Here is a 55,985-nt window from a genome sequence, read left to right as displayed (position 1 = left end):
TGGCGTCACCGAGCCACCGCGTCGCCGACGAGACCTGGCCGATCTGCAACAGCACGTGCCCGAGCAGCAGTTCGGCGTAACGGGTGGAGACTTCGTCGTCGAACTGGACCGACTCGGAGAGCGCCTCCAGCGCCCACCGTCGGGCCACGTCGAGCGATCCGCCCACGAGCGACGCCGAGGCGGCGGTGAACAGCGCGAACGCCCGGTCGCGGGCGATCATCCCGCCGCCGAGCAGACGTTCGACCTCCTCCTGCGACTCCGACCACCGGCCGAGGCCGGCCAAGGGCATCGCGGCCGCCATCGCCACCATCTCCCGCAGTTCGGCGGGCAGGCCCGGGGTGTGCAGCAGGGTCTCGATCTCGGCCAGCGCCTCGCCGGTGCGCTCGACGGTGAACAGCATCATCGACCGGGTGATCGCGATGAGAGCGGAATGGGTGGGGAAGCGCGCGTCGGCCTCGGAGAGCAGCTGGAGGGCATCCACGATCCCGCCCGGCTGGTCGTGGCGGATGAGCGCGAGCGTGCTGGCGATGCGCACCGAGAGGAGTTCCGCTGCGGGCGCCGTCTGGTCGTGGGCCGACCCGGCCTCCGCGGCGGAGCGCGCGCCTTCCGCGTCGCCGAGACGGCGGAGTGCGTCGGCCAGGATCAAGTGGGGCAGGCCGCCCGTGGCGCCGGCGTCGATGGCGGCCTGGGAGAGTTTCGCCGCGAGTGCGTGGTCATGGGTCAGCTGTGCGAGGCGGGCGCCGGTGAGGAGCAGCTCGGGCGAGGCCGGCTGTCCGGCATCCAGGCGCCACACGGCTACGCGGAAGGCGTCGTCGGGCGTCGGGTCGGCCGAGGCCACGATGTCGGCCTGTTCGATTAGGATGTCTTCGACCCGCAGGATCGACATCGTGCCACGGATCACGCCGACGTAGTGCGGCTGGGCGAGTTCGGCCAGCATCCGGCCGCCCGACTCCCGCACGACGACCAGGCCCGCGCGCTCGAGTTCGGTCACGCTCGTGCGCGCGCCGGGGGTGTGGAGCTCGCGCACGGGCAGCGGCTGGCAGACGGCCAGGCGTTCGATCACGTCGAGCTGCGCCGGAGTGATCGCACGCAGTCGCCGGGCGATCACCTCGCCGAGCGCGGGGGTGCCGACCGGCTCACCGATGAGCTGCCAGACCCCCGACTCGACCACCAGGGTGCCGGCGCGCACGGCGCCGGCGCAGAGCTCGCGCAGGAAGAGCGGGTTGCCCCCGGCGGCGCGGTGGAGCTCCTCCGCCGTTCGCCGAGCGACCGAGCCGCCGAGCGCCCGGGCGAGGAGGGCCTCACTCGCCGCGCTGTCGAGCGGGGGGACGTCGATCCGCACGGCTGCGCTCTCGCTCCACAGGGCGAGGAGGGCGTCCGGAATCGGAGCCCCGTCGCCGATGGTGGCCAGCAGCTTGACGACACCGGAGTGCACGAGCTGGGTCAGCAGGGCGACCGAGAGGTCGTCGAAGGCCTGCAGGTCGTCGACGACGACCAGGATGCGCCCCGGCCCGCCGAGCGACCGGATGCGCGCGGTGACGGCCGCGAGCAGGCTCAGCGGATCGGCCGCGAGGGTCGTGAGGTCGACGCCGGGTGCGGCATCCTCCGCTCCGGAGGAGGCGAACAGCGGTGAGAGGCCGCCGAGCGGCAAGGAGGTGACACTGGTTCGCCCTGAGAGGCGCAATGCCGACCAGGCGGAGGCGCCCAGCCGGGCCGCGCTCTCGGCCGCCAACCGCGACTTGCCGATGCCGGTCGGGCCGAGCAGCACCACGGCCAGGGCCGGAGTGGCCTCGATCGCCGAAGTCACGCGGTCGAGCAGCGCGTCGCGGCCCTCGAACTCCCATTCGCCCTCGGTGAGGGGGCCTGGCTCCGTCGTGCCGGTCGTCATGGCGATAGGTCTCCCCCGGGCTGGTGCATGATCGTCGTCGGCCCCCACCGGCGAGTGTTTTTCGAGCATAGCGAACGGAGAAGGTCGGGTGAGCAATCCGGTGGAGCGAAGTAGGTAGCGGCTACTCAGGACTCCCGGCTGACGGGTGGGCAGAGTATCCGAGGCGCACAGCTGCGCTCCCCGACATTCCTGTTGTCCTCACGAAATGAGTCGATCATGCTCCCCATCTCCCGAGCGGCCCGCCGCTCACAAACCCGATCCGCCGGGAAGGCCCGACGGCTGACCCTGCTCGCTGCAGCTACCGTCTCCGCCCTCGTCGCGTTGAGCGCCCAGGGCGCCGCCGTGGCATCGGCCGACGAGGTCGCCGATCCTCCGGCCGCGGTGACCGCCGCGCCGGGTGATCCGACCCAGGCGACAGAGGCCACCGAGGCGACAGAGGCGACGCAGGCCACCGAGGTGGCAGAGGCCGCCGGAGCGGGCCAGGCCACCGAAGCGAGCGAGGTCACGGAAGCCCCGGAAGCGGCCGGGCCCGTCGACGCGGCGCAGGGCACCGAGCCGACCGACCCGACGCAGGCGACGGAGGCGCCGGGCCCCGGAGCGGGTGTTCCCTCTGACCCGACCGACCCGACGCAGGCCGCTGAGGCGCCTGGCCCGGGGGCGGGTGGTCCCTCCGATCCGACTGACCCGACGCAGGCGACCGAGGCACCCGGTCCTGGGGCGGCTGGTCCCTCAGACCCGACTGACCCGACACAGGCTGCCGAGGCACCCGGTCCCGCCGATCCGGGTTCGCAGGGCGACCCGATCGCCCTCGTCAACACCCCGCCTGTCGGCGTCGCCGATCACTACACGCTCGGTGTCGACACGGTGCTCACCGTCGCCGCCCCCGGCGTAGTCGGCAACGACTACGACGCCGAGGGTGATTTCCTCACCACCTCCCAAGGCACCACCGGCACCGGGCACGGAGGCCATGTCTCGGTGCTCTGGGATCGCTCGATCGTCTACACCCCGGCGGCGGGCTTCGTCGGCGTCGACACCTGGAGCTACCTGGTCTACGACGGCACCGACTATGCCGACACGGTCGTTCCGGTCACCTTCACGGTCGTCGACACGACGGATGCGGCACCGGTCGCCCACGACGACAGCTACTCCACGGCTGCCGACACGGCGCTCGTGATCGGCGGCACGGGTGTGCTGGCCAACGACACCGATGCCGACGGCGACGCGCTCGCGATTCCGGCGGCCCTCGCCCAAGGCGGCGCATCCGTCACGGCCAAGGACGGCAGCATCGACTGGGAGCAGGGAGGCGGATTCACGTACACCCCCGGCGCCGGCTTCATCGGCTACGACACCGTGACCTATTGGGCCACGGACGGCGTGCTGGGCGGAAACCTCGCCACCGTCACGATCAAGGTCGGCGACTGGGCGAATCTTCCGCCGGTCGCCATGGACGACCACTACGCGACCGCCGTGAACCACGTGCTGACGGTCGGCGCCGCGCAGGGCCTGCTCGCGAACGACTCGGATGCGACCGACCCGATCTCGGTGGTGGTGCCCAACCTGCTCGATACGGGCCGGGCGGCCGTGTACCTGCACAGCGACGGCAGCTTCAGCTACGCCTCGCACTACAACGACACGATCGGGCCCGACACCTTCACCTACCAGGTGACCGACGGCAGCTACAACCTGCCCGTCACGGCGACGGTGACGATCGACGTGAGCGCGTTCACGAACGCTCAGCCGATCGCGGTCGACGACCACTACACCACGTCGAAGAACACCGGCATGGGCGTGGGCGCGGCGGCGGGCCTGCTCGCGAACGACAGCGATCCCGATCAGGACGCGATCTCCATCCAGTTCGCCACGCCCGACGCGGCCACCGAGGCGGGTGGAATCGTGAACGTGGGCCTCAACGGCTCGTTCAGCTACACCCCGCCGGCCGATTTCGTTGGGGTCGACGGATTCTCCTACAACATCGTCGACGTGTTCGGCGGGCAGGGGGTCGCGGTCGCCTGGATCACGGTCACCGACCCCGGCGCCACGGGGAACTCCATGCCCGTCGCAACCGACGACCACTACTCGACCACGCCCGATACGACCCTCGTGGTCTCCGCGGCGAACGGAATGCTGATCAACGACTTCGATGCCGACGGCGACCCGCTCGGCTCGATCATCCCCGCCATCCCCTACGGCAGCGCGAGCGTCGAGGGCGGCACGGTCACCGGCACCGTCGACGGCGGGTTCACCTACACCCCGCCGGCGGGCTTCGTGGGCGAGGACGAGTTCGTCTACGAGGTGATGGACCAGTCCGTCGAGAGCTTCGACGTGGGCACGGTGCGCATCACGGTCGCCGCAGCGGTTCCGCCCGTGACGGGCGAGCCGCGTGCGGGTGCGGGTGCCGCCGCCGGTCAGGGCGACCCGGATGCCGGCGCAACCGACGGTGCCGACGTGGCATCCGCGGACACCTCCGGCGAGCTCGCGCTCACCGGCGCGGCGCCCGACGGCACGCTGGCTCTGTCGCTCCTGCTGCTGCTCAGCGGAGCCGCCGGCATCGTGATCGCCGCGATGGCCCACCGCCGCAGCCGCCGGTCCTGACACCGCATCGACCACCCCGACCCACGACCGAGAGGACACCACGATGTTCGGTAAGAAGAAGACCTGGCAGAAGGCCACCGGCACGGTGCTGGCGCGCACCATCGCGAGCACCGACAGCGACGGCGCGATGATCACCTATGACTACGCGGTCGAGGTGCGTCCGACCGAGGGCGCCGTCTTCCGGGCGATGCTCAAGGATCCGCGGATGCTCACCGACTTCCTGCAGCCCATCGTCGGCAAGACCGTCGGGGTCGAGTTCGACGCCGCCTCGGGCAAGGCGCGGTTCGACAAGAGCGATCCGCAGCTCAGCTTCAAGGCGTTCGAGCGAGCGCAGCAGGACGCCGTGCGCCGGGCGCTCGACCCCCGCCAGGGCTCGTAGCGCCGAGGGCGGTGGTACCCAGGTACGAGGGGAGTGCCTGGCAGGACGGCACCGGCGGGGGATGGGCCCGCCGGTGCCGATCCGTAGCGTGTTCAGGGCGCAGAGAGCGCAGCAGACACGAAAGCGGGAGATCCATGATCGAGGCCACATCCTTGACCAAACGCTACGGCGCCAAGACGGCGGTCGATTCCATCGACTTCGCCGTGCGGCCCGGTCAGGTGACCGGGTTCCTCGGCCCCAACGGCGCCGGTAAATCCACCACGATGCGCATGATCGTGGGCCTGGACCGCCCGAGCGCCGGCCGGGTGCTGGTGAACGGCAAGCCCTACGCCGAGCATGCGGCACCGCTGCGCGAAGTGGGCGCCCTGCTCGAGGCGAAGGCCGTGCACACCGGCCGCAGCGCACGCAACCACCTCCGCTCGATCGCGGCGACCCACGGCATCCCGCGCCGCCGTGTCGACGAGGTCATCGACCTCACCGGCCTCCACTCGGTGGCCGGCAAGCGCGTGGGCGGATTCTCGCTCGGCATGGGGCAGCGCCTCGGCCTCGCGGCGGCGCTGCTCGGCGACCCGGCCACTCTCATCCTCGACGAACCGGTCAACGGCCTCGACCCCGAGGGTGTGCTCTGGGTGCGTGGTTTCGTGCGGCAGTTCGCCGCACAGGGCCGCACCGTGCTGCTCTCCAGCCACCTGATGAGCGAGATGGCGCTCACGGCCGACCACATCATCGTGCTCGGCAAGGGCCGTGTGATCGCCAATGCGACGGTGGCCGAGATCGTCGGATCGACGCAGACCTTCGTGCGGGTGCGCAGCCCGCGCATCGACGAGGTGGCCCGCCGCCTCACCCAGCCCGACGTCACGGTGACGAGCGTCGACGCCGACGTCATCGAGGTGCGCGGCCTGCCCGCCGACGTGATCGGCGACGCCGCTCTCTCGGTCGGTGTCGCGTTGCACGAGCTCACCACCGTGCAGGGGTCGCTCGAAGACGCCTACATGAACCTCACCCGCGACGAAGTGGAGTACCGCACCACGGTCACCCCCGACGCCGCCCTCGCCGAAGGGATCGCCCGATGAGCACCGTCACCACCACCGTTCCTTCCGTCCGTGCCTCGCACCAGCCGGTTCCGGATGCGCGGCTGCGCTTCACCGGCGTGCTCCGCTCCGAGTGGATCAAGCTCACCACCCTCCGCTCCACGCTCTGGGCCTACGCCATCCTCGTGCTCGTGCAGGTGGGCATGGGCGTGATCTTCGTGCTCGCCAGTGACGGATTCGCGAGCGCCCCGGGCGCCGCGAACCAGGCGGCCGTGCTGCCGTCGACCCTCGGCATCATGCTCGGGCAACTCGTGATCTCGGTGCTCGGCGTGCTGGTGATCAGCGGCGAGTACGGCACGGGGCAGATCCGCTCCAGCCTCACCGCCGTGCCCAAGCGCCTGCCGGTGCTCTGGGCCAAGGCGCTGGTGTTCGGCGTCACCAGCTTCGTGGTGGGTCTCGTGGCCGTGTTCGCCGCGTACGCCGTCACCTGGCCGATGCTCGACGCCCGCGGCGTGACCTCCGACATCAGCGACCCGGCGCTGTGGGGGAGCCTCGTCGGCGGTGCCGGCTACCTGGCGCTGATCGGTCTGCTCGCCTACTTCCTCGGCGCCGTGCTGAGGAACACCGCCGGCGGCATCGCGGCGGCACTCGGTCTGCTGCTCGTCGTGCCCACCGTGCTCTCGTTCATCCAGGCCGACTGGATCACCGTGATCGGGCAGTGGCTGCCGGGCGTCGTGGGTCAGTCGTTGTTCCTCGGCAGCGAGATCTTCGAGCCGTGGCAGGCCGTGCTCGTTATGCTCGGGTGGATCGCGGTCGTCGCCATTCCGGCAGCGATCCTGCTCAAACGGAGGGACGCCTGACAGTGGCGACACCCAGCCCCGTCGGGGGCTTCGGCTACACGTCCTCGGCGCCGGCGGCACACCCGTCCGGCGCCGAGGACTTGCGGCTGCCCAAACCGCCGGGGTTCATCCGCTCCTACTTCAACCGGCACCCGTGGCTGCTCGACGGAGTGATCGCCGGCGCCTACGCCCTGCCCTCGGCGGTGGTGGCGCTGCTGGTGTTCGTGGCGTCGCTGTTCGGGGCCACGCCGTTCGACTTCCAGGACAGCGGATGGCGCAGCACGCCGCTCTTCGGTATTGCACTGCTCTACACGGCCGCCGCGGTGACGGTCGCGTTGCTGTTCCGGCGCTACGTGCCGGTCATCACCGCCGCGATCTGCGCCGCATCGCTCCTGGTGACGGGCGCCACCTCGCAGCAGCTCGACACGGTGCCGATGATGTTCGCGCTGTACGCGCTCTCGGTGTACCGCTCCACCCGCTCGGCCTGGATCTGGACGGCCGTCGCCGTCGTCACCGGCATCGTGTCGACGGCGCTCTACGATCCCTTCGATCTCGCCGCGATCATCGGCTACGGCGTGCTCTCGGCGATGGCGATGGTGATCGCCACGCTCGTCGGCATCACCTTCGGCAACCGGCGGCGCTACATCCAGGCCCTCCTCGACCGCGCGCAGCAGCTCGCCCGGGAGCGCGACCAGCAGGCACGGCTCTCGGCCGCCGCCGAGCGCGCGCGCATCGCCCGGGAGATGCACGACATCGTGGCGCACAGCCTCACCGTGATCGTGGCGCTGTCGGATGGCGCGGAGGCGAGTGTCGAGCGCTCGCCCGCCACGGCGCGCGAGGCGATGCGGCAGTCCGCGGCCACGGCGCGGCGCGCGCTGACCGACATGCGGCTCTCGCTCGGCGTGCTGACCGAGCCCGATGCGGAGGAGTCGGAGGGTGCCGGCGCCGGCGGCGGGGGTGGCGGCTCGGGGGTTGCCGCGGGCACGGGTGCGACGGTCTCGCTCGCCGGGTCCGGAGCCGGCGCGTCCGCGTCCGCCGCGTCGGCACCCGCGCCGCTCATGCCGCAGCCGAGCCTCGACGACCTGCCCGAGATGATCGCGTCGTATCGCGCGGCCGGGCTTCCGGTGCGGGTCACGGCGACGGGTACGCCTCCGCGCGATCCGCTCGTGCAGCTCACGGTGTTCCGCGTCGTGCAGGAGGCGCTGACGAACGCGCTCCGCTACGCGGTGCAAGCGACCGCGGTCGACGTGGTGCTCCACTACGGGCCGGGCGGCATCACCGTCGAGGTGTCTGACGACGGCATCGATCCCGGTCGTGGTGCCGCATCGGTCGGCTCGAGTCGCGGCCTCATCGGGATGCGCGAACGCGTTACGGTCTACGGCGGATCCGTGTCCGCGGGCCCGGCCGGAACCCGAGGCTGGCGCGTGCGCGCCGCCCTCGCCCCTCCGAACACGACGCTCACCCCCGCGGCGCCCCCGCCCGCGCCGTCGCACCCGGCCACCTCAGAAGGAGAGAATCCGTGACCGACGCCGCCCCGCGCATCCGGTTGCTCCTCGTCGACGACCAGCAGCTCATCCGGATGGGCATGCGCATGGTGCTCGAGGCCCAGCCCGACTTCGAGGTCGTCGGCGAGGCCGGCGACGGGCGCGCGGCGATCGACGCGGTGGCGCAGTTGCGACCCGAGGTCGTGCTGATGGACGTGCGGATGCCCGGCATGGACGGCATCGAAGCGACCCGCGCGATCGTGGCGTCGAATCCCGAGAGCCGCATCATCATCCTCACCACCTTCGACCTCGACGAGTACGCGTTCGCCGGCCTCAACGCCGGCGCGAGCGGGTTCCTGTTGAAAGACGCGCAACCCGCCGAACTCGCCAGCGCGATCCGCGCCGTGGCGAGCGGCGACGCGGCGGTCTCGCCCCGGGTGACGCGCAAGCTGCTCGAACTCTTCAGCCCGCAGCTGCCGGCCGCACCGGGCGGGACCGCGGGGGCGACGGATGCGCGACCCGGCGCATCCGGGAACGCGGGCTCTGCCGACCCCACTGCGTCGGCGGCATCCGCTCGCCTGGCCACGCTCACCGAGCGTGAGCACGAGGTGCTCGTCGCGATGGCCGAGGGGCTCACGAACTCCGAGATCGCGGCCCGCTTCTACCTCTCGGAGTCGACCGTGAAGACGCACGTCGGCCGGGTGCTCATGAAGCTCGAACTCCGCGACCGCGTGCAGGCGGTGATCTTCGCCTACTCCGTGGGCTTGGTCTGACGCCCCCCTCCACCCCCGCGAGGTAGCGCAAAGTGGCGCCTGGCGCACGCTCAGGGCGCACTTTGCGCTACCTCGCGAGGGGCGATCGCCCTAGGATTGAGGAATGCGCAGCTTCTACCCCGAGATCGAGCCCTACGAGAGCGGGATGCTCGACGTCGGCGACGGCCAGAGCCTCTACTGGGAGGAATCCGGCAACCCCGAGGGCAAGCCGGTCGTGTTCCTGCACGGCGGGCCCGGCGGGGGCACCACCCCGCACCACCGGCGGCTCTTCGACCCGGAGCGCTACCGGATCGTGCTCTTCGACCAGCGCGGCTGCGGCAAGAGCCTCCCGCACGCGAGCGAGCCCGACGCCGACCTGAGCACCAACACCACCTGGCACCTCGTGGCCGACATCGAGCGGCTGCGCGAGGCGCGCGGCATCGAGCGGTGGCAGGTGCTCGGCGGCTCGTGGGGCAGCGCCCTGGGCCTCGCCTACGCCGAGACCCACCCGGAGCGGGTGACCGAACTCATCCTGCGCGGCATCTTCACGCTGCGTCGCAGCGAACTCGACTGGTTCTACGAAGGCGGGGCCGCCGCGATCCTGCCCGACCGCTGGGAGGGGTTCCTCGCGCCGGTGCCGGAGGAGGAACGCCGCAACCTCATCTCCGCCTACCACCGGCTGCTCAACGACCCCGATCCGACCGTCCACGGGCCGGCGGCGGTGGCGTGGTCGACCTGGGAGGCGTCGGCGATCACGCTCATCCCGCGTGAGGACATCATCGCCGTGTTCGCCGAACCGAGCTACGCCCTCGCCTTCGCGCGCATCGAGAACCACTATTTCGTGAACCACGGCTGGCTCGAGCCCGAGCAGCTGATCCGCGACGCGTCGAAGCTGCGCGACATCCCGGGCGTCATCGTGCACGGCCGCTACGACCTCTGCACCCCGGCCTACAACGCCTGGGACCTGCACCAGGCGTGGCCCGAGGCCGAGCTGCATCTCATCGCCGATGCCGGCCACGCCTACGACGAGCCGGGCATCCTCGACGCCCTGATCACGGCCACCGACTCCTTCGCCACCCGTTGATCGTGCGGGCACGCGTGGCGGCCCTCGCCCTCGCCGTGCTGCTCGGAGCGAGCGGATGCGCGCAAGCGGTTCCCGAAACAGGGGCGGCACCCGAGACCGGCGCCCCGGCCACCGCCTACGCCTCGGCCAAACCCGGCGCTCCGGCAGCGCTCCCCGCCGACGCCGTGCCGGACTACCAGCTCGGGGGCGGGTACGACCCGGCGCCCGGCGTCACGGTGGTGGCCCGGGACAGCACCGACGATCCGGCGCCGGGCCTCTACTCCATCTGCTACGTCAACGGGTTCCAGACCCAGCCCGGCGCCGAGTGGCCCGACGAGCTGCTGCTGCACGAGGCATCCGGAGCCCTGCTGGTCGACCCGGGGTGGCCCGACGAGCACCTCTTCGACCTGAGCACGGCGGCGAATCGCGATGCGGTCGCCCGGATGCTCGTTCCGACCATCGAGGGCTGCGCGGCCGACGGGTTCCAGGCCGTGGAGTTCGACAACCTCGATTCGTACACGCGCTCGCACGACGCGTTCACACTCGACGACGCGGTGGCGTTCGCGACGCAGCTGGTCGCATCCGCCCACGCCGTCGGACTCGCCGCGGGCCAGAAGAACACGAGCGAACTCGGCCAGCGGGGCCGCGACGAGATCGGCTTCGACTTCGCCGTGACCGAGGAGTGCCACCGCTTCGACGAGTGCGCCGCCTACACCGACGTCTTCGGTGATCAGGTGATCGACATCGAATACACCGACGACCTGCGGGGCAGCTTCGCCGAGGTGTGCGCCGACCCGCAGACTCCGCACGCCACGGTGCTGCGCGACCGCGACCTGGCACCGGCGGGCGATCCGGGTCACGTCGACGACAACTGCTGACGCCGTCTCTTCACGCTCCGTTCACCGGACCTTCGGTCTGTGTGCCGCCGCCCCGCCTCTTCGGCGACGGAAGATGTGCAGAAGCCTCGGCAGAGGTGCAACTCCGAGGCGCACGGACACCGTGCGCCGGGAGCTCGGATGGGGACAGAACGGACACACGGTGGTCAGGGGTGAGGAACGGCCGGTGGCGACACTCGGCGAGACCATGGTGCTGTTCGACTGGAACGGCACCGTGGTGGTCGACGCCGATCGCGCCCGCGCGGCCCTGAACGCGGTGCTGGCGCGCCGCGGCATCCCGGTGCTCGGCGAGGCGGAGTTCTCGGTGCGGTTCCGGTTGCCGCTCGCGCAGCTGTTCGGGCGACTCGGCATCCCCGCCGGCGATCACGCCGCGGCCGAGGAGGAGTGGAACGTCGAGATGGCCGACACCCACGCGCGCCTCCGCGACGGCGCAGCCGAGTGCCTCGCCACGCTCTCCCGGGCGGGCGCGTGGCTCGGCGTCGTGTCGGCCGCCTCCGCTGCCGCCGTGCGCTTCGACCAGCGCGCACTGGCCGTGCCGGCCGTGTGGAACTCGGTCGACGCCTCCGTGGGCGACAAGTTCGAGATGCTGCTGCGGCATCGCCCGCAGCGGTCGAACGCCTTCTACGTGGGCGACAGCGCCGACGACATGCGCTGCGCCTCGGCCGCCGGATACACCGCGGTGGGCGTGACGGATGCCTACAGCAGCCCCGACGTGCTCCGCGCGGCGGGTGCGGCCCACGTCATCGGCACGCTCGACGAGTTGCTCGCGATCGTCGCCTGAGGAGGCCTGCGGGTGCGGCCGCGTCGACGCCCGCTCAGCTCAGGTTGCCGTAGCCGGCCGACGACATCATCGAGAACGTGTAGCTGAAGACCACGACGATCAGCACGATCGCGACGATCACCCCGACCGCGGCGATCGCGATGCTCACCCACATCGGAGCGATGCCCCGACCCGAACGGCGGCGCACCACCACGGAGCGCCCGATCGGGTAGACCGGGTTGAGGAACGCCCAGGCCCAGTGAAACGGCCGCACGTAGCCGGCACGCAGGAGCCAGCGGTGGTCGAAGTACGCGAGCACGACGGTGGCCGCGTAGAGCGCCAGGCTGATCAGGTTGACGACGCCCTGGATCACGAGACCCGACATCGAGTAGCCGCCGTAGAGGTGCTGGCCGTAGGGGCCGGCCATCGACGAGCGCAGCTGCAACTCGAGGCTCGGGTACAGCAGCGGGATCATGAGGAACGAGATCAGGGGCAGGAGCGTGATGACCCAGATGAACGGGCCGTACGCCGGCGTGCCGGCGGGCACGGAGGGGTAACCGGAGACGGCGTAGGCCGGTGCAGCGGAATAGCCCTGCCCGTAGGCGGGCGCCTGCAGGCTCGAGGAAGGCGCTACGGGGGCAGCGGGAGCGGGCTCCGGCGCGGCGGCCTGCAGATGGTCGGTCCAGGCCGATCCGTCCCACCACCGCAGCTGGGGTGATCCGGCCGGGTCCGGATACCATCCGGCGGGCGTCGTGTGGTTTCCGTCGGCGTTGCTCACTGCGTCTCCTTCGTACTCGCTGCGGCAAGCCTAGGGCACTCGACGGGGTATTCTCGTGGGGGGAAATCGACGGGAAGAGCATGACGACAGGCATCGGCAACACACCCGTGCTCGACGACTCGGTTCGGGTCGAGGGCGGTGTCGTGCGCATCCTCGATCGCCGGGTGTTCCCCGAGACGGTCAACTGGGTCTCCGCCCGCGATGCCGAAGAGGTGGCGGCCGCCATCGCCGCCATGGTGACCCAGAGTTCGGGCCCGCTGTTCGCGGCCTACGCGGGTCTCGAGATCACCGCTCTGCAGGTCGCGGGCCTCGCTCCGGATGCGGCGAGAGAGCGGATGCGTGCCGCCGGCGCCGTCATCCAGTCGGCCCGACCCACGAACAACCACCCGCAGGAAGCGGTCGCGCGCGTGCTCGCGGCGATCGAGTCCTCCGGCACCACTCCGGAGCTCGTCGAGGCCGCCGTCTCCGCCGCCCGGAGCGGGGCCCAGCTCTACCGCGACCGCAGCCACGCCCTCGGAGCAGCGACCGTGGCCTTGCTGCCCGACGGTGCGCGCCTGCTCACCCACTGCTGGATGGACACCTATCTGATCGAACTCGTGCGGGCCGCCCGCGAGGCCGGAAAGCGATTCGACTGGGCGGCCACCGAGACGCGGCCCTACCTGCAGGGTGCGCGCCTGACCGCGCACACCCTCGCCGAGTTCGGCGAGCACGTCACCCTCATCACCGACGGCATGGGTGCGGCCGCCCTCGCTCCGGGTTCGGGTCTGGGGCCGATCGACGCCCTCGTCACCGCCGCCGACCGGGTGTCGCTCGACGGCAGCGTGGTCAACAAGGTGGGCACGCTCGGGCTCGCCGTGGCGGCCTCGGCGTTCGAGGTGCCGTTCTACGCGCTCGTGCAGGCTCCCGACCGCGAGGCACCCACGGCGGCCGACATCGTGGTGGAGGAGCGCGACCCCACCGAGGTTCTGCACACGCTCGGCCGGCGCACGGCGTCGCCGCTCGTGACGGATGCCTGGTACCCGGCCTTCGACGTCACGCCGCCCCGCTTCGTGACCCGCATCGTGACCGACCGCGGGGCGTTCGCTCCCGATCGGGTGGCGGAGTACTACGCATGAGTGCTGCGCGCCCCTACGAATTGCTCACCACGGCCGGCGACGTGACCGCCTACCTGGCCGGCCAGGGGCTGCTCGGCCGGCTCGCCGCATCCGTGGATCAGTTGGATGTCGACGAGGTGACCGCCGGCAACATGAACCGTGTGTTCGTGGCCCGTGGTCCGCTCGGCAGCCTCGCCGTGAAGCAGGCGCCGCCGTGGGTGCAGGTGGTGGGGCCGGAGTGGCCGGTCGACCCGTCGCGCATCGCCTCGGAGGCGCGCACCTATGAGCGGCTCGCCGCACGGGTGCCGGAGTCGATTCCGACGATCGTGGCCTTCGACGAGAGCCGGTTCGTGCTCGTGATGGAGGATCTCTCCGACCTCGACGTGCTGCGCGACGCGCTGGTGCGGGAGGTGGCCGAGGGCGCGGCATCCGCGGGCGACATCGACTACGCCGGGCTGGGTGCGGTCGTCGGCCGCTTCGTCGGTTCGCTCGCCGGGTCGACGTCGGTGGCAGCGCTCGGTGCTCAGGAGCACGAGCGGCTCGTCGAGCTCGCCGCCAACCCCGAGCTCTGCCAGATGACCCTCGACGTGGTGCTCGACGAGCCCTACCGCGAGCACGACCACAACCACTGGCATCCCGCGCTCGACGAGCGGGTGCGGGCGTTGTATGCCGACGCGGCCGTGCGCGAGGCGGTCGGCGGCATCCGTGAGGTGTTCGAGACCCGGCACGAGGCGTTGCTGCACGGCGACCTGCACACCGGATCGGTGATGGTCGGCCGGCGCGACGGTGCCCAGGTCGTGAAGGTGTTCGACCCCGAGTTCAGCTTCGTGGGGCCCATCGGCCTCGATCTCGGACTGCTCTGGGCGAATCTCGAGCTCGGGGCCATCGCGGCCGCCGTGTCCGGTCTGCCTGACCTGGCCGCCGCGCGATACTCGGCGGTGGCGAGCAGCTGGGCCGCCTTCGCGGCGGCCTGGGGTGACGATGCGTCGCTCGCCGGCATCGAGCGGGACGCCTGGCGGTTCGCAGGCGTCGAGTCGATGCGTCGCGCGGCGGGGTTCTCGCACGCGGCCGACATCGACTCGCTCCCGGCAGACCTCATCCCGGAAGCCTCGGTTCGGCTGTTCGACGCCGCCCGCCACCACATCCTGACCGGTGCGGCCGTGCCCGGGTCGTCCGGGGCCGCGACCGGTGCCGAATTCGTCCCGGCTACGACCGTGCCGCAGCCCGACACCTGAACCGGCGCCCCATCCGACCGACGCCCGCATCCCCGAAGGAGCGCCCCATGACCGAATCGCCGACACCCGAACCGCACCCCACCCCCGACCCGCTGGCCGTCTCGGCCCGAGTCGTCGTGGTCGACATCGAGGGCACCACGAGTGCCGCGGGGTTCATCCTGGGCGACCTCTACGACTACGCCCGCCCCCGTCTCGCGGCCTGGCTCGACGATCACGCCGACGACCCGGACATCGCCGAGGCGCGCCGCCAGGTCATCGCCGACGCGAACCTGCCGGGCGACGCCACGACCGACGCGATCGTCGCCGTGCTGCACGAGTGGATGGAGCGGGACGTCAAGGCCACGCCGCTGAAGACCGTGCAGGGCCAGATCTGGGCCGAAGGGTTCGAGCGGGCCGAGATCTCCTCGCACTTCTTCGGCGACGTCATCCCGAAGCTGCGCGAGTGGCACGAGCACGGCATCGGTTTCGCCGTGTTCTCCTCGGGATCGATCGCCTCGCAGGTGCCGTGGTTCCGGCACTCGCCCGACGGCGACCTCACCACACTCATCACCGGTTTCTTCGACACCGTGAGCGCCGGACCCAAGAAGGAGGCCGCGTCGTACGATGCGATCGCCGCCGCGCTCGGGGTGCCGGCGGAGGAGCTGGTGTTCTTCACCGACAACCCGGGCGAGGTCTCGGCGGCGCTCGCCGCGGGCTGGCAGGTCGTCGCGTTCTCGCGCGAGGGGGAGCCGTTCTTCGAGGCCGACTTCGGCGGCGCATCCGTCGTCTCCTCGTTCGACGACGTCGAGGTCGTGCTGCCGTGAGTGCGCCGGGCGCCGGCCCCTCGCCCGCTCCGGCGGTGGCGAACGTGTTCGGCGACGGCGGGGTCACCGCGGAGTCGCTGATCTCCGCAGGCACCGCCCTGGCCGCCGAATCGGCGCGCTTCGCCGGTCTCGGATGGATGCCCGGCACCGCGGGGAACCTGTCGGTCACCCTCGCGCGCGATCCGTTGCGGGCGGCGGTGACCGCATCCGGTCTCGACAAGGGCGAGCTCACGGCGACCGACATCGTGCTCGTCGACGAGAGCGGCGACTGGGTCACGGACGCCGACGGACGACGTCTCACGGCTGAACTGGGCCTCGCCACGCGACCTTCGGCCGAGGCCGGGCTGCACGCGCACATCGCGGCGGTGACGGGCGCGGGCGCCGTCATCCACGTGCACGCCCTGGCCGCAGTGCGAGCCGGAGCCGCCTGGCCCGAAGGGGTGCTGCTGCACGACCTCGAGATGCTGAAGGGCATCGGGCACAGTGCCCACGGTGAAGAGGTCGTGATCCCCGTCGTGCAGAACCATCAGGACATGCGGGTGCTCGGCGACGACTTCGAACGCGTGTATATTCCCCGAACGGCATCCGTCGCCGAGGTGCCCGCCCTCATCGTGGCGAGTCACGGCATCTACGCCTGGGGCGCCGACCTGCGCCAGGCGCGCTGGCACCTCGAACTAGTGGAGGCTCTACTGCAGATCAGGCTCTCCACGCGCTGAACGCGGTGTCGGCATCCGGCCTCGGTGCCGACCCTGCCACGGCCTCCGAAGCCGCCCGAGCCCATCCATCCGCCACTGTCCCGAGGAGCCATCATGTCAGTCGCCCGCAGCGAGACCACCGTCGACGACGAGCGCGTGCGCGTCACGACCTACACCTTCGAGAAGGCCGGTGACACGACCGGCCCCCACGTGCACGAGTTCGACTACGTGCTCGTGCCGGTGACGGGCGGCACCCTCACCGCGGTCTCCACCGTCGACGGCTCGAGCCGCACGCTCACCCAGGTGTCGGGCACGCCCTACACCGGTGCGGCCGGACTGGCGCACACCGTCACGGCCGACCAGGACGGCATCGTCTTCGTGGAGATCGAGCTGAAGCCCCAGGGCTGAGAGCCGCCGTAGCGGCGCGCGGCCCGCGGAGCTAAGATCGGGCAACCCTTCCCCAGACCTCGGAAGGGGGAGCGGAGCTCCATGGCTGCCATGGTGTCGACGGACGTCCGGGTGACCGGCGGGGTGGTGCGCGGGGTTCGCGAGGGGGAGACCATCGCCTGGCGCGGCATCCCCTACGCCGCTCCCCCGGTGGGTGCTCTGCGTTTCCGGTCGCCGCATCCGGTGGTCGCCTGGAGCGGGCGACGGGATGCGTCCGCTTTCGGCCGCGTCGCCACGCAGGTCTACAGGGGCCAGTTCACGGGGACGCCGCCCGGCATCCCTTCCGGCGAGGACTGCCTCACCGTGAACGTGGTCTCGCCCGCGCGCGCCCGCAACCGGAGCATGCCCGTGATGGTGTTCATCCACGGCGGCGGCTACAGCGCGGGTTCGTCGCGCGAGTTCACCGGTCAGGGCGAGAGCTTCGTGCGCACCGGGCAGGTGGTCTACGTGAGCTTCAACTACCGGCTCGGCGCGCTCGGCTATCTCGACTTCTCGCGTTACTCAACGCGCCGGAGGCTGATCGAGAGCAATCTGGGCCTCCGCGACCAGGTCGCCGCCTTACGGTGGGTTCACCGCAACATCGCCGCGTTCGGCGGCGATCCGCGTAATGTCACCGTCTTCGGCGAATCGGCCGGTGGCAACGCGGTCACCACCTTGATGGCGACGCCGTCGGCCCGAGGGCTCTTCGCCCGCGCCATCGCGCAGAGCTCACCGCCGAGCGCCGTCTATCACCGCGAGCTCGCCGCCACCTGGGCGGCCGAGTTCGTAGACGTGATTCGCCGGCGACGGAACGACCGACGGCCGGGTGCCCTGTCCGACGACGAGGTCGTCGCGCTGCTCTCCGAGGCGCCGGCTTCCGAACTCGTCGCCGCCGCGCTGAGCATCCAGGCGACCACGCCCGACGCGCACCCGGGCACCTTCTGCCTCGCCCCCGTCGTCGACGGCCGGTTCCTGCCCCGGCATCCGCTGCGCGCCTTCCGAACCGGCCGCATCCACCGCGTGCCGTTGATCATCGGCACCAACGACCGCGAGGGCGCGATCTTCCGCGGGCGCATCGACATCCTGCCGAGATCCCCCGCCCGCATCGACGCGTTGTTCTCGGGAGCGCCGGAGGACGCCCGGTCGGAGATGCACCAGGCCTATCCCGGGCTCCCGGGCCACCGCAGCGCGGCCGACTTCGCGGGCGACTTCGCCTTCTGGTATCCGAGTGTCACGGTCGCCGACTTCCATTCCCGCTACGCGCCGGTGCACTGCTATCGCTTCGACGTCGCGCCGCGCCTGATGAAGTGGGTGGGTCTGGACGCCACCCACGGTCTGGAGATGTATGCGTTGTTCGACCAGGCCGACGCGCGCCTCGGCCGGGCGATGACCGCGCTCGGCGGGCGCAAGCCGTTCAGCAGCGCCGGTGAACGGATGCGCGACAGCTGGCTGCACTTCGCAGCCTCCGGCACGCTTCCCGAGAGCTGGCCGTCGTATGGCGAGCAGGATCGCCGCACGATGATCATCGCCGACTCCGACCGTGTCGAGGCCGACCCCCGGCCCGACCGCCGTCAGGCGTGGACACGGTTCATGCCCCTCGGTTGACCTCACGCCAGGCGGCGCGCCAGCACCTCTGCCTCGTGCTCGCGACCCACGGTCTCGTAGCCGACCACCACGACGAACGGTGACAGCGTGATCAGCACGAGGCACACCCCGAGCGACGCTCCCCACACGGCGGCCAGCACGGCGAGAACGAGCAGCGCCGCCGTTCCGGCCATCAACCAGAAGTGGAACGGATCGATCTGCTCCACCAGGTAGTCGTAGAGCGCGAAGATCGACAGGCACAGCACCAGCACCGGGATGGCCACGGCGAGCACCGCGCCCACGGTGCCGATGTGCGCCTCGCCCTCGATGACGTAGGCGGCGACGTGCAGCCCGGCGCCGGTGGCGGCGATCGAGGCGTAGACGAGCATGTGTCCGTATCCCCAGACGAACGACTTCCGGCGATAGCGCTCCAGGATCGGGCCCGCGGGCACCAGGAAGTACGACCACCACAGTCCGAAGGTGAGTCCGATGCCCGCCACCACCAGCAGCGCCGCCTCGGTGGTCCAGTCGTGCTCCTCCACCACCGCCGACACCGCCGTCACCGTGCCGAACACGCCCTCGCCGAGGGCGATGATCGTGAGCAGGCCGTAGCGCTCGGCGATGTGATGGGCGTGCCAGGGGGTGCCATCCGTGCCGCTGCGTCGTTCGGCGATGTAGGGTCCTACGACCTCGACCGCGAAGAGCAGCAGCGACAGCGGCACGGCGACGGCGATGGTCAAGTGCGCGATGGCCGTCCCGACCCAGCCGATCTGCGCGATCGTGATGAACAGGGCATAGGTGAGCGCCGTGCGTCGCCGGCTCGGATCCTGCCGCGCCGCCCTCAACCACTGCGCCACCATCGCGACGCGCATCACCACGTAGCCGGCGACCAGGATCGAATTGTCGATGTAGTGCCCCTCGGCCAGCGAGTGGAACAGCGGCGGGATGCCGAGCGCCACGATCACGACACCGATCATCTGCACCATCGTGGTGATGCGGTAGAACCAGTCGTCGGTGTCGTAGGCGGAGGCGAACCAGGAGAAGTTGATCCAGGCCCAGCAGATCGCGAACATCGAGAAGGCGAAGCCGCCGATCGCCGGCCCGAACCGGGCGTCGGCGAGATAGTGCGAGAGCTGGCCGCCGGCCTGACTGAAGGCCACCACGAAGGCCAGATCGAAGAGCAGCTCGAGGGGTGTGGCGGCGCGGTGCCGCTCGTTCGGGTCGCGGCCCGTCATCCTCCTGAGGCGGCTGCCCAGCACGGTGCCGGCGGGGCGACCGGTTCCTCCGCTCGGGTCGCCGTCGCGGGCGGAGGGATGCGCGGGGGAGTGGTCGCTCACGGTCGGCTCCTCGTCGTCAGGAATGCGCGGTGGTCAGGGGAGGGGAACCGGCGGCACGCCGAAGGTCTCGGCGAGCAGGCTCCCCGTGAGTTCGCGGTCGACCGGGATGCTCTGCCCGTCGAGTTCTCGAACCGGCGCCACGAGGCGGCCGCTGGAGAGCAGCCACACCGCGTCGGCCGAGACGAGATCGGCCACCGAGAGCGCGGCCTCCAGCGTCTCGAACCCGCGGGCCGCGAGTGTCTCGAACACCGCGGCCTGCGTGGTGCCGGCCAGGATGCCGAGGTCCGTTCGCGGAGTGCGGAACAGATCGCCGTGTCGCAGCAGCACGTTCGAGGTGGGGCCCTCGAGCACCACGTCGTCGGTGCTCACGAAGATCACGTCGTCGGCGCCGCGCCGGGCCGCCTCGCGGAGGGCGGCCTTGTTGAGCGCGTAGGAGAGCGTCTTGGCGCCCTGCAGAAGCCACGGCGCGGTCTGGGCGATGTCATGCCGGTAGCCGCGGTCGAGGGTGACGACGCGGATGCCCGTGCTGCGGGCCGCCCGATGGTCGTCGCCCGTGAGCACTTCGATCCAGCCGCTCGGGGTGTCGGCGCCTTCGATGCCGCGGCTGTAGAAGAGCTTGACCAGCAGCTCCGGCTCCCTCGTGTGCGCCTCGACGCCGCGTCGGGCGGCCGCGGCGAAGGCGGCGGCGTCGGGTCGCGGCAGGTCGAGCAGAGCCGCGGAGTGCTCGAGGCGGGCGAGGTGCCGATCGAGCTCGATGAACCGGCCGTCGATCACACCGATCGATTCGAAGATCCCGTCACCGCGGGTCAGCGCGAGGTCGGCGACGTTGATCTGCGCCTCGGCGAGTGGCACAGCCCGACGCCGGTGGGTCGGACTGCCCGTGTCTCCGGCAGCGCCCGTGATGCCCGCCTCCACCGTCGCGCGAGCGTCCACCGTCGCGCCCGGCGTGGCATCCACGCCCGCGGCGGCCGTGCCCTCCTCGAGGAACACGACCAGGTCGCCCATCCGTTCGCCTGCCACGTCCACCATCTGCCGACCTCCATCGCGTGCCCCACCAGTCTCCCCGAACTCGCTCGCTCGGGCACGCTCCGCGCCCCACTCGTCCCAAACTGGGCCAAATCGCACCTTTTTGCCCGGTTTGGGACGAGTCGCCGCGCCCGCCTGGCAGAAACGGGCCAGCAAGTGCTGAGTGGGCATATCGTGTGCCACGTGGGAGAGGGGGACGCCGTGGTGGATCGCTCGGACGGCTCTGCCCGTAGACGCCCGCCACACCGGAGCCATCCGAGCGATCCACGACGGCTGTGCTTGGGGGAGGGGCCGCTATGGCTGCGGGTGGGGAGGGGTGGGTACGCGCACGGGGGTCAGGGGGTGGCGGCGGCGCGGAGGGTGATGAGGGACTCGGCCGCCAGGGCGTCGACGTCGGCGATGCCGTGGCGGGTCAGCGCCAGGGCGCGGCCTGCTCGCAGCACTCCACGGGCCGCTCCCTCGCGCTGGGCGGGGGGCAGCGACTCGATGTCGCTCGCCTTCGCGAAGCCGACGATGCGCCGGATCGCCTTGGCGGCCGCGAAGATCGCCGCGTCGTCGCGGATGCCGGCGAGCAGCTCGTCGAGCACCTCGTCTCCCCAGACGCGGGGATCGATCCTGGCGGGCCAGAGGGACCGCAATTCGGTTTCGAAACTCGTCCAGAGACGCCCCGGGAGGGTGAGGATCAACTCGGCGCGGTCTGGCTCGCCGAGCGCTTCCGCCCGCGCCGCAGCGAGGATGAAGTTGCCCCAGAGCGCCCCGAGATCGAACCCCGTCGGCCCGACGAACCCGAACTCGCTGTCGAAGGCCCGAACCGACGCCTCGGGGGGTGCGGCGGTCGCTGATCCGCGCGTTGCGGCGCTTCCCGCGGCATCCGTTTTCGCGAATTCGTGCGGATCGACCTCGACGTGGTCGCCCGAAGCATCCGCATCGTCGGACGCGGACGCGGGGCGCACGAAGACCGAGCCCGTGTGCAGGTCGCCGTGGATGAGGGACTGGGTGGCCGTCATGAAACGGTACTTCGCCAGGCCCATCTCCCGCACGAGCGCCGCATCCGCCCGCAGCTCGGCCAGGTCGGCGGCGTTCGCCCGGAGCACCGCGTTGTGCGGGTGCTCGATGTAGGGCTCGGTGAATACGAGGTCTTCGGTGATCTGCCCGAGTTCCGGGTTGATCGCCCGTGCGATCAGTCGCTTGTGCTCCAGCGCATCCAACCCGAGCGGCGAGGTGGCGAACGCCGTGCGCGCGATGTACCGGCCGAGCTCGTCGGCGGCGTAGGCGTGCACCCGCCCCTCGTTCAGCTCGTTGCGCCACACCCGGTGGTCGGAGAGGTTCTCGATCGCCAGAACGTAGTTCTCGGCGTCGAAGTCGTAGAACGCCGGCACGTGCTGGGCATCCGCCCGAACGTGCCACGAGAGCACCGTGGCCTCGCGCGCCGAACGTTCCCGTGTCATCGGCCACGAGGGATCGGTGCGCACGTGCGGCAGCGACTGCTTCAGCACGAGCGATGCTCCGGATGCGTCGTGCACGATGAACACCAGGTTCAGGTTGCCGTCGCCCACCTCGCGGACGGACGCGACGCGCGCCGCGTCGATGCGGTCGGCGAGGGCCGATCGCGACGCCAGGTAAGCGGCCACCGAGTCGGAGCGGAGTTGCGAGAAGTCGGTCATCAGGAGCTCGAGGTCGTCGATCCGGCGGTCACCACGGTGCGGCGACGCGAGAAGGTGAAGCTGAACAGCAGGGCCACCAGCAGCACGATGCCCTTGCCGAAGTCTTGCGCGTAGTAGGGCAGTCCGAGCATCGTGAACCCGGTCACCATCACGGCGATGAGCACCGCCCCGAGCGCCGTGCCCCAGGCGTTCGGGCGTCCGATGCCGAGCACCGACACGCCCACCAGGGCGACCGCCACGGCATCCAGCAGCAGCGAGTTGCCGGCGCTCACGTCGCCCTGCCCGATGCGCGCGGCCAGCAGCAGGCCGGCGACGGATGCAAGCAGCCCACACCCCATGTAGGCGGCGGTGCGATACCACTGCACCCGGATGCCCGAGAGCCGAGCCGCCTCGGAGTTCGTGCCCACGGCGAACAGCGCCCGCCCCCAGCGCGTGCGCTCGAGCAGGAACCAGAGCAGCACGGTGACGACGAGGAAGATGATGACGGGAACCGGAATCGGCCCCACGCTCCCGCGATCGAGCCAGAGGAAGTCGGCCGTGAACTTGCCGGGCGCCGTGGTGCCGTTCGAAAGCGTCATCTGCGACGAGATCGACTTGCCGTCGACGATGATCAGCTTGAGGCCCACGATCACGAACATCGTGGTGAGTGTGGCGAGCAGGTCGGGGATGCGGGCCACCACGATGAGGAACGCGTTGAGCGCACCGATCAGCAGCCCGCACACCAGCACCACCGACACCGCGACGCCACCCACCTGGTTGGCGATCACCATGGTCCAGGCCGCGATCGACACGGCGAAGCCCGCTGAGGCGCCCACCGACAGGTCGATGCCGCCGACCGTCATCGCGAGCATCACGCCGAGGCCCGCGATGGCGGTGGGCGCGATGAACTTCAGCATGCCGAAGATGTTGTCCACCGTGCGGAAGCTCGGCTCCGTGATCACGAAGAACAGGATGAGGGCGACCGTCACCGCCACGAAGCCCCATTTCACGACGAACGCGGCCGCGCGCTCGCCCGTCGAGGGTTTCGTGGAGACCACGCTGGGGCTAGACATTCGAGGGCCTTTCGGGATCGGGCGCCGGAGTGGGGTGCGAGGAGGCGGGTGCGGTGAGCGCTGACGGTGGGGCGGCGGCCGACGCGGGTGCGGCGGCGGGCGCGAGAGGTGCGGCGGCGGATGGGGTCGCGCCGGCGGATGCGGTCGCTCCGGCGGATGCGCCGTGCGACTGCCCGAGGAACGCCCCGATCACCGTCGAACGGTCGACCTCGTCGGCGTAGCGGTCGAGCTCGATCTGCCCGCCGACGAGCACCACGATGCGGTCGGCCACCTCGAAGATCTCGTCGACGTCGCTGGAGAGCACGACGGCTGCGGCGCCATCGGCCGCCAGAGCGGCGAGGCGCTGCCCGATCTCGCGGCGCGCGGCGATGTCGACGCCGCGGAACGGTTCGTCGAGGATGGCGAGCGCGGGCCCGGCGGAGAGCCAGCGGCCCACCACCACCTTCTGCTGGTTGCCGCCGGAGAGGTCGTCGATCGACGCATCCGGTCCGCTCGCCACCACCGAGAGGGTGTCGATGACGGAGTCGGCCCGGGAGCGCTCGAAACGTCGCCGCACGAGCCCGGCCACGCTCGACTCGCGCAGGAACGGCAAGGTGATGTTGCGCAGCACCGACCAGCCCGGCAGGATGCCCTGTCGCTGGCGGTCTTCGGGAACCAGCACGACCTTGGCGGCGATCGCGTCGCCGGGTCGTCGGGGAGCGTAGGCCCGGCCCTGCAGGGTGAGGGAGCCGGCGAGCGGGGTGGCGAGGCCGCCGAGCAATTCGGCGATCTCGGTCTTGCCGGCTCCGATCAAGCCCAGGATGCCGAGCACTTCGCCCGAGCGGATCGCCAGGTCGACCGGCGCCGACTCGGGGAACAACCGCACGCCGTCGAGCGTCGCCGCCTCGGCCGTGCCGCGATGGGTCTCGCCGCGATCGTGGTCGAGTGCGGTGGCGCGGCCGAGCATGTCGTGCAGGATGCCGTGCCACTCGAACGGCCGCTCGCTCGTCGACTGCACGACGCCGTCGCGGAGCACCACCACGCGGTCGGCCAGCGCCTCGATCTCGCCGAAGCGGTGCGAGACGTAGATGATCGAGAGCCCCGACGCCCGCAGTGCCCGCAGCACGTCGAAGAGACGCTCGGCCTCCGCGGCGGTGAGCGCCGAGGTCGGCTCGTCGAGGATGAGCAGCTGTGGGGTGGTGCGGAGCGCTCGCGCCAGCACGAGGAGCTGGGCGTCGGAGATGGCGAGCCGCGCGGCATCCTGCGACAGCACGGCGTCCGGCCAGTCGAGGCCCAGCGTTGCGAGGGCGGCCCGGGCGTCGGCGAGTGCCGCCCGGCGGTTGCGCAGCGGATGCCGCGACGCCTGCGCCAGGTCGTCGAGCGTGAGGTTCTCGGCCACCGACAGCCCCGGAACGATGCCGTCGGCCACCTTCTGGTGCACCGCCGAGATGCCGAGCTGCCGCGCTTGCACGGGCGAACCGAGGTGCACGGCCTCGCCCCGGATGCGGATCTCGCCGCTGTACCGCGAGTTCGCCCCCGAGAGGGCCTTGATGAGTGTCGACTTGCCGGCGCCGTTCGCTCCGAGGAGCGCGGTGATCTCGCCTGCCCGGAAGTCGAGCCCCACATCGGTCAGCACCACGTTCGATCCGTAGGCCACCGAGACGCCGACGAGGGACACGACGGTGACGTCGTGCCCCTCGACCGGAGTGGTGGGAAGTGAGGTCATTCGGAGACCGCGGGCAGCCAATCCGCGACCACGACGTCGTCGAGCTTCAGGGTGGGCTCGGCGGCGCGGAGTTCGGTCACGTTCGTCGCCTTGTTGTCGGCCAGGAACTGCTGCGTGATGGTCTTCGCCGGGAACTGCACGTCGGTCTCGTCGAGCTGGCCGGCGAGGCTCAGGGCCAGGGCGCGCACCACACCGGCGCCCACGGCGGCCGGGTCGGTGGCCGAGGTGGCGACCCAGGGGCTGCCGTCGGCGGTGATGACCTCGATGTCGGCGTTCGAGATGTCGATTCCGTACACCTTCACCTTGTCCTGGAGATTGTTCTGGATCACGGCCTGCACCGTGCCCTTGGTGATCTCATCGTAGGGCGCGAAGATGGCCTGCACGTCGGGGTTCTGCTTGAGCGCGGCGTCGACGAGCGGGATGTTGTCGGTCGCGGTCGACTCGCTGACCTTTCCGGTCGAGAACACCACGTCGAGGTTGTGGTCTTTCACGTACTGGTTCCACACCACGGCCCGGCGGTCGAGCGCCGCGAAGCCCTCGGCCGAGACGTAGCCGACCTTCGCGCCGTCTCCGACGTCGTCGATCAGCTGGTCGAGCACGCCGCTCGCCATCGACTCGTCGGACTGGCTCGACGTGATGACCCCGGTGGAGTCGGTGAGGGCGAGGTCGTAGACGATCACCGGGATGCCCGCGTCGACGGCCTTCGTGACCAGCGGCTGCAGGGTGTCGGTCTGGCCGTGGTCGATGATGATCGCATCCGGCTTCGACGCGATGGCCTGCTCGAGGTCGCTGGCCTGCTTCGCGTTGTCGTTGCGCGCATCCGTCACCTGCAACTCGATGTTGGCGAACTTCGCCTGGGCCTGGGCTCCGGCCCCCCACGCCTCGAAGTAGTCGCCGGCGCCGCTCTGGCGCACGAGAGCGACCTTCACCGGGTCGCCGTCGAAGGGCGCCGGCAGCGGGGCGGAGGCGGTGACAGCGGTCGAGGTGCTCTCGGCGCCCTCGGACGACGTGCTGGACTGAGCGCAGGCCGACAGGGCGAGGATGCCTGCTGCGGCGAGTGCCGTGACGGCGGCGGCTCGGCGGAAGATGGCCATGGGTGGCTCCGTTCGGGAAGAGTGTGACGCCGGAGGGATGGCCGGCGACGGCTGTGATTGCAACGTCGATTCAACGCCCTCCGCGCGGCTTCCGACGAATTGTGTTGCACTCTGTTACTCCGCGTGCCCGCGGGGGAGATTGTGCAGGAGTGGAGGCATAGCATTGATGCATGACTCTGCTCACCGTGTGGAACGACAACGACCCCTCGACGCCCGAGCTGCAGACCCGGGACGCCGACACGATCCGTGAGGTGCTGGCCGGCCTCGGCGCCCGGTTCAGCCGGTGGGAACTCAAGGAGCTCCCCGAGAACCCCACGCAGGACGAGGTGCTCGAGGCCTACCGGGCCGAGATCGACCAGGTGAACGCCGACCACGGCTACTCCCTCGTCGACGTCGTGCAGATCACCCCCGAAGACAGCGACGAGTACCGCTCGAGCGCGGCCGCCGCACGCCAGAAGTTCCTCAGCGAGCACCAGCACGACGACGACGAGGACCGCTTCTTCGCCCGCGGCTCCGGCGTCTTCTACCTGCACGTGAACGGCAAGGTGCACGCGGTGTTCTGCGAGGCCGGCGACCTGCTCTCCGTGCCGAAGGACACCACGCACTGGTTCGACATGGGCACCACCCCCGACTACGTCTCGGTGCGCTTCTTCCACGACGACGACGGCTGGGTGGGCAACTTCACGGGCAGCGACGTGGCGACGAAGTTCGCCACCTACGACGAGCTCGCCTCCGTCTCGGCCTAACTCCGCCGACTTCTTGCCCCTTCCGGCCCTATCCCGGCGGTTTCAGGGCCGTTGGGGGCAAATAGTTCGGGGTCAGCCGACGCTGGCGCCGAAGACGAGGCCCAGGGCGTAGGTGACCGCGGCCGCGCCGAAGCCGATCGCGAGCTGGCGGAGGGCGCGGCGGAGCGGCGGACCTCCCGAGAGCAGGCCGACGACTGCGCCGGTGCCGAGCAGGGCGAGCCCCACCAGACCGGCGGCCAACGCGACGGCGCCGAGTCCCGAGAGCCCGAACAAGTACGGCAGCACCGGGATGATCGCGCCCGAGGCGAAGAAGCAGAACGACGAGAGCGCGGCCTGCCAGGCCGTGCCGATCTCCTCGTGCTCGTCGGTCTCGTCGGCAGGCAGCAGCTCGGGTGCCGTGATGCCCGCATCCCCCACCCGCTGGATGCGGATGGCGGCCGTGGTGGTGGTGAGGCCGCCGAAGACGTCGCGGGCCTTCGCCTCGGCCTCGGTCTCCGACATCCCACGCGCCCGGTAGACCAGGGCCAGTTCGTTGGCGTCGACGTCGAGCCGTGGCACCGCGGTGTGCGCGTCGGGGTCGGGGGTGGATGCGGCGAGCAGCTCTCGCTGCGACCGCACCGACACGAACTCTCCCGCGCCCATCGAGAGGGCGCCGGCCAGGAGACCCGCGATGCCGGTGGCGAGCACGACGCTCGGAGCCACACCGGTCGCGCCGATGCCGAGCACGAGCGCGAGGTTGGAGACGAGGCCGTCGTTGGCACCGAACACGGCGGCGCGGAAGGTGCCCGAGAGGCGGCTGCGCCCGCGGGCGGCGAGCGCGCGCACGACCTCGCCGTGGATGCGCTCGTCGGCGGCCATCGCGGGTGTGGCGTCGGCATCGGTCTCGTAAGGCGATCGCGCTTCCGCCCGCTGCATGAGGGCGAGCACGAACACCGATCCGAAGCGCTTGGCGAGCACGGCGAGCATCCGGGTGCGCACGTCGGCGGCCCGCGGCTTGCCCACGTCGTCGCCGAGCAGTTCGAGCCAGTGGGTCTCGTGCCGGCCTTCGGCCTCGGCGAGGGCCTCGAGGATCGCGCGCTCCGGCCCGGAGCGGCGCTGCGCGAGCTCGCGGTAGACCTGCGCCTCTGCACGCTCGTCGGCGAGGTATTGGCGCCAGCGGCGGAGCTCGGCGGGCGTGGGTGTGGAGTCCGCAGTAACGGATGCGCCGGGTGCGCGAGGCGTGGGGGTGTCGTTCATGAGGCTCCTGATCGGCGGTCGGCGCAGCAGCGCTCGGCGGTGTCGATCGAAGGTCTCGTTCGCCTCGGCGCGACGCGTGGTGGTCGGACGCCGGGGTGGATTGCCGGGCCGATCGTCGTGATGGCCAGTGTGTCGACAGGTCCGCTGCCCAGAGTGCGTGGGCGCTGGAACTACTCCCCTTCGGTGACACCATTGTGGCAGCCGGGGGTGCGCATCCGGGGCCGGGAGCCACGACTCACAGTATTTCGACGCACCGAAAGAGGTGCTGGTTGCCTCGGGCGCCGTGCTCACCCTGGGTTGTCGAGCGCGGCCTGCGGGCCGCGATCCCGGCCCTGGTGGCCCTGGGGGTGGGACGGGCTCAGGGGCGGCGGCGATCGAGCCAGGTGGCGGCGAGGGTGGTCCAGGCGGCGGCCGGGTAGCCCTCCGCGAACCCGAGCCCGTGGCCACCGTTCTCGAACACGTGCACCTCGTGCGGCACCCGAGCCGTGGCGAGGGCGGCGGCGAGGGGGTAGGTGTGCTCTTCGATCGGCACGGATGCGTCTTCGGCCGTGGTCCAGAGGAAGACGGGTGGTGCATCCGGAGTCACCAGCTGCTCGAGGGAGGTCTCGCGGCGGAGTTGCTCGGAGGGATCGGGACCGAGCAGTTGGGCCCGCGAACCCGCGTGCGTGGCGGTCAGCATCGAGACGACGGGATAACAGAGCACCGCGAAGTCGGGGCGAGCGCCCTCCGGGGCATCGGGAACGAGTGCCGCGTGTCCGGCCAGATGCCCGCCGGCCGAGAACCCGAGCACGCCGACCACAGATGCGCCGTCGGCCCGTGCGGCAGTGATCGCCTCCTGAACGACCCGCAACGGGCCTGGATGCCGCGTCGCCACCGGGTACCGGATGACGCGTGCCTCCCACCCCAGCCCCCGTAGCCATTCGGCCACCGGTTCCCCTTCGTGCGGTGCGAGTGTGCTGTACCCGCCTCCGGGCAGGACGAGGATGACGGGCTTGCTCATGTGTTCACGCTAGCGTCTTCCAGACCGTCCATGACCAGTCGCAGCAACCGCATCGACCGGGCCCCGGAATCGCCGGGCGGCGTTGCGCTCAGCAAGGCCAACACCGCGATGGTCAGATCCGCGGGGTCGACGTCGGCTCGAATGCTTCCATCGGCCTCGCCGGCAGTGACGAAGCCTTCAAGGATCCCCGTGATCTTGGCCGCCGTGGGCGAGGTGGCCGCGGTCGCTGATTGCCAGGCCGCCCGGAGGGTGTCCATCATCCCCCGGGTCGCAAGCATGAATGTCACGAACTCCGACACCCACGCTCGGAGACGGGTGAGTGCATCCTCGTCACGGGTGGCCTCGAGAACGCGCACGGTGACGTCGTCGATCTTCGACTGATAGACGGCGTCGGCCAACTCGTCCCGCGTGGCGAAGTGCCGATAGAGAGTGGCCGGCCCGACGTTCGCAGCGCGCGCGATCTCGTTCATCGACACGGCCTCGCCCGCCTCGTCGGCGCGTGCGAACGCGTCCCGGGCCACCCTCACGATCAGGTCCCGGTTGCGCTTGCGGTCGGCTCGCTCCCGCGCCATCGGGGGAACATCACTAGACAAACGGAACGCACTCCTTTTACGATGTGACTACAAACGGAATGCCTTCCGTTTCATTGAGTCTATTGCAGCACCACGACCGCCGCCAGCCGGCTCGAAAGGAACATCGATCCTCATGGACGACAGAACCGTGATCGTGACCGGCGGCAACGCCGGCCTGGGCTACGAGACCGCAAGGAACATCGCCCTCAGCGACCCCGCATATCGGGTGGTGCTGGCATGCCGGAGCCGATCGCGAGGCGAAAGAGCTGCAGCGTCCCTCCGATCAGAGACCGGCAACCCGCACGTCCAGGCGATGCAGGTGGACCTGGCGTCGTTGGCGTCGGTCCGCGCGTTCGCCACCGCCTTCACCAACGAGGGTCTTCCGCCCCTTCGCGGCATCGTCTGCAACGCGGGGATCAGCGCAGCCGGTGTCGCCGGCGCCCCTCGAACCGAAGACGGCTTCGAGATGATCTTCGGCGTCAACCACCTCGGACACTTCCTGCTCACCAACCTCCTCCTGCCGGCGATGGACGATCAGGGACGGATCGTGTTCGTGACCAGCGACCTGCACGATCCACCCGCGTTCTTCCCCGCGAGGGTGCGATACGACAGTGGCGAGGCGATCGCTCACGGCAAGGCGGGCATGGCGCAGTACTGCACCTCGAAACTGTGCAACATCTACTGCACCTACGAAATGGCACGCCGCATCCGGGAACACACCGAGAAGCGGATCACGGTGAACGCGTTCAATCCCGGCGCCATGTCCGACACCGGCTTCTCCACCCCGACCGGCAATGCGCTTACGCGTGCTGCCGTGCGCGTCGTCGGCGGCATCATGGGGACCCTCATCGGCAAACAGAGCACGGCCGCCGAATCCGGGGCGGCTCTCGCCTCCCTCATCACGGGCACGTCGTTCGCGACCACGACCGGCGCCTACATCGACCGCGGTGCACCGACCGAATCGTCACCCCTGTCCCGCAACGCCGCCAATGCCCGAGAGCTCTGGCAGGCAAGCACCGCCATGACCGGCCTCCTGCCCGCAGAGACCATCTTTTCGACCAGCGGAGTCGGCTGACCCGACCATCAGTCCCGACGAATCCCCCGAATCTAGTCGTCGGTGACGCGCAGATCGTCAGGGGCCTTGTCGCCGAAGGGCTGCGACTCATCGGGGCCGCTGCGCTCGGGGGCGTAGTGCTCCCAGTCGGGTTCGCCCTCACCGGGCGAGCCGCCCGTCGGGCCGTCGTTGCCGTCTCCGGCACCGGGCCAGACCGTCTCGCCGCCCACGGCGTCGTTCGTCACGATCTCGTCCGCCTCGCCGAATGGACGGGGGTCGTCTCCCAGCTCTTCGCTCATGCGCTCATGCTCCTTCGCGGCCGACGGTTCGGCCCTCTCCCACCCCATCATGCCCGGGCCGGGAGCGGAACCCTTCATGAGGGGAAGCGGCGCGCCCCGCGACGGGTCGCGATGGGGGATTCGGACAGTCGCGGGGCGCTGTGCGGGCACATGGGGTTGTGCACCGCGGTCTTCACCGTACGGTGCCCTCATGATCGCGTGGAAGGGGGCGATGGGTGCCTTTAGGGGTGAACTCGGCAGGTCGATCGGGGGTTCAGAGCCCCGTGGATTGCGTGATGATCGGGGTGCGGGTGAGCCGATCACCTCTCCGTTCAGCATAGGAGTTCGAGGCCGAGAGATCTGTCGAGCCAGAGGTGTCGCATGACACACCGTAAGCCAGCGAACCGTGACACCGACCACCCCCGTCATCGGTCTGCGGCTTCGTCGACGTCGACACGGTCCAAGAGCGTCGGGTCGTCCCACTCTGGACGTGCGCACGCGTTGTTTAGTCTTAATTTTGGTCTGCACAGAACCGCTATTTAGGTTTATAGTGGTGTCATGCAGACATTGTCAATCTCGGCCGCGAAGGCCAAGCTGAGCGAGCTCGTCGACACGGCCGAGGCCACGCATGAGGAGTACGCGATCACCGTCAATGGCGCGCCCGTGGCCATGCTCATCGGCGTCAGCGAGTGGGAGTCGCTGCAGGAGACGGTTTATTGGCTGTCCCAGCCTGGTATCGCCGAGGACGTCGCTCAGGCCCGGCAGGAGCTGCAGGCCGGCGAGGGCTTGGGTGAGGATGAGATCCGGGCCCGGTTCGGGGTGCCGAGACGTTCCGGCCGGTGAGCTACACCGTCATCTTCTCGCCCACCGCAGCCCGGAACCTGGAGCGGATTCCGCCGCGGATCGTGCCGGCGATCATCGAGTTCGTCTACGGCGACCTTGCCGCGAACCCGCGCCGGGTCGGCAAGCCTCTCGGCCGCGACCTTGAGGGCACCTACAGTGCACGCCGCGGCCCGTACCGGGTGCTCTACGAGATCCACGACGACGTCGTGCGGGTGCAGATCCTGCGGGTCGATCACCGGGCGGACGTGTACCGACCGCAATGACACTGGACGCGCTCATCGTTGCTGCGAATCGGCATGCTGACAGGCCGGTGAATCAATGGCTTCCGCGGAGTGGGATTGCGTCGAGCTCCACGGTCATGTTCTTGTAGCCGTTCATCTTCAGAGCCAAGGAAATTCCTCTCCGAGCGGCACTCCGTGTCCGGCGGCGCAGAAACGTTACCGCGCGGACGTTGGCGAATCGGTGACGATGCCGTGTCGAACTCTGGAACTTTTTCGATCACCTCGTTCCGGGGCTGCGGGCCGCACTACGTTTTCCGAGACCCATATGTAGCTCGAGCGAAGGTAGTCCATGATGCCCCGATCGCGCGCACGTGCCGCACTTCTTCTGGCGACAACCGGGGATATCGCTCTGGCCGCCGATCAAGTAGGTGACTTCGTATCGGTAGTGAATCGATCAATTGGCCGGCGGTGACGGGAGAGATGCTCGCACAAGGGCGGCGTTCCCTTCGTCGCCGATAGAAACCGTGAACGCAGAGTTACTCGACCACGCAATCCCGAAGGGTTCGCAGAGAAATGGCAGCACCGTCCCCTGATCGATTGCCTTATTGGTGGTCAGCAGGAGAGAGCTCTGACCGCAGGTGCTGTGCTCATCAATCACTGATCGTTGCGCATCCGAAGCGTTCAAGATCACGTATGGGACATCGGATTCTTCCTTGTCTGTCACCCAAACGGCTTGACCCGTATCATTCACGCTCACCAGTGGTGTGGCGCTGGTTTGTGGAGTGGAGGCTATTGAGCCATCGGGTGAGATCACGGCGCGTTCAGTGGGAGTCGCTACATAGATCTCGTGGGTTGGGCCAACGTCAAGCGAGGCTTCGGCGCCGTTGCCAGCAAAGGTTGCCAGGCCGATGCCGCTGCTCGAGCCAGGGTCCATGCGCTTGACACTGAATTGAGTCGAGTCCGCGTCGTACGAGACGTAGGCGATGCTCTCTCCGTCGATCGCGACGCCACCCATTGCATTTTCCTCGTGCAGGATGGTGGTGCTGGATCCTGTGTCGAGACTGATCCGAAGCAGATCACCCATGATGTCACCGTTCGCCCAGGTGCTGGTGACAATCAGATCGTCACCCTGAATCACGTCGAACGAGCGAGTTTCCCACGGGGATGGCAGAGGGTCGTAATTCAGGCGGGCGTCGATGTCGCCCACCTCGTTGACGTGGACCCAGGTCTGTCCCGACCGACCCCAAATACCGCCATCACCATTTGCCGCCAGCGCGAGTGGGAACAAACCTCCCCCAGAGTCGCTCGACTGCGAAGGCCGTGCGTCCAGGACCCAATCGCCTGGCGACGCTGTAGCCTGCCCGGCACATCCGGAAATGACGAGTACCAGCCCGGCGGTCAGCAATCCGCCGCTGATAGCTCCTCTACCAGTCATTTGAGAAGCACGTGTCGTAATAGTTGAGTGGTGCGGGCATCAAGATCGCGCCACCATTAGACCACTGCCGCGGGGCACTCCACTTGTCGTGCATGCGTGAACACTTGGGGAAGAGGAATCCGCGGTCGATGTTGATCACGGTCTCAGACTGATCGCCACCGAATGGCCAGGTGACGTTCTGGTTGAGCCCCATGCAGTCGGCGTAGTTGCCCCAGTCGCCGATGCAGTCATCGTGAACGGCCTGGAACTGTGCCGAGTATGAGGTATCCGGTCTGTCAGGATTTCTTGGAGCCGCGATTGTCCACGCGTATTGGTAACCCGCGGTGAGATTCTGAGGTGACCGAACTCCGAGCTCGTGCGATAGGACACCACAGTCATCGAAGGCTCGGTTATCGTCGGCGTAGACGTTCGCCCCGCCCATGTTGGTTCCCCATTCATAGAGGTCAGCGTTCAACCAATAGCCTTGCGAGTAGTCCGGGTCATCGTCGCAGTAGCTATAGTTGCGGAGTGCGACACCGAATTCGAACCCCCACTCGGTGCTGGGCCAAAGGCTGGGTGAGTGATCGTCTGACCAGGTGATCGATTGAGTCAGCGTGGCTAACTGGAGCCACTCCCAGCAATCGCCGTTGTATCGCCACGTGCACCTGTTCAAGTTAAAAGCCTCGGCGCGCCAGTCCGAGGGGAAATATGGTGACCAGTCGTTTGCCACTGCTGCAGCGGAAGCTCCAGAAGCGGCCTGCGGAGCCTGCTCGATGTCTGCCGAGGACTGCGGCTCCGGCACAGCCTCGAGATCGAACGTACCGCTATCAGCCTCGACGGTCGTTTCGGTGATCGGCTGGTCGGATTCCACAACGCCACCGACGATTGGCGGAACGTCCGTGTTGACCGTTTCGAACAGCTCGGCTGCGTGTGTCTCAAACGTTTCGAGGGTCTCACCCTCCACGAGTACAACTTGCCCAACCCCTACATCGCCGTCGAACTTGACAGCTACCAATGTGCTGCCAAGCGTTGCGGCGACGTCATTCAAGTCTTGATATGACGGCTCGACAGCGTCTTCCGAAATGGTGATGTTGTAGAGGTCCCCATACTCCTCTACGACATCCTCAACCTCACCGGAATCGACAGTTGCAGCTACAGCGGTTGTGGGCAATAGCACCAAAACGGCGGCAATCCCAATACCCCAGAATCCCATATGCAGCTTCATGATTCCCTCCCTGTCGAAAAGTTATCGGCATCGTCCACGTGACGTGATGAACGAAAGCTGAACGCTTGATTGGCTCGCCTTCGGGCGCTGGTGTATCTCTAAACGGCTGAGTTCGCGCCCGCGCTCACCAGACGACGACGAGTCGCCTGCGGAAGAGATCGCCGCCGGCCACGTCCGCGATGTCCTGGCGGCAGCGCGCGCCTTCATCAGTGCCGGCTGAGCCGGCCACCGTCGAAGCGCCCCACCTGCTCAGCAGTGTCGAGCGCGCCGACCCGCCGCTCCGCTTTTCCCGACTGAACCCCGTCGACGCCCTCAACGCTCGGGCGGGCAACCGATTCGATGTGCCTGGCGCCGGCGTGCTCTACGGCGCGACGGCGGCCGCCGGCGCCTACGCCGAAACACTCGCAGGATTTCGCCGCAAAGCCTCCATACAACACGCCTCGCCGGCGCCGGTCTCGCGCCGTGACGCATCGAGCCTGGTCAGGTGCCCAGCGAGTGGATTGCCACGCGCCGTATCCGAACGTTCCGCGTGGCTGGTTTGCTGCCCTTCGTCGACGTGGAAGCCCCGACAACGCACACGTTCCTCACCGAGCACGCACCGGGGCTGCTCCTGCAGCACAACATCGAGAACCTCGACGTCGCTCACGTCCGCGGGCCCAACCGCCTGCTCACGCGTGTGATCGCCACTGCAGGAGACCCTGGAGTTGTATCACCTCGGGTCAATGGGTGAACGACGTGTATGTCAACGCCGGCATCGCCGCGGCCCGAGAATCGGCACACGATTCGGGGGCCCCGAGTCCGATCCCGGCGAGCATGGCTACCTCACCGGATAGATAGACGAAATGGATGCTCAACCGTCAGACTACCGAGCCCAACACCCGGCCCGGGTGGAACGCCCGAGTGCCATTTCCGTCGACCCGCGCAGCACCCGCACCCACGCAGCTCTCACTGCCGCGCTGATCTCTCTCGCGCAAGCCAAAGCCTTGCCCGAGATCACCATCAATGAAATCGTCGAGAAGGCGGGAGTGCACCAGACGACCTTCTACGGCCACTACGCCGACATCTTTGCCTTCGCGGCCGATGTCGGCACCTCCGCCCTCAGCCAGCTCACCGACGCAACCGATACGGGCCCCGACCCGATCACTCAGATGCTGGGCCGCGGGAGGCGAGGTCCGCCCGCCCGGTCTCTGGGCGCGAATCTGCGATCGGAATTCGTCCTATCGCATTCGATTGCGGGGAACCTATCGCCAGAAAAGGGCGATGGCGACATTGACCATCGCGGCGATTCCGGAACCCAGCATGAGCGGTTTCAAGGGTGCATCGTCTCTCTCGATCCGTCGGAATGTGCGCGACATTCCGAGGCCGACGGCCGAGAGAGTGAGAACCAGTACTGCGATGATCAGCTTGGTGATGATCTTCCATGTGTCGACGCCGAGGTCACCAACCTCGCGCACGGCGACTAGAGCTAGTCCGCTGACGAGGGCGACGATCGATCCGATCAGCAACGGGCGGAAGTCGAACCCGCGCTTCCATGGCATCTGAAGGATGTAGGAGCCGATGACGGCCGCCAAGCCGATGATGTGGATGAAGATCAGCGCGTAGCGAAGCACTTCGATGAATGACATCGTAGGTGGCCTTTCGGTGAGTGAACGTTTACTAACCACTAGGATCGTTGTGTAGGACATGGCCTGTCAACTTGAGGGAGCAATCGGATGAGTGCACGAGAGCGGATTCTCGATGCGGCCGCCGAGGTCATGCGGACGAAAGGTCTGGTGGAGACTACGACGCGCGAGATTGCCCGAGCGGCAGGATGCTCCGAGGCTTTGCTCTACAAGTACTTCAGCGACAAGCAGCACATCTTCACGGCGGTGCTGAAAGAGCGCATGCCGCGACTGAGCTCACCGGAAGCTCTGGTCGGCGAGGGCTCGTTCGCTGACAACCTCACGACCCTGGTGGCTGAGCTCGTCGCGTTCTATCGGGAGAGCTTTCCCATCGCCGCATCGATGCTCGGCAGCGCATCCCTGCGTGCTGCACACCGAGCCAGCGCCGGCACGACCGGCGGTGGACCTCAGGTGCCGGCCCTGATCGTGCAGCAGTACATCGAACGAGAAGTGTCCGCGGGGCGAGTCGATGCAGCCGCGGATCCGGCAGTGGCCGCGCGGGTTCTCACGGGCGCTGCGTTGTTCGAAGCGCTTCAAGCCGCCTACGCAGACGAGTCGCCGACTGACACGCGCGCTCGCGCGGTTGCGATCGTCAACACTACCCTTCACGGGCTCCTCGAGCGTCGATGAATCCCGGCTCGGGCAAGATGGTTGGCGAAGGCATGCCGAGTGTTCTCCACATTCTCGAAGAGGAGATCTCCTAGGGAGCACTTCCTGAGCCAAGTCGAAGACGTTGAGATGGTGCAGGTAGAAGGCCGTTCGCTTCACGCACGCGCCCTGCGGCCCGTTGTCGTCCCCCGGCGAGCCGTTCCGCGGCATCCACTGGCACCGCCGAACGCGAATAGCCGGACATGAATAGGTCGAGCAGATAGTCGCCCGGGCCCGTTCGGGGACTGGTTGTTAGGAGGGGCGAAGCGACGATGGCGCTGTATGGCCTGCCGGATCGATTCCGGGCCCGGCAACGGTCGCCGAGGCGCTGGGCACCGTGCTCCTCCTAGACCGGGTGGGCGTCCTGATCGACACCTACGAACTCGATGTGGACCCGCATTGCCGGGAGAACCTCGAAGGCATCCTGTTCGAGGACGACGATCACGAACTCCTCTACTCCGACGACGACACCCTCGAGGGCCCGATCCTGTCCGGCGGGGCGGTGAACCTCGACTTCAATTCTTGGTTCGTGCCTTTCCGGGATCCACCGGAGACCGCGTCATTCGCGGTAGCCGAGTAGAGGAGGTGGCGCTGGAACCTCGGTCGGGCTGTATTGAGGATGGCTTCCGTCGTGAGCTGGAGTGATGCGCCCCGCGACTGGTCGCGATTGGGGGGATCGGGGCCGCGGGGCGCTTTGCGGGCACATTTGGGGTTGTGGGCCGCGTACTCACGGTACGGCGCCAGCTCGGTGCGGAGGTAGCCGGTGGTGGGTGGCTTTCGGGGTGAACGTGATGTGTCGGCGCGGGGCTCAGGGACCCGTTGGTTGCATGACGGGTGCGGGTGCGCCGATCTTGTCGCCGTTGACGTAACGGACGATCAGTCCTGCTGGGTTCTGCAGGAGGACCGGACTCTCGGCCTCCCAGCGGCCGGTGGCATCCAGGGGGAGGGGTTCGCTTGACCAGGGCCCGTGCTCGAACCGGAACACTTTCCCGCGTTGCCCGTCGACGGTGATCGTGTAGAGGAAATGTGGGATCACCTCGGCGATCCGTGCCGACGGTGCAGGTTCCAGGAACACTCGGATGCGTTCAGTGGTGGTGGAGAGGATGCCGTCGGGATTGGTCTGAGTCGCCACGATCTCCGAGCTGCCGGGCCGGATTCCGGTGAGCGTGGCCGTCCACAGGCCTGAGGAGTTCGCGACTGTCGTCCAGGTGGAGGCTTCTCCGTCGACCACGCCGGGTTCGTCGTGGACCGGCACACGGGTGATGGTGATGACGGCGTGGGCTTGCGCGGTGCCGGCGAGTTCGGGGAATACCTCGGTGGGGCCGGCCGGCGCTGCGATCGACGGAGCCGGTAGCGGTTCTGGCGTGGGCGTGGGCGTGGGCGTGGGTGTTGCGGTGGGCGAGGGTGTCGCTGCCGGCCGCGCGGGTTGATTCTGACCGGGCGGTGGCAGGGCAGGTGTCGTCGGTTCCGGTGACGGTTCCGGTTCGGATGTCGGTGGGGGCACCGGGGTGGGTGCGGTACTCGGTCTCGGTTCAGGGGCGGTTGTGCTGGGAGCGTCGATCGGTGCGTCGGGCTGTGCGGACCCGTCGGAAGCACCGGTGCCGGCTTGCGGGGCGCCGGGGGGCATGGCTGCCGGGCCGAGCAGGAGCGCGACGGATACGCCGACGCCCGCGAGGACGAGGGCTCCTGCGCCGATCAGACCGGCGGTGAGGGTCGTGCCGGCTCCCAGCCCGCCTCCTGACGACGCCCCCGGTGTCGAGGATGTCGACACCATCGTCGCAGACAGTGGCACGGTCGCGGCAGCGGAACCGGCGGCCACAGCACCGGCAGGGTGCAGCGAGGCGGCGTAGGCGGTCGCTCCGGCGACTCCGGCGGCGAGGGGCAGGAGGATCAGCGCGAGGCGGGAGCTGATGTCGGTCGCTTCCTCGGCCACGATCTGGCAGCGTGTGCAGCCTGCCAGATGATCCTGCACCTGCTGGGTGGGGCGGCTGCCGAGTGTTCCGCGCGCGTAGGCGGGCAGCCGTTCGATGGTACGGGTGCATTCGGGTTCCGTGCCGGTGGAGGCGAGATGTTCCTTGATCCAGGCCTGGCGGAGTCCTTCCCGGGCGCGGATCGCAAGCGCCGAGATCGAGTTCGGTTTCATCCCGAGCAGCAGGCCGACCTGCCGAGGAGGCAGCCCCTCGACTTCGGTGTACCAGAGCACCTCTTGCCAGCGGGTGGGCAGCGATTTGAAGGCGTGCGCGGTGGTGGTGCGGTCGAGCGCTTCGAGCATCTCGGACTCGGTCGTAGACGGCGACTCCAACGTCTCGATGTCGTCGAGGTTGACCGTCGCGGCTCGGCGCCCCCATTTCGCGGCGACGTTCCGGACGGTGGTGAACAGGTAGGGGCGGAATCCGGCCGTGGGGCCGGCGCCGTTGCGGATGGTGGCGTAGATGCGGGAGAACGCTTCGGCGACCACGTCGTCGGCGTCCAACGAGGTGAAGGAGCGTGCGACGGTCAGTGCGGCGCCGGAGTGCCGCGACCAGAGCACGGCGAATGCGGCGCGGTCGCCGTTCCGGGTGGCATCGATCAGCTCCTGATCCGACGCCGTGTCGTGATCTCTCACCGGCCCGCCGTTCTGCGCGCACGGGGGTCTCGACGTCGTTGCATAGCCTCTCCTCGGACGATGGGCGGCTGATCCCGTCGTCCGTGCCCACGGGGGAAACGTTCCCAAAACTCCACTGTTGCTTCATCGGCTGCGCTCGCGAACAAAGGGCGGAGAAATGCATACCAGGATTAACCCAGAGTGGGGGGAAGAGCCGGTGGCTCTTCCCCCCACTCTCGGTGGTGGTGCGGGTGTGTTACGCCCGGCGGGTGCGGCGGATGATCAGCAGCACAGCGCCCGCGAGGAGGCCGAGCGCGCCGATCAGGGTCAGCCAGAGGCCGGCTCCGCCGGTGCTGGCGAGCCCGGACGGGTGCTCACCGCCGCCCGTGGGTGCGGTCGGCGGTTCCTGCGGTTCTGCCGGAGGAACCTCGCCGCAGGCCGTGTCGATGACGGTGGTGGCATCGACCGTGAGCTGGGCCTCGTTGAGGTAACCGGTGCCGTGCTCCGAGTCGGTCAGCGTGCAGTCGCCCTGCTCCTGGGTGATCGTCGTCGCGACTGTCGTGTCGACCACGACCTCGTATCGGTGGGTCTCCCCGCCGCCGATCGACTGACCGGTGACCAGCGTCTTGTTGTCGATGCCGTCGAAGTCCGGGTCGATCGCGATGTCACCGGGGGCGGTGTTGGATGCCGTCACCTGCTCGATCGTGATGTCGCCGCCGAACTTCAGCTGGTCGCCGAGGTCGTACGTGCCCTCGGCCGTGCCGGTGTTGGCCACGACCAGTTCGTAGGTCACGGTCGCCTTGCGGTCCGCATCGATCGCGGTCTGCTCGACGAGCTTCTTGTCGATCGTGATGTTGACGTTCCGATCGATGACGAGCCCCTGGTCCCAGTTCGGGTCGTCCGAATCGGGGGCCAGAGCGAACTCGGCGGTCTCACCGGTGGTGATGTCGCCGTCTGAATCGGTCGCGTCGTCGGCGCCGGCGTTCTGCACCGTGAACGTGGTGTTCGAGGTCAGAGCGTTCGGGTCGAAGGTGACCTGGTAGGTTCCCGATGCGAGGCCGGTGAAGGAGTATTTCCCGTCGGCTCCGGTCGTGGTGGTGAGGCTGACGGGGTTGCCGTCGAGATCCACACCGACCAGCTTCACGGGGAAGCCTGCGACGCCGGGTTCGCCGGCATCCTGGATTCCGTCAGCGTCGAGGTCTTCCCACACGAAGTCGCCGATCGACGATTCGATGATCCTGATCTCACGCGACGCAGGGCCCACAGCCTGGGTGACACCCTGAGCACGGCCGGAGGTCGTGTTCTCGTAGATGTCGCCGCCATCGTTGTCGGTCGGCGTCATCAGGATGTCGATCGACAGCTGGTCCGCCGGCACGAAGGCGCCGGGCCGCAGGAATCGCAGTCCGGTCACATCGGCTGCCGCGGCCGGGCAGTCGGCGGCGGTGCCGTTGCCGGACACCACTGCTCCTCCGCTGATCGCGTCACACCACACCGTGGCGCCCGTCGCACCGTTCGATGCGTGGTCGGGGTCGGCGTTCAGGCCGGCCGGGTCGGCTGCGGTGTAGAGCATGGTGATGCCCGTTCCCGCCGCGATCGTGGCCGAGGTGAAGGTGAGGTCACCCGCGAAGCTCGTCGTGCCGATGCCGTTGGCCGGCAGCACGTCGATCACGTCGACATCCGACACCTCGACCGGGGAGTCGATGTTGGCGAAGTCCACCGTCCAGGTCAACGTTCGCGGCGTCTGCACGCCGTCGGGGTTGATCTCGACCAGCGGACGCGGCGTCGACTTGTCGATCTTGACACCGGTGGGCAGAACCAGCTGGATCTGCGCCTCGTCGTCGCGCACGGAGGCGGGCGACGGGTCCTGCGGCGAGCTCACGAGCGTGGTGTTGGTGTACACCGCGTTGCGGGCGGTCGCCAGGATGTCGACCGTGTAGACGATCGGGTCGATCGCCGCGTTGACCACGAGGTCGCCCAGATCCCACTTGACGTAAGTGCGGCTCGGTGGGCACACCAGTTCCGATCCTGCCGGAGCGCCGGCCTGCACGAGCGCCGTGGCATCCCGCGTCCGGACCGTTCCGGTTCACGCGCAGCAGCAGGTAGCCGTACCCGACGTAGACCGCGATCATCAGCACCTGGAACCAGAACGGTGCCGCCCCGGGCGAGTTGATCTGCATCCAGTCGTCGGCCGCGTGCAGCAGCGCGAGCGGCCAGATTGATCCCACGACGAAGTGGGCGGCGCCGAGGCAGAATCCGAAGGCGGCCGAGGTGAGGATCTGCCACAGCGTGTCGTCGAGGTTCGCCCCGAACAGCAGGGCGTTGCCGATGTGGCCGAGCCCGAATACGCCCCCGATGATCCAGGCCGCCGCGTGATCGCCCACCGGGCGTGCCAGTTGCAGCGCGACCCCGCGCGCAGCGAGCTCTTCGGAGACGCCGACGCTGAGCATCACGAGAGCGCTGCTGAGGAGGGCGGCTGGAGTGCCCGCGATGCCCGGCACGAGGTAGACCAGCATCAGAGCGAGCAATGGGAGCAGCCAGAGCCACCGCCGGGGCCGGCCCACCGTGGTGACGCCCCCCGAGCGCAGCACTCCGAATACGGCGCCGATCCCGAGGAGCACGAGAGCGCCGATCGCGTTCACGAGGAAGGCGCCGAGGCCGGGGAACCAGTCCGGCTGCAGGGCGAGATCGGGTGTCACGCCGAGCCCGTAGACCACCGCCTGCCAGAGCACCATCGCGCCGACCCCCGCGCCGACCGGATGCCGCCCCGCCCACATCCGGGCCCTCTCGCGCGTGCTCATGCGCCCGAGGATACCGCCGGCGGGTGTCGTGCCGTTCGCCGGGAGATGGCGACCCAGCCGACCCCTCACTGATCGAACCCGCGAGCACGTTTGAGGAGCCTGACGAGGTGGAGTGCGATGCCGCGGAGGCTCGGACCGTGTCGGTCCGAGCCTCCGCGGCCCACTCAACGGTCAGTGGGCGTACGCGGCTGCATCGTCTTCGTCCCAGGTGGGCATGAGGTCGTCCTTCTTGCCGCGGATGAGGAAGAACGCGATCACGGACGCGAGGATCATCGCGATGCCGGAGGCGATGAACGCCGAAATGTAGCCGTCGGTGAAGGCCGTGTGCTGATCCGCGCCGTCATCGAGGGCGCTGGTGACGGTGCCGGCGTAGAGCGCGGTGAACACGGCCAGGCCGATCGACCCGCCGATGTGGAAGGTCGAGTTGATGGTGCCGGAGGCGACGCCGGCGTCTTCGGGGTCGACGCCGATCAGAGCGAGGTTCTGCAGGGGCACGAACAACTGGGCGAATCCGATTCCGAGCAGAATGAGGCCGGGGAGAACCTGGGTGAAGTAGTTGCCGTCGGGGGTGATGCCCATGAAGGAGAACAGGCCTGCCGCGCAGAACAGTGGGCCCAGGATCATCAGCGGGCGAGGGCCGAACCGGTTGAGGGCTTTCGTCGCGAACGGGCTGCTGAGGAGGATCGTGGCGGTCATCGCGACGTTCGCGAGACCGGAGATGAGGGGGCTCATGCCGAGCACGATCTGGAAGTAGAAGGTGAGATACAGGATCGAGCCGATCATGATCGCGCCAACGACCGCCTGAATCAGGAACGCGCCGCCACGGACCGAGTTCACGATGACACGCAACGGGAGGAGGGGCTGCGTGATCCTCGACTCGATCAGGATGAACAACGCCAGGAGGCCCGCGCCGAGCGCGAGGAAGCCGATCGTGTCGATCGAGTCCCAACCGTGCTCTGCGAGAGTGAAACCGTAGACCAGGGCACCAAGGCCCAGGGTCACCGTGATTGCGCCCCAGACGTCATACCGGTTGCGGCCGTCGGCCTTGCTCTCCTTCAGCAACAGTGCGCCACCGATGAGGCCGGCGATGACGAAGAACACGTTGACCAGCAGGCACCAGCGCCACGAGGCGAACTCCGTGAGCACTCCTCCGAGCACGAGGCCGACAGCGGCGCCGCTTCCGGCAACGGTTCCGAAAATGGCGAACGCGATGTTGCGCTCCTTACCGTGGGCGAACGTCACCGTCACCATCGCCAGAGCGGCCGGCGCGAGCATGGCCGCGAAAGCGCCCTGGATGCCGCGGGCGATGATCAGCTCGAGCCCCGACTGCGCCAGGCCACCCCAGGCAGAGGCGATTCCGAACCCGATCATGCCGACCATGAAGGTGCGCTTGCGACCCCAGTAGTCCGCGATCCGGCCGCCGAGAAGGAGGAGTGCGCCGAACGCGAGGGCATAGGCCGTGACGATCCACTGCCGCTGCACATCGCTGAGCCCGATCTCGAGCTGCGCCTGCGGAAGAGCGATGGTGACGATCGTCGTATCGAGCACGACGACCAATTCGGTGAGCGCGAGAATCGCGAGTGCCCACCAACGAGTGGAAGAACTGCGCAGAGCAGTAGACATAAGAAAGCCTCCAGGCTTCTCAAGAAATGAGTAACTGGAGGCTTCAAACCTCGGATCACCATGCGACATCGCCGCACCCGACCGACCGCAGCCACGAAGCTGCGCAGGCCGAAAAGACTATCAGACAGTGATCCTGACGGCGGGACGTTTCAGTAGGCGACGCCGAATTGCTGTCCCGTGTGCGCAGGGGCTTCGATCTCGTCGACGACAGCGAGCGCGAAGTCGGCTCCCGAGATTGCAGATTGCCCGTCAAGGTCGAAGATCGCCACATCCCCACCGGTGCGATAGACCCCCGTGGCCTCTCCTGGCACGTGGGCGCCGTAGGTGGCGGCCGGGCTGACGTAGAACCAGTCCAGACCGTCGGGTGCCCTCTCGGTCAGATCGTCGATGACCTCAGCCATCACTCGGGCTTCCGCTGCGAACTGAGGGGGCACTTCTCCGGTGTATGCCGTGCGCACGGCATCGGGTGCCAAGCGGAGGGCGCTGAAGCCACCCACGATCCCGATACGCGTGCCCTCACGAGCGGCGATCTCCGCAGCCCTCGCATAGAGTCCACGCAGTTCGGACTCGAGTTCGCCACGCGGTGCAAGCGCCCCGACGATCACGTCAGCGCCTGCCACCAACCCAGCGAGCTCGTCCTGGATCGACCCCGTCAGGTATCGGATGCCGTCGATCGTCTCGGCCGGAGGGTTTCGGCTGAATGAGGTCACCTCGTGCCCGCGTGAGGCGGCCTCACGGGCGATGTTGGAACCGGTGTAGCCGGTTCCCCCGAGGATGGTGATTCGTGTCATGGTCGTCCTTCTTCCGATCGTCTCGCTTGCGCAACCTTGGTAACCATAGGAGAGTTGCTCTCTCAATGTAAGAAGGCACTTCGAGGTAACCGGATGGAGTATCGGGATGCGTGAGATCGGCCCGGGCGAGCTCGACCCCTACCAGCAGGGGTGCCCGACGCGGCGCATCCTCGACCTGATCGGTGGACGGTGGACGGTGCTCATCGTCGGCGCTCTCGGCAGCGCGACGCTTCGCTTCTCCGATCTGCTGCGCCGAGTCGATGGCATCTCGCAGAAGATGCTGACACAGACTCTTCGCGCACTGGAACGCGACGGCCTGGTCATTCGCACGGTCACCGCGGAGGTGCCGGTGAAGGTCGAATATCGGCTCAGCGCCGCGGGACTCACCCTCACCGAACCCCTCAAAGCCCTTGAACTCTGGTCGATCGATCACTTCGCCGGAATCATGGCTGCCCGGAGAGATCACGAGATCCCTGACTCGACGTAGAGTCGGTCGTCGCAGGCAAGCCATCGGGTGGTCACGCGGCGTCCGCAACTGCCTTGATCGACTCGCCGGCCGGGGCCCGGCGCGGGTGCGCGATCGGCCGACGATGCCGCGCTGCTCTCTGAAGGGCTCGGCCGCTCAGCGCCTGCTCGACGACAGCCAGCCCGACGCGGTGAGCGCGAGCGCGATGGCTCCCATGACGGTCGAGCGCTCCGCGAGCGAGCCGCGCACCACGGGCGGCGGCGCGATGGTGTCGGGGATCAGCCCGCGCTGCAGGGCACGCGTCATCGGCTCGATCACGGCCTCCTCCGACGCCGACATCGCACCCACCACGATCACCCGTTCCGGAGCGAACAGCAGACAGGCCCGCGATGCCGCGTCGCCCACCAGTTCCGCTGCGTCGGACACCACACGGCGGGCGCGGGGATCGCCGTCGGCCAGGAGTCCGAGGAGGGTGCGCAGGTCGATCGAGCCCGCAGGTCCGGCGGCCTCGAGCAGGGCCGGGATGGAGGCGAAGGTGTCGAGACATCCGCGCTTGCCGCACCGGCACACGGCACCGTGTTCCGACACCGGGAAGTGACCGATCTCTCCCGAGCCCGAGCCGACCACGAGACGGTTCTCGATGATCAGGCCGGCACCGATGCCGCTGTGGAACTTGATGGTGAGGGAGTCCTTCGCTCCCCGCCCGGCGCCGAAAGCGTGTTCGCCCAGGGCTGCCAGATTCGCGTCGTTCTCGATCAGGGAGCTGACGCCGAACGCGGTGGACATCGATTCCGCCGTGGCCTCCGACCAGCCGGGAAGAACGGCCGAGCCGATCACGCGCTGCCGCACCGAATCGATCGGCCCCGGCAGGGCGACGCCGGCGGCGAGGATGTCGCTCGCCGAGAGCGCGGCGGCCGCCAGGGCGTCGTCGAACAGCCCGCGCGCGATCCGCAGTCCTTCCTCACTCGAGTACTGCTCCACCAGGCGGCCTTCGCGAAACGCGATCTCCCGCGCTCCGAGGTCGCAGATCGAGACCCGCACCGTGCGGAAGCCGAAGTCGATCCCGGCGACCGCGCCCAAGCCGGGATTGATGCTGAGCTCGCGCGAACGCGGCCCCGTGCGACCCGGCGCCTCGGTCGCCTCGTCGGCCTCGAGCAGCAGGCCTTCGGCCGTGAGCGACTTGATCAGAGCGGTGATCGTCGAAGCGGCAAGACCGGTGGTGCGGGCCAGCTCGGCACGGCTCAGCGACCCCTCGTCACGGATCGCCGCGAGCACCCGATACCGCGTGCTCGAGGTGTCGTCGCCAGCCGCGTCGCCGAACGTCTTCATATCGGGAACCCTACACGGCGAGTGCCCGAAAATCGAGCCAAATGCTTCGGTAAGAGAACTAACTCACGGAAGAACATTCCAAAATCGGCTTGACAACTTCTGTTCCCGAAGGATTTACTGAGCCTCATCACCCACCGCGGTGGCACGTCGATGTGCAGTCCCGAACGTGTCTCGCGGCCGAACTCAGCCCGAAAGGCCACGCATGAGCACGCTCCAGCCCACTCTGGAACTCCGCGGCATCAAGAAGACCTTCGGGCACGTCTCCGCTCTCAAGGGCGTCGACCTCGCGGCCTACTCCGGTGAGGTGCTCGCGATCGTCGGCGACAACGGCGCGGGCAAGTCCAGCCTGATCCGCACCATCAGCGGCGTCTACCGCCCCGACGAGGGTGCGATCCTCGTCGAGGGCGAGCAGCAGGCCTTCTCGAACCCCGCCGCCGCTCGGGCCGCCGGCATCGCCACCGTGTTCCAGGATCTCGCGCTCATCGAGGTTCTGGATGTCGCGACCAACATGTTCATCGGCCAGTACCCCCGCCGCGGCCCCTTCGTGCGCCGCAAGGCCATGGAACGCGAGGCCCGCGCCTTTCTCGACGAGCTCGGCGTCTCGGTCGCCTCGGTGCGCACCGAGATCGGCATGCTCTCGGGCGGCCAGCGGCAGATCGTGGCGATCGCCCGCGCGATGCGCACCGGCGGTCAGGTGGTGCTGCTCGACGAGCCCACCGCCGCCCTCGGTGTGCGCGAGACCGCCCAGGCCGCCGACATGATCCGCACCCTCCGCGAACGCGGCAACGCGGTGATCGTCGTGAGCCACGACATGTCGCTCGTGTTCGAACTCGCCGACAGCATCCAGGTGATGCGACTCGGCGAGGTCGCCGGGGTTCGCCGGCGCACCGACACGACGCGCGACGAGATCATCGGCCTGATCACGGGCGCCATCACCGGCGACCGCCTCACCGCCTGAAGCCCGAAACACCCCAACCCGAAAACACCTGGTCACGCATTCCCCGACAGAGAGGTCACCCACAGAATGTCTCCCATCACCCCCCGCCGCGCCGCTCTGGCGACGCTCGCGATCGCCGCGATCACCGCCTCCCTCAGCGGATGCAGCGCGCTCTCGGGCGGCTCCGTCGCCGCGAGTTCGACTCCCACCGGCGACCTCCGCGAGGTCAAGACCATCACCTACGTGAACCCCGCTCCCTTCTATCCCTCCTTCGACGACGTCGGGCAGTGCTTCGAAGAGGCGGCGAAGGCCAACGGCTGGAAGCCGGTCGAGGTCGGCACCGCGGGCAGCGCGGTCGACAACCAGGGCGCCATCGACCTCATCTCGCAGGCGATCGCGAACGGCACGGATGCGCTGGTCGTCTTCCCGACGATCCCCGAGCTGTTCACCCCCGTCATCCAGCAGGCCCGCGATGCCGGCATCTACGTGGTGGCCCAGAACGCCGGAGCCCCGAGCATCGGGCAGCAGACCCAGGTGGGCACCGACTCCAAGCAGCTCGGCGCCCTCATCGCGGAGGGCCTCGGCGCCACCGACCCGGCCGCGAAGGTCGGCATCCTCTCCGGATCGGCCAGCACCACCCCGCACGTCGACGAGATCACGGGCTTCACCGACTACGCCGCGGAGCACTTCCCCGACATGACGGTCGTGGCGAGCGACTACACGAACGGCGACCCGACCAAGGCGCCGGAACTCTTCAGCAACATGCTGACCGCGCATCCGGAGATCACCGCCCTCTTCCCGATCGAGGGAACCTCGGTGGCGGCAGCCATCACGGCGGTGAAGGAGCGCGGCGCCACGGGCACCATCAACGTCGTGGCCAACGACCTCACAGCCGACCACCGCGCCGTGATCGAGGACGGCTCGCTCCTCGGCGTCGGCGAACAGGGCTGGTGCGAGTCGGGCACCAAGTCGGTCGAGGCCGTCAAGAAGCTCTCCGAGGGCGAGACGCTGCCCGACTTCATCCCCACCACCAGCACCTTCTACGACATCAGCAACCTGCCCGCGAAGTAGCTCCTCCGGGGGCCCGGTGCTTCCGGGCCCCCTTCCCTCCCCAGAAAGCGAGTCCGCTTCGTGAAGAACATCGTGCGCCGCATCGCCGGCGCCCAGCAGCTGGGCATCATCCTCATCATCGTCGTGCTGCTCGTGGTGGCCCAGGCCGCGAATCCTCAGGCGTTGATGCCGTCGAACATCGTCGAGATCCTGCGCTCCAGCGCGCTCTACTTCATCGGCGCCAGCGCAGCCACGCTCGTGCTGGTGGGCGGCGGGCTCGACCTCTCGATCGGGTCGGTGTTCGCTGTCGGGGGCGTGGCCGCGGGCATCGCGATGAACGCCGGCGTGCCGTGGCCGCTCGCCATCCTGCTGGCGCTCGTGGTGTGCGGAATGCTGGGCCTCATCAACGCCTCGCTCATCACCTGGGTGGGCGTTCCGCCCTTCATCGCCACCCTCGGCATGCTCTTCGCCGCGAGCGGCATCGTGATCGTGGTCACCGGCGGAACCCCGCGCTTCGGCTTTCCGGCCGCCTTCACCGACCTCGGCCAGCTCAACCTCTTCGGCATCCCCCTGCTCGTCTTCTACGCCGTCATCATCGGCGTGCTGGCCCACGTCGTGCTGGCGCACACCGTGTTCGGCTACAACATCCGGGCATTCGGCGGCAGCGCTCCCGCGGCCCGGGCGAACGGCATCCGTGCTGCGCAGATGAACGTCTCGCTCTATGTGATCAGCGCCGTGGTCGCCGGTCTCTGCGGCGTTCTGCTCGCCGCTCGCGTGGCGACGGCCGATCCGGGCGCCGGTGGAACGGGCTTCGCCTTCCAGGTGCTGGCCGCCGTCATCATCGGGGGCACCAGCCTGTTCGGCGGCGTGGGCACCATCGCCGGAACCGCGCTCGGCGCCCTGCTCTTCGCGGTCATCAACAACACCCTCGCGCTCACCAACACGAACCCCCAATGGCAGAACGTGGCCACCGGCGTCATCCTCGTCACGGCCGTCGCGGTCGACCACCTGCGCCGCAAGCGGCGGTTCGCCGTGCGCTCGGCGTGATGCGCGCCCGCGTCCCCGCATCCGCCGACACGAGAGGAACTCCTTCGATGACCGCCCCTGAAACCGCCACCGATGCCGATGCCGTGGATGCGACCGATCCCGTCGCCGACGAGCTGCGCGACCCCCACAAGTTCACGGCCCGGTTCCTGCACCCCGACAAGTACCCGGTGCTGCAGCGCACCGGCCTCCTCCCCGCCGACCTGGTGGGTCTCGAGGCGGCGATGGCCGGCACCGACGAGGCCGCCCTGCACGGCTACCGGGCCGAGTTCGCCCGCGAGGTGCACTCGGCTGTGAGCGGCCTGTCCCCGGACGCGGCCTCCCGGCTGCCCTTCCGCCCGGGCGAGGTGGTGGTGGCGCTCGGCGATTCGATCACCGACGACTCGCTCTCCTGGGCCCACCAGCTGCAGGCCTACCTCGATCGGCACCGGCCGGATGACGGCATCCGTGTGGTGAACGCCGGCATCACCGGTCATACCACGCAGGAGGCGATCGCCCGCATCGACCGCCTGATCGCCCTCGGGCCCGACTGGGTCATCCAACTGCTGGGCACGAACGACGCCCGCCGGCACGGCGCCGCCCGGGTGCAGATGCAGTCGATCGGCGAGACCCGGCGCAACCTCGCGCTGCTCGCCGAACTGGTGGCCGCCGAGACCGGCGCGACGCTGGTGTCGATGACCCCGCCGCCCGTGATCGAAGCGGATGCGGATGCCTGGGTGCCGTTCCACAGCGAACGCATCACCTGGCGCGAGACCGACGTCGCGGCGATCGCCGAGGCCGTTCGGCAACAGGCCACGATTCTGGTCGACGTGCATCGGGTGTTCCTCGACCACGCGACGACGACGCGCGCCGCCCTCCTCCTCCCCGACGGAGTGCACCCCACAGTCGCCGGGCAGCGACTCATCCTCGAGGTCCTGCTCGACACGCTCACGAAGCCCGCACAGCTCGACGGTGAGCTGCGCCTGGAAGGAGAAGACAATCATGACGATCGAGAATCCCCGGCGACGACGTAGAGTGCTCGCCGCCGTCGCCGTCAGCGCGACCCTGGCGGTGACCTTCGGCACGGCATCGCCCGCCCTGGCGTTCGACAACCAGGTCGTTCCCATCTCGGCGAGCATCGTGAGCAGCATTCCGACGGATGCCCTCACCCTGCAGCTGAAGCAGATGCTGACGAACTCGAACGAGTACGCGGTGACGACCTGGTGGAACACCACCAAGAACTTCGACGCCCAGTCGGCGAGCGCCTATCTGAGCTTCGGCGGAACGGCGGAGAGCAACATCCGTCCCTCAGCGGCCGAGGCGATGGCGCTCGCGACGGCGTTGCGCTTCGGCTCCTACGACCCGGTCGCCACCGGAGTGTCGACCGCCGACGCGACGGCGATCGTGGTGCGGCTCGTGGGCTCCCTCGCCTACCGCCACTACTCGGTCACGGCCGGCGGATGGGGCACCAGCTCCGCTCCCGCGTGGCCGGGCAGCAACGGCTGGCAGTCGTCGCTCTGGGCGAACGCGGCGGGCACGGCCGCCTGGCTGATCTGGGACTCCCTCGGCAGCACCGAGCGCGGTTACGTGCGAACGATGGTGGAGGCCGAGGCCAACCGCTACCTCACCTGGAACCCGCCGTACTACCGCAACCTCGCGGGCACCGTGCTCTCGGCGGGCGACACCAAGGCCGAAGAGGTGGCGTGGGACAACAACATCCTGCAGCTCGCGACCGCCATGATGCCCAATCACGCGAACTACGCCACGTGGATGGACAAGCGCCTCCAGCTCTCCCTGGCCGCGGTGGCGCGACCGGCCGACGTCGACGCGACGAACGGCCCGAAGATCGTGAACGGCAAGCGCCTCGACGTGTGGGTCACCGGGTCGAACGCCTTCAACGACGGCACGGTCGTGAACCATGGGATCGTGCATCCGGAATACCAGACGTTCCCGTCGCTGGTGCTGTTCGGCGCCGTCGACCAGGCGCTCGCGGGCAAGTCCGTGCCCTACGCCGACCTGCGCGGCTTTCCGGCCTTCTACGGTTCGATCGTCAACCAGACCTGGACGGCGGGCCCGAAGCCGGCGCAGTACGACGTCGATTCGACCGTCACGCACCAGATCAACGCGCCCGGCGGCAAGGTCTACGCCGGAACGGCGACCGGCGCGACCGACTACACCGACATCTACTATCCGATGGGCAACGACTGGGGCAATGCGAACCGGATCAACTTCTTGATCACGGATGTCTTCGCCGCCACCATCCCGTCACTGTACGGGGCGCTGGATGCGGGCCTCACTCAGGGCGGTGCCTACTGGGCGCCGATCCACGCGCAGAAGATCCTGAACCAGCAGGCGCGCTTCGCCGACGGGCATACCTACCTCGACAGCGGGGAGAACAGCTACGACGGCCGGGAAGAGCAGGTGGCCCAGTTCGCGGCCTACTCCTACCTCTCCCGGCTGCTGCAGGCGAACGGGCGGTTCTCGGTCACGAACGCTGCCTACTGAGCCGAACCGGCCGCGGTCACGACGCAGCGACGTCGCGGCCGCGGCACGGCTCTCGTTGCCGGTGGCCAGAACGGCAGACGCGGCGCAGATCGGCCGTCCGATAGTTTGGGTGGGTCGATCTCGGTTGGGAGTTGCTGTGGCCGCTGGTCTGGTGCATCCGGATGTCGCTGTCGTCAGCCGTGTGCTCGGTGGCCTCGGCGCCGGTTTCTCGCTGGGCGCGGCAGAGGTCGACAATGCCGAATACGGTGCCGTGCTTTCGCAGGTCGGGCGCCTGTCGGTTCGGTTCCGGGTCGGAAAGCCGACTCCGAAGAAGGTCGGGCTGTTCGTCACCGTGTGGAGTCGGGCGCCCGACGGATCGACGAAGCCCTTCACCGCCGAAGACACCATCGACATACTGCTGGTCTCCGTGCGCGAAGGCTCCCGATTCGGTGTCTTCGCGTTCCCGAAGGCAGCCCTTGTCGGCCAGGGAATAGTGTCGGTCGGCGGTGTCGGCGGAAAGCGCGGTTTCCGGGTCTATCCGCCGTGGTCGGCGACCGCCAATCCGCAAGCGCGACAGTCCCAGAGGTGGCAGGGCGACTACTTCCTCGACATCGGCGACGGGTCTGCCTTCGACGCACGGCAGGCCAGGCGGCTCCTGGCGATGGAGTAACCGGCGAAAGACCCCGGTCGCGCCTTCGCAACCGTCCTCAGCTGTATCCCGACGGGGTCGGGAACAGGCCCTGCAGAGCGTGGTCGCCGACCTCCTGCGCCTTGTAGGCGACCGGGTCGTGCAACGTGATGGTGCGGGCGTTGCGCCAGAAGCGGTCGAAGCCGTACGACGTGCCGGTGGCCCGGGCGCCGGTGAGTTCGAACAGCCGCGACGTCACGTCGAGCACCGTCTTCGTGCTCACCACCTTCGCCGCCGCGACCTCGACCGCCACCTCGCCGCGCTCGGCGTCGGTGAGGTCCCAACGGCGGTCGGCCGCCGCGACCAACGCGTCAGTCGCCCGCCAGGTGAGCGCATCCGCCGCCCGCGTGGCCGAGGTGAGATCGCCGATCAGCTCCCGGATGTACGGGTCGTCGACCGCACGATCCACTCCGCTGGTCGACCACGGCTTCGTCGTCGTCGCGACGTAGGACGCCGCTGCGGCGAGCGCCCCCTCGGCCAGACCGACATGGATGTGGTCGAGCGCCAGCTGGAACAGCAGGATCGAGAGCGACGCGAACGGCCGGTATCTCGGGCCGGACTGCTCGCCGAAGCCGAGCACGTGCGCATCCGGAACCGATGCCGCGTGGAACGACACCGATCCGGAGGCCGAGAGGCGCTGGCCGATGTTGTCCCAGTCGTCGTGGTGCACGACCGTGGGCTGGGTGGCGTCGATGATGATGGCGAGCTTCTCGCCGGTGTCGACGCGGGTGCCGCTCGCGGTGATGCGCTCGGAGACCTGCGCGCCGGTGGCGAAGAACTTGCGGCCCGAGACGGTGAAGCCGCCGTCGGCCGGCGTGAGCTCGAGCCCTGCATCGCGCGGGTTGCCGGCGCCGCCCCAGAACCAGTGGTTGGCGGCCAGGCCGCGCTGCAGCCCGTCGATGACGTCCTGCCGCTCGTTCAGCTGCAGCCGCCAGGAGTTCACGAAGTGGTAGGCGAAGACGTGGCCGAGCCCGGCATCCGCCCGGATGACGGGCCGCAGCGCCGTGAACACGGTGCGCCAATCGAGCCCGCCGCCGCCGAAGTCGCGGGAGACGAGGGCGGGGAGGATTCCCGTGGCCCGCAGCGCGGCGACCTCGGCGAACGGCGCGGTTCCCTCGCGATCGCGCTCCGCTGCGACGCTCGCGAACCCCTCGGCGAGGCCGGCGAGCGCGTCGACGGCGGCGTCGGCCGAGGTGATGACCGGGGGATGGAGCGGGTCAGTGGGCACAGAGTTCTCCTGGGGATGAAGCGAGAAGGTGAGACGCCGTTCAGCGTGTTAACTATGCCGCGCCCGCCGGGCTTTCGCGGAATCGCTCCCGGGGAACGGTACCGGACTGGTACCATGCGATATGGCCGTCAACCTCCGCATTCCCGAAGAGCTCGATCGTGAACTCGCCCGCGTCGCCGAGGCCGAACACGTTTCGAAGAGCGCGCTCTTGCTGCAGGGTGCTGAGCTGATCGTGCGCCGTCACACGCGCCGCCGGGCGATCGACGACGGTCTCGACTTCGTGCAGTCGCACGATGCCGAGCTGCTCACCCGCCTCGAAGACGCGTGACCGAATACCTGAACCTCGAGGACGCGCTGCAGCTCGTCGAGCGTTTCGGCTTCGTGGTGCGCGATCTCGGCCTTCTCGAATCCGCGCTCGCCCGACCGTCGTCCGAGTTCGCCGGCGTCGAGACGTATGCATCGCTCGAACTCAAATGCGCCGCGCTGCTGGAATCCGTCGTGCGGAATCACGCACTCCTCGACGGAAACAAGCGCACGGGCTGGACAGCGATGGTGCTGACCCTCTGGATCAACGGCTTTCAGCACGACTTCGCCACCGACGACGCGTTCGATCTGGTGCTCGGCGTCGCCCGCGGCGAGATCGCCCTGTCGCAGAGCGCGGAGCTGATCGCCCAGCACCGCGTCACCCGATGAAGAGGGGCTACTCGGTCCAGGGGGTGCGGTTCCAGCTGCGGAGCACCTGGTTGCCGTGCTCGAAACCGAGCACACTGATCGACGCCGTGTCGAGCACGACGAGTTCGCCGGCACGGATCGGCAGTCCCATCCAGGTGACCGCGAGGGTGCGGAGGAAATGCCCGTGGGAGAACAGCAGCACGTCGTCGCCGCCGTTGAGGGTGCGGCGCACTCGCTCGATGATCGCGGTGTTGCGGCGCAGGAGGTCGGCGGCCTGCTCGCCGCGACCCGCGGCATCCGTTTCGACCCCGTCCTCCCAGAGGTTCCACGGCTCGCCGAAACGCTCGGCGATCTGCGGGCTGGTCAGACCCTCGTAGGCTCCGTAGTCCCACTCGGCCAGGTCGGGATCGACCTCGGCCTGAGCCCCGAACCCGGCGATCTCGGCGGTGGCGGTGGCGCGCTGCCGCGGGCTGGTCAGCACCAGGCCGAACTTCTTGCCGGCGAGCACGCGGCCCACGGCGCGCGCCTGCTCCTCGCCGCCAGCGGTGAGCGGGATGTCGGTGCGCCCCGTGTGCTGCCCGGTGACGCTCCACTCGGTCTCGCCGTGCCGCACCAGCACCACGCGCGGGGCCGGTACCGCTTTCGGCTGGTCGACCACGATCGCCCCCGGCACCTCGAAGGGCAGGTCGGAGCGGGGTTCGTCGGAAAGGGTCATGGGTCCTCATCGGCTGGAAGCGCGGGCGGGCCGCCTGCGGGCGGGGCCCTGTCCAGAATATCGGCCTCGGAGAAGGGCGCGGCCCGAACGACGATCGCCGGAAACGCCACGGCAATCTCACCGCAACGTCCACCCGGGAAAATGGCGAAATGACCGATGCCCCCACCGCCCTCACCATCGTCGACGCCGTGATCATCCCGATGGCCGACGGGAGCGACTGGTTCCGCGGATGGATGACCGTGGGCGCCGACGGGCGGATCACCGGGCTGGGCGAGGGCGAGCCGCCACGAGGCGGGGGCTCGACCGGATCGGGCGGCTCCGGCGCAGCCGGCCGCGTCCTCGACGTCCACGGCGCCTTCGTGGCTCCCGGCTTCGTCTCGGCCCACAGCCACCTGTTCACCTCGGGCATGCGCGGCATGACCCCCGGCGAACCGCTCTACGGCTGGGTGGGCGAGCAGAGCACCTTCATCTCGGCGGCCGACGCCGACGACGTCTACTGGTTCACGCTGCACGGCTGCCTCG

Annotated in this window: 54 protein-coding genes and 1 pseudogene (2 of these 55 only partly in view); 32 read left to right on the top strand and 23 right to left on the bottom strand. The window is 69.0% G+C overall.

Going from position 1 to position 55,985, the window contains the following annotated elements:
* Positions 1-1,888: the 5' portion of a LuxR family transcriptional regulator gene (locus tag BLW00_RS03180; RefSeq protein WP_175494110.1), read on the bottom strand. It extends 878 nt beyond the left edge of the window; the window shows 1,888 of its 2,766 coding nt (coding positions 1-1,888); it begins with the start codon at positions 1,886-1,888; the stop codon falls past the left edge of the window.
* 216 nt (positions 1,889-2,104) lie between these two features.
* Between BLW00_RS03180 and BLW00_RS03175 the strand changes: the two genes are divergently transcribed.
* The 9 genes from BLW00_RS03175 to BLW00_RS03135 all read left to right on the top strand — a co-directional run bounded on the left by BLW00_RS03175 (position 2,105) and on the right by BLW00_RS03135 (position 11,705).
* Positions 2,105-4,480: an Ig-like domain-containing protein gene (locus tag BLW00_RS03175; RefSeq protein WP_092549055.1), complete on the top strand. Its 2,376-nt coding sequence runs from the start codon at positions 2,105-2,107 to the stop codon at positions 4,478-4,480.
* A 43-nt stretch (positions 4,481-4,523) separates the two neighbouring features.
* On the top strand, positions 4,524-4,859 hold the full coding sequence (locus tag BLW00_RS03170) for a hypothetical protein (protein ID WP_092549052.1): 336 nt from the start codon (positions 4,524-4,526) through the stop codon (positions 4,857-4,859).
* 134 nt (positions 4,860-4,993) lie between these two features.
* Positions 4,994-5,932 carry an ABC transporter ATP-binding protein gene (locus tag BLW00_RS03165; RefSeq protein ID WP_092549049.1) on the top strand — a complete coding sequence of 313 codons (939 nt, stop codon included), beginning with the start codon at positions 4,994-4,996 and terminating at the stop codon, positions 5,930-5,932.
* Positions 5,929-6,750, top strand: a complete 822-nt coding sequence (locus tag BLW00_RS03160; RefSeq protein WP_092549046.1) for a hypothetical protein — start codon at positions 5,929-5,931, stop codon at positions 6,748-6,750. Before BLW00_RS03165 ends, BLW00_RS03160 begins: the two co-directional genes overlap by 4 nt.
* A gap of 2 nt (positions 6,751-6,752) precedes the next feature.
* Positions 6,753-8,252, top strand: a complete 1,500-nt coding sequence (locus BLW00_RS03155) for a sensor histidine kinase (protein ID WP_092549043.1) — start codon at positions 6,753-6,755, stop codon at positions 8,250-8,252.
* The gene (locus BLW00_RS03150) at positions 8,249-8,986 is read left to right on the top strand and encodes a response regulator (protein ID WP_092549040.1); all 738 of its coding nucleotides are present in this window, start codon (positions 8,249-8,251) and stop codon (positions 8,984-8,986) included. Before BLW00_RS03155 ends, BLW00_RS03150 begins: the two co-directional genes overlap by 4 nt.
* Positions 8,987-9,089: 103 nt before the next feature.
* Positions 9,090-10,049: a prolyl aminopeptidase gene (gene pip / locus BLW00_RS03145; RefSeq protein WP_092549037.1), complete on the top strand. Its 960-nt coding sequence runs from the start codon at positions 9,090-9,092 to the stop codon at positions 10,047-10,049.
* A gap of 2 nt (positions 10,050-10,051) precedes the next feature.
* Complete coding sequence (locus BLW00_RS03140; protein ID WP_322788327.1) at positions 10,052-10,906, top strand: endo alpha-1,4 polygalactosaminidase; 855 nt, start codon at positions 10,052-10,054, stop codon at positions 10,904-10,906.
* Positions 10,907-11,090: 184 nt separating this feature from the next.
* Positions 11,091-11,705, top strand: a complete 615-nt coding sequence (locus BLW00_RS03135; RefSeq protein WP_175494109.1) for an HAD family hydrolase — start codon at positions 11,091-11,093, stop codon at positions 11,703-11,705.
* Between the two features lie 34 nt (positions 11,706-11,739).
* Here BLW00_RS03135 and BLW00_RS03130 read toward each other — a convergent pair whose 3' ends face one another.
* A complete protein-coding gene (locus BLW00_RS03130) occupies positions 11,740-12,462 on the bottom strand; it encodes a DUF2510 domain-containing protein (protein ID WP_092549031.1) in 723 nt (240 codons plus the stop codon).
* A gap of 80 nt (positions 12,463-12,542) precedes the next feature.
* Between BLW00_RS03130 and BLW00_RS03125 the strand changes: the two genes are divergently transcribed.
* The 6 genes from BLW00_RS03125 (at position 12,543) to BLW00_RS03100 (ending at position 18,320) form a co-directional block, all read left to right on the top strand.
* On the top strand, positions 12,543-13,577 hold the full coding sequence (locus tag BLW00_RS03125) for a translation initiation factor eIF-2B alpha/beta/delta subunit family protein (RefSeq protein ID WP_092549028.1): 1,035 nt from the start codon (positions 12,543-12,545) through the stop codon (positions 13,575-13,577).
* Entirely contained in the window at positions 13,574-14,791 is a 1,218-nt protein-coding gene (locus BLW00_RS03120; protein WP_092549025.1) for a phosphotransferase, read from the top strand. Before BLW00_RS03125 ends, BLW00_RS03120 begins: the two co-directional genes overlap by 4 nt.
* Before the next feature lie 47 nt (positions 14,792-14,838).
* Positions 14,839-15,594 (top strand): acireductone synthase, encoded by a 756-nt coding sequence (gene mtnC, locus BLW00_RS03115; protein WP_092549022.1) that lies wholly within the window; start codon positions 14,839-14,841, stop codon positions 15,592-15,594.
* Positions 15,591-16,310: a methylthioribulose 1-phosphate dehydratase gene (gene mtnB / locus BLW00_RS03110; protein WP_245741229.1), complete on the top strand. Its 720-nt coding sequence runs from the start codon at positions 15,591-15,593 to the stop codon at positions 16,308-16,310. The genes mtnC and mtnB overlap by 4 nt, the downstream gene beginning before the upstream one ends.
* A gap of 93 nt (positions 16,311-16,403) precedes the next feature.
* Positions 16,404-16,697 (top strand): cupin domain-containing protein, encoded by a 294-nt coding sequence (locus tag BLW00_RS03105; RefSeq protein WP_092549020.1) that lies wholly within the window; start codon positions 16,404-16,406, stop codon positions 16,695-16,697.
* 81 nt (positions 16,698-16,778) lie between these two features.
* The gene (locus tag BLW00_RS03100; RefSeq protein ID WP_092549017.1) at positions 16,779-18,320 is read left to right on the top strand and encodes a carboxylesterase/lipase family protein; all 1,542 of its coding nucleotides are present in this window, start codon (positions 16,779-16,781) and stop codon (positions 18,318-18,320) included.
* Positions 18,321-18,322: 2 nt separating this feature from the next.
* On the opposite strand, the gene BLW00_RS03095 is transcribed toward BLW00_RS03100, so the two are convergent.
* From BLW00_RS03095 to BLW00_RS03070, 6 genes are all read right to left on the bottom strand, one after another.
* The gene (locus tag BLW00_RS03095; protein ID WP_245741227.1) at positions 18,323-19,636 is read right to left on the bottom strand and encodes a low temperature requirement protein A; all 1,314 of its coding nucleotides are present in this window, start codon (positions 19,634-19,636) and stop codon (positions 18,323-18,325) included.
* Between the two features lie 33 nt (positions 19,637-19,669).
* Positions 19,670-20,665: an aminodeoxychorismate lyase gene (locus BLW00_RS03090; RefSeq protein WP_281242371.1), complete on the bottom strand. Its 996-nt coding sequence runs from the start codon at positions 20,663-20,665 to the stop codon at positions 19,670-19,672.
* A gap of 332 nt (positions 20,666-20,997) precedes the next feature.
* Positions 20,998-22,326 (bottom strand): S-methyl-5-thioribose kinase, encoded by a 1,329-nt coding sequence (locus BLW00_RS03085; RefSeq protein ID WP_092549011.1) that lies wholly within the window; start codon positions 22,324-22,326, stop codon positions 20,998-21,000.
* On the bottom strand, positions 22,326-23,378 hold the full coding sequence (locus BLW00_RS03080; protein WP_092549008.1) for an ABC transporter permease: 1,053 nt from the start codon (positions 23,376-23,378) through the stop codon (positions 22,326-22,328). The genes BLW00_RS03085 and BLW00_RS03080 overlap by 1 nt, the downstream gene beginning before the upstream one ends.
* Positions 23,371-25,083, bottom strand: a complete 1,713-nt coding sequence (locus BLW00_RS03075; protein ID WP_092549006.1) for a sugar ABC transporter ATP-binding protein — start codon at positions 25,081-25,083, stop codon at positions 23,371-23,373. Before BLW00_RS03075 ends, BLW00_RS03080 begins: the two co-directional genes overlap by 8 nt.
* On the bottom strand, positions 25,080-26,177 hold the full coding sequence (locus tag BLW00_RS03070; RefSeq protein ID WP_092549003.1) for a substrate-binding domain-containing protein: 1,098 nt from the start codon (positions 26,175-26,177) through the stop codon (positions 25,080-25,082). Before BLW00_RS03070 ends, BLW00_RS03075 begins: the two co-directional genes overlap by 4 nt.
* A gap of 170 nt (positions 26,178-26,347) precedes the next feature.
* Here BLW00_RS03070 and BLW00_RS03065 point away from each other — a divergent pair, with 170 nt between their 5' ends.
* Positions 26,348-26,923, top strand: coding sequence for a 1,2-dihydroxy-3-keto-5-methylthiopentene dioxygenase (locus tag BLW00_RS03065; RefSeq protein ID WP_092549000.1), 576 nt, complete (start codon positions 26,348-26,350; stop codon positions 26,921-26,923).
* A gap of 72 nt (positions 26,924-26,995) precedes the next feature.
* Here BLW00_RS03065 and BLW00_RS03060 read toward each other — a convergent pair whose 3' ends face one another.
* The 3 genes from BLW00_RS03060 to BLW00_RS03050 all read right to left on the bottom strand — a co-directional run bounded on the left by BLW00_RS03060 (position 26,996) and on the right by BLW00_RS03050 (position 29,731).
* A complete protein-coding gene (locus BLW00_RS03060; RefSeq protein ID WP_092548997.1) occupies positions 26,996-28,159 on the bottom strand; it encodes a VIT1/CCC1 transporter family protein in 1,164 nt (387 codons plus the stop codon).
* 358 nt (positions 28,160-28,517) lie between these two features.
* Positions 28,518-29,159, bottom strand: coding sequence for an alpha/beta hydrolase (locus BLW00_RS03055; RefSeq protein WP_092548994.1), 642 nt, complete (start codon positions 29,157-29,159; stop codon positions 28,518-28,520).
* Complete coding sequence (locus tag BLW00_RS03050) at positions 29,156-29,731, bottom strand: TetR/AcrR family transcriptional regulator (protein ID WP_092548991.1); 576 nt, start codon at positions 29,729-29,731, stop codon at positions 29,156-29,158. The genes BLW00_RS03055 and BLW00_RS03050 overlap by 4 nt, the downstream gene beginning before the upstream one ends.
* A 133-nt stretch (positions 29,732-29,864) precedes the next feature.
* Between BLW00_RS03050 and BLW00_RS03045 the strand changes: the two genes are divergently transcribed.
* The gene (locus BLW00_RS03045) at positions 29,865-30,806 is read left to right on the top strand and encodes an SDR family NAD(P)-dependent oxidoreductase (RefSeq protein WP_092548988.1); all 942 of its coding nucleotides are present in this window, start codon (positions 29,865-29,867) and stop codon (positions 30,804-30,806) included.
* Positions 30,807-30,838: 32 nt separating this feature from the next.
* Here BLW00_RS03045 and BLW00_RS03040 read toward each other — a convergent pair whose 3' ends face one another.
* Complete coding sequence (locus BLW00_RS03040) at positions 30,839-31,084, bottom strand: hypothetical protein (RefSeq protein ID WP_139256602.1); 246 nt, start codon at positions 31,082-31,084, stop codon at positions 30,839-30,841.
* 537 nt (positions 31,085-31,621) lie between these two features.
* Between BLW00_RS03040 and BLW00_RS03035 the strand changes: the two genes are divergently transcribed.
* Entirely contained in the window at positions 31,622-31,906 is a 285-nt protein-coding gene (locus tag BLW00_RS03035) for a type II toxin-antitoxin system Phd/YefM family antitoxin (RefSeq protein ID WP_092548983.1), read from the top strand.
* The gene (locus tag BLW00_RS03030) at positions 31,903-32,169 is read left to right on the top strand and encodes a type II toxin-antitoxin system RelE family toxin (RefSeq protein ID WP_092548980.1); all 267 of its coding nucleotides are present in this window, start codon (positions 31,903-31,905) and stop codon (positions 32,167-32,169) included. Before BLW00_RS03035 ends, BLW00_RS03030 begins: the two co-directional genes overlap by 4 nt.
* 412 nt (positions 32,170-32,581) lie before the next feature.
* Here the strand turns inward: BLW00_RS03030 and BLW00_RS03025 are convergent, their stop codons facing one another.
* Both BLW00_RS03025 and BLW00_RS03020 read right to left on the bottom strand, forming a co-directional pair.
* Positions 32,582-33,334: a hypothetical protein gene (locus BLW00_RS03025; RefSeq protein WP_092548976.1), complete on the bottom strand. Its 753-nt coding sequence runs from the start codon at positions 33,332-33,334 to the stop codon at positions 32,582-32,584.
* A 217-nt stretch (positions 33,335-33,551) separates the two neighbouring features.
* The gene (locus tag BLW00_RS03020; protein ID WP_092548973.1) at positions 33,552-34,766 is read right to left on the bottom strand and encodes a hypothetical protein; all 1,215 of its coding nucleotides are present in this window, start codon (positions 34,764-34,766) and stop codon (positions 33,552-33,554) included.
* 179 nt (positions 34,767-34,945) lie between these two features.
* Between BLW00_RS03020 and BLW00_RS24355 the strand changes: the two genes are divergently transcribed.
* Entirely contained in the window at positions 34,946-35,446 is a 501-nt protein-coding gene (locus BLW00_RS24355; RefSeq protein WP_139256601.1) for an RES domain-containing protein, read from the top strand.
* A gap of 561 nt (positions 35,447-36,007) precedes the next feature.
* On the opposite strand, the gene BLW00_RS23305 is transcribed toward BLW00_RS24355, so the two are convergent.
* Positions 36,008-36,391, bottom strand: coding sequence for a hypothetical protein (locus BLW00_RS23305; protein ID WP_092548967.1), 384 nt, complete (start codon positions 36,389-36,391; stop codon positions 36,008-36,010).
* 87 nt (positions 36,392-36,478) lie between these two features.
* Between BLW00_RS23305 and BLW00_RS03005 the strand changes: the two genes are divergently transcribed.
* Both BLW00_RS03005 and BLW00_RS03000 read left to right on the top strand, forming a co-directional pair.
* Positions 36,479-37,057 carry a TetR/AcrR family transcriptional regulator gene (locus BLW00_RS03005; protein WP_092548964.1) on the top strand — a complete coding sequence of 193 codons (579 nt, stop codon included), beginning with the start codon at positions 36,479-36,481 and terminating at the stop codon, positions 37,055-37,057.
* 355 nt (positions 37,058-37,412) lie between these two features.
* A complete protein-coding gene (locus BLW00_RS03000) occupies positions 37,413-37,655 on the top strand; it encodes a hypothetical protein (RefSeq protein WP_139256598.1) in 243 nt (80 codons plus the stop codon).
* A gap of 228 nt (positions 37,656-37,883) precedes the next feature.
* Here BLW00_RS03000 and BLW00_RS02995 read toward each other — a convergent pair whose 3' ends face one another.
* The 5 genes and pseudogenes from BLW00_RS02995 to BLW00_RS02975 form a co-directional block, all read right to left on the bottom strand.
* Positions 37,884-39,680, bottom strand: a complete 1,797-nt coding sequence (locus BLW00_RS02995; protein ID WP_175494106.1) for a sigma-70 family RNA polymerase sigma factor — start codon at positions 39,678-39,680, stop codon at positions 37,884-37,886.
* Between the two features lie 235 nt (positions 39,681-39,915).
* The gene (locus BLW00_RS02990) at positions 39,916-41,673 is read right to left on the bottom strand and encodes an SdrD B-like domain-containing protein (RefSeq protein WP_245741225.1); all 1,758 of its coding nucleotides are present in this window, start codon (positions 41,671-41,673) and stop codon (positions 39,916-39,918) included.
* Between the two features lie 220 nt (positions 41,674-41,893).
* Positions 41,894-42,106: pseudogene (locus BLW00_RS24350) on the bottom strand (CPBP family glutamic-type intramembrane protease); the annotation flags it as partial.
* Between the two features lie 522 nt (positions 42,107-42,628).
* Positions 42,629-44,080: an MFS transporter gene (locus BLW00_RS02980; protein WP_092548949.1), complete on the bottom strand. Its 1,452-nt coding sequence runs from the start codon at positions 44,078-44,080 to the stop codon at positions 42,629-42,631.
* Positions 44,081-44,229: 149 nt separating this feature from the next.
* Positions 44,230-44,871 (bottom strand): NAD(P)-dependent oxidoreductase, encoded by a 642-nt coding sequence (locus BLW00_RS02975; RefSeq protein ID WP_092548946.1) that lies wholly within the window; start codon positions 44,869-44,871, stop codon positions 44,230-44,232.
* Positions 44,872-44,977: 106 nt separating this feature from the next.
* Here BLW00_RS02975 and BLW00_RS02970 point away from each other — a divergent pair, with 106 nt between their 5' ends.
* On the top strand, positions 44,978-45,358 hold the full coding sequence (locus BLW00_RS02970) for a winged helix-turn-helix transcriptional regulator (protein ID WP_092548943.1): 381 nt from the start codon (positions 44,978-44,980) through the stop codon (positions 45,356-45,358).
* Between the two features lie 135 nt (positions 45,359-45,493).
* Here BLW00_RS02970 and BLW00_RS02965 read toward each other — a convergent pair whose 3' ends face one another.
* Positions 45,494-46,666, bottom strand: coding sequence for an ROK family transcriptional regulator (locus BLW00_RS02965; RefSeq protein ID WP_092548940.1), 1,173 nt, complete (start codon positions 46,664-46,666; stop codon positions 45,494-45,496).
* Between the two features lie 202 nt (positions 46,667-46,868).
* Between BLW00_RS02965 and BLW00_RS02960 the strand changes: the two genes are divergently transcribed.
* The 6 genes from BLW00_RS02960 (at position 46,869) to BLW00_RS02935 (ending at position 52,830) form a co-directional block, all read left to right on the top strand.
* A complete protein-coding gene (locus BLW00_RS02960; protein WP_092548937.1) occupies positions 46,869-47,624 on the top strand; it encodes an ATP-binding cassette domain-containing protein in 756 nt (251 codons plus the stop codon).
* 66 nt (positions 47,625-47,690) lie between these two features.
* Positions 47,691-48,674 carry a sugar ABC transporter substrate-binding protein gene (locus BLW00_RS02955; RefSeq protein WP_092548934.1) on the top strand — a complete coding sequence of 328 codons (984 nt, stop codon included), beginning with the start codon at positions 47,691-47,693 and terminating at the stop codon, positions 48,672-48,674.
* Positions 48,675-48,734: 60 nt separating this feature from the next.
* Complete coding sequence (locus tag BLW00_RS02950) at positions 48,735-49,700, top strand: ABC transporter permease (protein WP_092548931.1); 966 nt, start codon at positions 48,735-48,737, stop codon at positions 49,698-49,700.
* Positions 49,701-49,747: 47 nt separating this feature from the next.
* Positions 49,748-50,710, top strand: a complete 963-nt coding sequence (locus BLW00_RS02945) for an SGNH/GDSL hydrolase family protein (protein WP_092548928.1) — start codon at positions 49,748-49,750, stop codon at positions 50,708-50,710.
* The gene (locus BLW00_RS02940) at positions 50,679-52,181 is read left to right on the top strand and encodes a hypothetical protein (protein ID WP_139256594.1); all 1,503 of its coding nucleotides are present in this window, start codon (positions 50,679-50,681) and stop codon (positions 52,179-52,181) included. Before BLW00_RS02945 ends, BLW00_RS02940 begins: the two co-directional genes overlap by 32 nt.
* Before the next feature lie 136 nt (positions 52,182-52,317).
* Positions 52,318-52,830 carry a MepB family protein gene (locus BLW00_RS02935; RefSeq protein WP_092548922.1) on the top strand — a complete coding sequence of 171 codons (513 nt, stop codon included), beginning with the start codon at positions 52,318-52,320 and terminating at the stop codon, positions 52,828-52,830.
* 37 nt (positions 52,831-52,867) lie between these two features.
* Here BLW00_RS02935 and BLW00_RS02930 read toward each other — a convergent pair whose 3' ends face one another.
* Entirely contained in the window at positions 52,868-54,076 is a 1,209-nt protein-coding gene (locus BLW00_RS02930; protein WP_217634272.1) for an acyl-CoA dehydrogenase family protein, read from the bottom strand.
* Between the two features lie 121 nt (positions 54,077-54,197).
* Between BLW00_RS02930 and BLW00_RS02925 the strand changes: the two genes are divergently transcribed.
* Positions 54,198-54,404 (top strand): hypothetical protein, encoded by a 207-nt coding sequence (locus BLW00_RS02925; RefSeq protein ID WP_092548919.1) that lies wholly within the window; start codon positions 54,198-54,200, stop codon positions 54,402-54,404.
* Positions 54,401-54,769 (top strand): type II toxin-antitoxin system death-on-curing family toxin, encoded by a 369-nt coding sequence (locus BLW00_RS02920; protein WP_092548916.1) that lies wholly within the window; start codon positions 54,401-54,403, stop codon positions 54,767-54,769. Before BLW00_RS02925 ends, BLW00_RS02920 begins: the two co-directional genes overlap by 4 nt.
* Positions 54,770-54,776: 7 nt before the next feature.
* Here BLW00_RS02920 and BLW00_RS02915 read toward each other — a convergent pair whose 3' ends face one another.
* On the bottom strand, positions 54,777-55,463 hold the full coding sequence (locus tag BLW00_RS02915) for a histidine phosphatase family protein (RefSeq protein WP_092548913.1): 687 nt from the start codon (positions 55,461-55,463) through the stop codon (positions 54,777-54,779).
* A 149-nt stretch (positions 55,464-55,612) separates the two neighbouring features.
* Here BLW00_RS02915 and BLW00_RS02910 point away from each other — a divergent pair, with 149 nt between their 5' ends.
* Positions 55,613-55,985, top strand: the beginning of a protein-coding gene (locus BLW00_RS02910; protein ID WP_092548910.1) for an amidohydrolase family protein. Its footprint extends 1,055 nt past the window's final position; the window shows 373 of its 1,428 coding nt (coding positions 1-373); its start codon is at positions 55,613-55,615; its stop codon lies off the right edge, out of view.

The sequence above is a fragment of the Herbiconiux ginsengi genome, assembly GCF_900107435.1.
Taxonomy (GTDB): Bacteria; Actinomycetota; Actinomycetes; order Actinomycetales; family Microbacteriaceae; genus Herbiconiux; species Herbiconiux ginsengi.
Note: the sequence above shows the minus strand (reverse complement) of the source record. Positions and strands in the feature narration are given on the sequence as shown.

Excerpts from the sequence above, each read along its gene's own strand:
- BLW00_RS03175 (WP_092549055.1), top strand. The coding sequence starts at position 2,105 with ATGCTCCCCATCTCCCGAGCGGCCCGCCGCTCACAAACCCGATCCGCC.
- BLW00_RS03170 (WP_092549052.1), top strand. The coding sequence starts at position 4,524 with ATGTTCGGTAAGAAGAAGACCTGGCAGAAGGCCACCGGCACGGTGCTG.
- BLW00_RS03165 (WP_092549049.1), top strand. The coding sequence starts at position 4,994 with ATGATCGAGGCCACATCCTTGACCAAACGCTACGGCGCCAAGACGGCG.
- BLW00_RS03160 (WP_092549046.1), top strand. The coding sequence starts at position 5,929 with ATGAGCACCGTCACCACCACCGTTCCTTCCGTCCGTGCCTCGCACCAG.
- pip (WP_092549037.1), top strand. The coding sequence starts at position 9,090 with ATGCGCAGCTTCTACCCCGAGATCGAGCCCTACGAGAGCGGGATGCTC.
- BLW00_RS03125 (WP_092549028.1), top strand. The coding sequence starts at position 12,543 with ATGACGACAGGCATCGGCAACACACCCGTGCTCGACGACTCGGTTCGG.
- BLW00_RS03120 (WP_092549025.1), top strand. The coding sequence starts at position 13,574 with ATGAGTGCTGCGCGCCCCTACGAATTGCTCACCACGGCCGGCGACGTG.
- mtnC (WP_092549022.1), top strand. The coding sequence starts at position 14,839 with ATGACCGAATCGCCGACACCCGAACCGCACCCCACCCCCGACCCGCTG.
- BLW00_RS03105 (WP_092549020.1), top strand. The coding sequence starts at position 16,404 with ATGTCAGTCGCCCGCAGCGAGACCACCGTCGACGACGAGCGCGTGCGC.
- BLW00_RS03100 (WP_092549017.1), top strand. The coding sequence starts at position 16,779 with ATGGCTGCCATGGTGTCGACGGACGTCCGGGTGACCGGCGGGGTGGTG.
- BLW00_RS03090 (WP_281242371.1), bottom strand. The coding sequence starts at position 20,665 with ATGGTGGACGTGGCAGGCGAACGGATGGGCGACCTGGTCGTGTTCCTC.
- BLW00_RS03085 (WP_092549011.1), bottom strand. The coding sequence starts at position 22,326 with ATGACCGACTTCTCGCAACTCCGCTCCGACTCGGTGGCCGCTTACCTG.
- BLW00_RS03080 (WP_092549008.1), bottom strand. The coding sequence starts at position 23,378 with ATGTCTAGCCCCAGCGTGGTCTCCACGAAACCCTCGACGGGCGAGCGC.
- BLW00_RS03075 (WP_092549006.1), bottom strand. The coding sequence starts at position 25,083 with ATGACCTCACTTCCCACCACTCCGGTCGAGGGGCACGACGTCACCGTC.
- BLW00_RS03070 (WP_092549003.1), bottom strand. The coding sequence starts at position 26,177 with ATGGCCATCTTCCGCCGAGCCGCCGCCGTCACGGCACTCGCCGCAGCA.
- BLW00_RS03065 (WP_092549000.1), top strand. The coding sequence starts at position 26,348 with ATGACTCTGCTCACCGTGTGGAACGACAACGACCCCTCGACGCCCGAG.
- BLW00_RS03060 (WP_092548997.1), bottom strand. The coding sequence starts at position 28,159 with ATGAACGACACCCCCACGCCTCGCGCACCCGGCGCATCCGTTACTGCG.
- BLW00_RS03055 (WP_092548994.1), bottom strand. The coding sequence starts at position 29,159 with ATGAGCAAGCCCGTCATCCTCGTCCTGCCCGGAGGCGGGTACAGCACA.
- BLW00_RS03050 (WP_092548991.1), bottom strand. The coding sequence starts at position 29,731 with ATGGCGCGGGAGCGAGCCGACCGCAAGCGCAACCGGGACCTGATCGTG.
- BLW00_RS03045 (WP_092548988.1), top strand. The coding sequence starts at position 29,865 with ATGGACGACAGAACCGTGATCGTGACCGGCGGCAACGCCGGCCTGGGC.
- BLW00_RS03040 (WP_139256602.1), bottom strand. The coding sequence starts at position 31,084 with ATGAGCGAAGAGCTGGGAGACGACCCCCGTCCATTCGGCGAGGCGGAC.
- BLW00_RS03035 (WP_092548983.1), top strand. The coding sequence starts at position 31,622 with ATGCAGACATTGTCAATCTCGGCCGCGAAGGCCAAGCTGAGCGAGCTC.
- BLW00_RS03020 (WP_092548973.1), bottom strand. The coding sequence starts at position 34,766 with ATGAAGCTGCATATGGGATTCTGGGGTATTGGGATTGCCGCCGTTTTG.
- BLW00_RS24355 (WP_139256601.1), top strand. The coding sequence starts at position 34,946 with ATGTCCTGGCGGCAGCGCGCGCCTTCATCAGTGCCGGCTGAGCCGGCC.
- BLW00_RS23305 (WP_092548967.1), bottom strand. The coding sequence starts at position 36,391 with ATGTCATTCATCGAAGTGCTTCGCTACGCGCTGATCTTCATCCACATC.
- BLW00_RS03005 (WP_092548964.1), top strand. The coding sequence starts at position 36,479 with ATGAGTGCACGAGAGCGGATTCTCGATGCGGCCGCCGAGGTCATGCGG.
- BLW00_RS02980 (WP_092548949.1), bottom strand. The coding sequence starts at position 44,080 with ATGTCTACTGCTCTGCGCAGTTCTTCCACTCGTTGGTGGGCACTCGCG.
- BLW00_RS02975 (WP_092548946.1), bottom strand. The coding sequence starts at position 44,871 with ATGACACGAATCACCATCCTCGGGGGAACCGGCTACACCGGTTCCAAC.
- BLW00_RS02970 (WP_092548943.1), top strand. The coding sequence starts at position 44,978 with ATGCGTGAGATCGGCCCGGGCGAGCTCGACCCCTACCAGCAGGGGTGC.
- BLW00_RS02965 (WP_092548940.1), bottom strand. The coding sequence starts at position 46,666 with ATGAAGACGTTCGGCGACGCGGCTGGCGACGACACCTCGAGCACGCGG.
- BLW00_RS02960 (WP_092548937.1), top strand. The coding sequence starts at position 46,869 with ATGAGCACGCTCCAGCCCACTCTGGAACTCCGCGGCATCAAGAAGACC.
- BLW00_RS02955 (WP_092548934.1), top strand. The coding sequence starts at position 47,691 with ATGTCTCCCATCACCCCCCGCCGCGCCGCTCTGGCGACGCTCGCGATC.
- BLW00_RS02945 (WP_092548928.1), top strand. The coding sequence starts at position 49,748 with ATGACCGCCCCTGAAACCGCCACCGATGCCGATGCCGTGGATGCGACC.
- BLW00_RS02940 (WP_139256594.1), top strand. The coding sequence starts at position 50,679 with ATGACGATCGAGAATCCCCGGCGACGACGTAGAGTGCTCGCCGCCGTC.
- BLW00_RS02925 (WP_092548919.1), top strand. The coding sequence starts at position 54,198 with ATGGCCGTCAACCTCCGCATTCCCGAAGAGCTCGATCGTGAACTCGCC.
- BLW00_RS02915 (WP_092548913.1), bottom strand. The coding sequence starts at position 55,463 with ATGACCCTTTCCGACGAACCCCGCTCCGACCTGCCCTTCGAGGTGCCG.